At 67.4% G+C, this 55,315-nt stretch carries 57 protein-coding genes (2 of these 57 cut by a window edge); 16 read left to right on the top strand and 41 right to left on the bottom strand.

Going from position 1 to position 55,315, the window contains the following annotated elements; genetic code table 11:
- The 5 genes from clsB to BAU06_RS08090 form a co-directional block, all read right to left on the bottom strand.
- A protein-coding gene (gene clsB, locus BAU06_RS08110) for a cardiolipin synthase ClsB (protein WP_066346828.1) crosses the window boundary here: on the bottom strand, positions 1-695 show its 5' portion. Its footprint begins 532 nt before the window's first position; 695 of the gene's 1,227 nt are visible here — the first part of the coding sequence; its start codon is at positions 693-695; its stop codon lies beyond the left edge, outside the window.
- Between the two features lie 118 nt (positions 696-813).
- Complete coding sequence (locus tag BAU06_RS08105) at positions 814-1,578, bottom strand: endonuclease/exonuclease/phosphatase family protein (protein ID WP_066346825.1); 765 nt, start codon at positions 1,576-1,578, stop codon at positions 814-816.
- Between the two features lie 245 nt (positions 1,579-1,823).
- Positions 1,824-2,486 carry a CoA transferase subunit B gene (locus BAU06_RS08100; protein ID WP_066346821.1) on the bottom strand — a complete coding sequence of 221 codons (663 nt, stop codon included), beginning with the start codon at positions 2,484-2,486 and terminating at the stop codon, positions 1,824-1,826.
- 11 nt (positions 2,487-2,497) lie between these two features.
- On the bottom strand, positions 2,498-3,196 hold the full coding sequence (locus BAU06_RS08095) for a CoA transferase subunit A (protein ID WP_066346818.1): 699 nt from the start codon (positions 3,194-3,196) through the stop codon (positions 2,498-2,500).
- 113 nt (positions 3,197-3,309) lie between these two features.
- Positions 3,310-3,765: an acyl-CoA thioesterase gene (locus BAU06_RS08090; protein ID WP_066346813.1), complete on the bottom strand. Its 456-nt coding sequence runs from the start codon at positions 3,763-3,765 to the stop codon at positions 3,310-3,312.
- Between the two features lie 73 nt (positions 3,766-3,838).
- Here BAU06_RS08090 and BAU06_RS08085 point away from each other — a divergent pair, with 73 nt between their 5' ends.
- The 3 genes from BAU06_RS08085 to BAU06_RS08075 all read left to right on the top strand — a co-directional run bounded on the left by BAU06_RS08085 (position 3,839) and on the right by BAU06_RS08075 (position 7,446).
- Positions 3,839-5,485 (top strand): electron transfer flavoprotein-ubiquinone oxidoreductase, encoded by a 1,647-nt coding sequence (locus tag BAU06_RS08085; protein WP_066346810.1) that lies wholly within the window; start codon positions 3,839-3,841, stop codon positions 5,483-5,485.
- Position 5,486: 1 nt separating this feature from the next.
- Entirely contained in the window at positions 5,487-6,365 is an 879-nt protein-coding gene (locus BAU06_RS08080) for an NAD-dependent epimerase/dehydratase family protein (RefSeq protein ID WP_066346806.1), read from the top strand.
- 187 nt (positions 6,366-6,552) lie between these two features.
- Positions 6,553-7,446, top strand: a complete 894-nt coding sequence (locus tag BAU06_RS08075) for a GntR family transcriptional regulator (RefSeq protein ID WP_066346799.1) — start codon at positions 6,553-6,555, stop codon at positions 7,444-7,446.
- A gap of 2 nt (positions 7,447-7,448) precedes the next feature.
- On the opposite strand, the gene ltaE is transcribed toward BAU06_RS08075, so the two are convergent.
- From ltaE to acs, 3 genes are all read right to left on the bottom strand, one after another.
- Entirely contained in the window at positions 7,449-8,465 is a 1,017-nt protein-coding gene (ltaE, locus tag BAU06_RS08070; RefSeq protein ID WP_066346796.1) for a low-specificity L-threonine aldolase, read from the bottom strand.
- Between the two features lie 21 nt (positions 8,466-8,486).
- Positions 8,487-9,395: a DMT family transporter gene (locus BAU06_RS08065; protein ID WP_231934017.1), complete on the bottom strand. Its 909-nt coding sequence runs from the start codon at positions 9,393-9,395 to the stop codon at positions 8,487-8,489.
- Positions 9,396-9,557: 162 nt separating this feature from the next.
- Complete coding sequence (acs, locus tag BAU06_RS08060) at positions 9,558-11,537, bottom strand: acetate--CoA ligase (RefSeq protein WP_066346795.1); 1,980 nt, start codon at positions 11,535-11,537, stop codon at positions 9,558-9,560.
- Positions 11,538-11,800: 263 nt separating this feature from the next.
- On the opposite strand from acs, the gene BAU06_RS08055 reads away from it, so the two are divergent.
- Complete coding sequence (locus BAU06_RS08055; RefSeq protein ID WP_066346793.1) at positions 11,801-12,934, top strand: hypothetical protein; 1,134 nt, start codon at positions 11,801-11,803, stop codon at positions 12,932-12,934.
- On the opposite strand, the gene BAU06_RS08050 is transcribed toward BAU06_RS08055, so the two are convergent.
- The 7 genes from BAU06_RS08050 to BAU06_RS08020 form a co-directional block, all read right to left on the bottom strand.
- On the bottom strand, positions 12,931-13,548 hold the full coding sequence (locus tag BAU06_RS08050; RefSeq protein WP_066346791.1) for a TPM domain-containing protein: 618 nt from the start codon (positions 13,546-13,548) through the stop codon (positions 12,931-12,933). The two genes, BAU06_RS08055 and BAU06_RS08050, sit on opposite strands and share 4 nt — an antisense overlap.
- 79 nt (positions 13,549-13,627) lie before the next feature.
- Positions 13,628-14,656: a TPM domain-containing protein gene (locus tag BAU06_RS08045; protein WP_066346789.1), complete on the bottom strand. Its 1,029-nt coding sequence runs from the start codon at positions 14,654-14,656 to the stop codon at positions 13,628-13,630.
- The gene (locus BAU06_RS08040; protein WP_066346787.1) at positions 14,656-15,216 is read right to left on the bottom strand and encodes a LemA family protein; all 561 of its coding nucleotides are present in this window, start codon (positions 15,214-15,216) and stop codon (positions 14,656-14,658) included. The genes BAU06_RS08045 and BAU06_RS08040 overlap by 1 nt, the downstream gene beginning before the upstream one ends.
- A gap of 139 nt (positions 15,217-15,355) precedes the next feature.
- A complete protein-coding gene (locus BAU06_RS08035) occupies positions 15,356-16,366 on the bottom strand; it encodes a 4-hydroxyproline epimerase (RefSeq protein ID WP_066358426.1) in 1,011 nt (336 codons plus the stop codon).
- A 75-nt stretch (positions 16,367-16,441) separates the two neighbouring features.
- Positions 16,442-17,836 carry an MFS transporter gene (locus BAU06_RS08030; RefSeq protein ID WP_066346783.1) on the bottom strand — a complete coding sequence of 465 codons (1,395 nt, stop codon included), beginning with the start codon at positions 17,834-17,836 and terminating at the stop codon, positions 16,442-16,444.
- Entirely contained in the window at positions 17,833-18,240 is a 408-nt protein-coding gene (locus BAU06_RS08025) for a heme-binding protein (protein WP_066346778.1), read from the bottom strand. Before BAU06_RS08025 ends, BAU06_RS08030 begins: the two co-directional genes overlap by 4 nt.
- The gene (locus BAU06_RS08020; protein ID WP_066346775.1) at positions 18,237-20,111 is read right to left on the bottom strand and encodes a propionate--CoA ligase; all 1,875 of its coding nucleotides are present in this window, start codon (positions 20,109-20,111) and stop codon (positions 18,237-18,239) included. The genes BAU06_RS08025 and BAU06_RS08020 overlap by 4 nt, the downstream gene beginning before the upstream one ends.
- Positions 20,112-20,424: 313 nt before the next feature.
- On the opposite strand from BAU06_RS08020, the gene BAU06_RS08015 reads away from it, so the two are divergent.
- The gene (locus BAU06_RS08015; protein WP_066346773.1) at positions 20,425-21,111 is read left to right on the top strand and encodes a C40 family peptidase; all 687 of its coding nucleotides are present in this window, start codon (positions 20,425-20,427) and stop codon (positions 21,109-21,111) included.
- Positions 21,112-21,212: 101 nt separating this feature from the next.
- Here the strand turns inward: BAU06_RS08015 and BAU06_RS08010 are convergent, their stop codons facing one another.
- The 4 genes from BAU06_RS08010 to BAU06_RS07995 form a co-directional block, all read right to left on the bottom strand.
- On the bottom strand, positions 21,213-22,487 hold the full coding sequence (locus tag BAU06_RS08010) for a tetratricopeptide repeat protein (RefSeq protein ID WP_066346770.1): 1,275 nt from the start codon (positions 22,485-22,487) through the stop codon (positions 21,213-21,215).
- 200 nt (positions 22,488-22,687) lie between these two features.
- Positions 22,688-23,002: a DUF2325 domain-containing protein gene (locus BAU06_RS08005; RefSeq protein WP_066346767.1), complete on the bottom strand. Its 315-nt coding sequence runs from the start codon at positions 23,000-23,002 to the stop codon at positions 22,688-22,690.
- A gap of 343 nt (positions 23,003-23,345) precedes the next feature.
- Positions 23,346-24,290 carry a CysB family HTH-type transcriptional regulator gene (locus BAU06_RS08000; RefSeq protein ID WP_066358414.1) on the bottom strand — a complete coding sequence of 315 codons (945 nt, stop codon included), beginning with the start codon at positions 24,288-24,290 and terminating at the stop codon, positions 23,346-23,348.
- Between the two features lie 135 nt (positions 24,291-24,425).
- Positions 24,426-25,304 carry a LysR substrate-binding domain-containing protein gene (locus tag BAU06_RS07995; protein WP_066346762.1) on the bottom strand — a complete coding sequence of 293 codons (879 nt, stop codon included), beginning with the start codon at positions 25,302-25,304 and terminating at the stop codon, positions 24,426-24,428.
- A gap of 133 nt (positions 25,305-25,437) precedes the next feature.
- Between BAU06_RS07995 and BAU06_RS07990 the strand changes: the two genes are divergently transcribed.
- Both BAU06_RS07990 and BAU06_RS07985 read left to right on the top strand, forming a co-directional pair.
- On the top strand, positions 25,438-26,427 hold the full coding sequence (locus tag BAU06_RS07990) for a zinc-dependent alcohol dehydrogenase family protein (RefSeq protein WP_066346759.1): 990 nt from the start codon (positions 25,438-25,440) through the stop codon (positions 26,425-26,427).
- Positions 26,428-26,442: 15 nt separating this feature from the next.
- Positions 26,443-26,739, top strand: coding sequence for a putative quinol monooxygenase (locus BAU06_RS07985; protein WP_066346757.1), 297 nt, complete (start codon positions 26,443-26,445; stop codon positions 26,737-26,739).
- A gap of 49 nt (positions 26,740-26,788) precedes the next feature.
- Here BAU06_RS07985 and BAU06_RS07980 read toward each other — a convergent pair whose 3' ends face one another.
- Together BAU06_RS07980 and lptF are read right to left on the bottom strand one after the other, a co-directional pair.
- Positions 26,789-28,282 (bottom strand): CoA-acylating methylmalonate-semialdehyde dehydrogenase, encoded by a 1,494-nt coding sequence (locus BAU06_RS07980; RefSeq protein WP_066346754.1) that lies wholly within the window; start codon positions 28,280-28,282, stop codon positions 26,789-26,791.
- Between the two features lie 177 nt (positions 28,283-28,459).
- On the bottom strand, positions 28,460-29,596 hold the full coding sequence (gene lptF / locus BAU06_RS07975; protein ID WP_082988062.1) for an LPS export ABC transporter permease LptF: 1,137 nt from the start codon (positions 29,594-29,596) through the stop codon (positions 28,460-28,462).
- 59 nt (positions 29,597-29,655) lie between these two features.
- Here lptF and BAU06_RS07970 point away from each other — a divergent pair, with 59 nt between their 5' ends.
- From BAU06_RS07970 to BAU06_RS07945, 6 genes are all read left to right on the top strand, one after another.
- A complete protein-coding gene (locus BAU06_RS07970; protein ID WP_066358408.1) occupies positions 29,656-31,164 on the top strand; it encodes a leucyl aminopeptidase in 1,509 nt (502 codons plus the stop codon).
- Between the two features lie 33 nt (positions 31,165-31,197).
- Entirely contained in the window at positions 31,198-31,659 is a 462-nt protein-coding gene (locus BAU06_RS07965; RefSeq protein ID WP_066346752.1) for a DNA polymerase III subunit chi, read from the top strand.
- A gap of 42 nt (positions 31,660-31,701) precedes the next feature.
- Positions 31,702-31,968 carry a hypothetical protein gene (locus tag BAU06_RS07960; protein WP_066346750.1) on the top strand — a complete coding sequence of 89 codons (267 nt, stop codon included), beginning with the start codon at positions 31,702-31,704 and terminating at the stop codon, positions 31,966-31,968.
- Positions 31,969-32,137: 169 nt separating this feature from the next.
- Positions 32,138-32,851 carry a Bax inhibitor-1/YccA family protein gene (locus BAU06_RS07955; RefSeq protein ID WP_066346747.1) on the top strand — a complete coding sequence of 238 codons (714 nt, stop codon included), beginning with the start codon at positions 32,138-32,140 and terminating at the stop codon, positions 32,849-32,851.
- A 112-nt stretch (positions 32,852-32,963) separates the two neighbouring features.
- Positions 32,964-33,887: an aldo/keto reductase gene (locus tag BAU06_RS07950; RefSeq protein WP_066346743.1), complete on the top strand. Its 924-nt coding sequence runs from the start codon at positions 32,964-32,966 to the stop codon at positions 33,885-33,887.
- A 7-nt stretch (positions 33,888-33,894) separates the two neighbouring features.
- Positions 33,895-35,220 carry an NTP/NDP exchange transporter gene (locus tag BAU06_RS07945; RefSeq protein WP_066346733.1) on the top strand — a complete coding sequence of 442 codons (1,326 nt, stop codon included), beginning with the start codon at positions 33,895-33,897 and terminating at the stop codon, positions 35,218-35,220.
- On the opposite strand, the gene recO is transcribed toward BAU06_RS07945, so the two are convergent.
- The 18 genes from recO to BAU06_RS07855 form a co-directional block, all read right to left on the bottom strand.
- The gene (gene recO, locus BAU06_RS07940) at positions 35,181-35,795 is read right to left on the bottom strand and encodes a DNA repair protein RecO (RefSeq protein WP_066346725.1); all 615 of its coding nucleotides are present in this window, start codon (positions 35,793-35,795) and stop codon (positions 35,181-35,183) included. The genes BAU06_RS07945 and recO overlap by 40 nt on opposite strands.
- The gene (gene era, locus BAU06_RS07935) at positions 35,788-36,696 is read right to left on the bottom strand and encodes a GTPase Era (RefSeq protein ID WP_066346722.1); all 909 of its coding nucleotides are present in this window, start codon (positions 36,694-36,696) and stop codon (positions 35,788-35,790) included. Before era ends, recO begins: the two co-directional genes overlap by 8 nt.
- Entirely contained in the window at positions 36,693-37,451 is a 759-nt protein-coding gene (rnc, locus tag BAU06_RS07930) for a ribonuclease III (RefSeq protein ID WP_066346719.1), read from the bottom strand. Before rnc ends, era begins: the two co-directional genes overlap by 4 nt.
- Before the next feature lies 1 nt (position 37,452).
- Positions 37,453-38,337, bottom strand: a complete 885-nt coding sequence (gene lepB / locus BAU06_RS07925; protein WP_066346710.1) for a signal peptidase I — start codon at positions 38,335-38,337, stop codon at positions 37,453-37,455.
- 23 nt (positions 38,338-38,360) lie between these two features.
- Complete coding sequence (gene lepA, locus BAU06_RS07920) at positions 38,361-40,154, bottom strand: translation elongation factor 4 (RefSeq protein WP_066346708.1); 1,794 nt, start codon at positions 40,152-40,154, stop codon at positions 38,361-38,363.
- A 98-nt stretch (positions 40,155-40,252) separates the two neighbouring features.
- A complete protein-coding gene (locus BAU06_RS07915) occupies positions 40,253-41,755 on the bottom strand; it encodes a DegQ family serine endoprotease (protein ID WP_066358405.1) in 1,503 nt (500 codons plus the stop codon).
- A 99-nt stretch (positions 41,756-41,854) separates the two neighbouring features.
- Complete coding sequence (locus BAU06_RS07910) at positions 41,855-42,961, bottom strand: MucB/RseB C-terminal domain-containing protein (RefSeq protein WP_082988060.1); 1,107 nt, start codon at positions 42,959-42,961, stop codon at positions 41,855-41,857.
- Positions 42,961-43,479, bottom strand: coding sequence for a sigma-E factor negative regulatory protein (locus tag BAU06_RS07905; protein WP_066346695.1), 519 nt, complete (start codon positions 43,477-43,479; stop codon positions 42,961-42,963). Before BAU06_RS07905 ends, BAU06_RS07910 begins: the two co-directional genes overlap by 1 nt.
- Positions 43,480-43,491: 12 nt before the next feature.
- Positions 43,492-44,091, bottom strand: a complete 600-nt coding sequence (rpoE, locus tag BAU06_RS07900) for an RNA polymerase sigma factor RpoE (protein WP_066346692.1) — start codon at positions 44,089-44,091, stop codon at positions 43,492-43,494.
- Positions 44,088-44,597, bottom strand: a complete 510-nt coding sequence (locus BAU06_RS07895; RefSeq protein ID WP_066346690.1) for a hypothetical protein — start codon at positions 44,595-44,597, stop codon at positions 44,088-44,090. The genes rpoE and BAU06_RS07895 overlap by 4 nt, the downstream gene beginning before the upstream one ends.
- A gap of 10 nt (positions 44,598-44,607) precedes the next feature.
- The gene (fabF, locus tag BAU06_RS07890; RefSeq protein ID WP_066346685.1) at positions 44,608-45,837 is read right to left on the bottom strand and encodes a beta-ketoacyl-ACP synthase II; all 1,230 of its coding nucleotides are present in this window, start codon (positions 45,835-45,837) and stop codon (positions 44,608-44,610) included.
- A gap of 178 nt (positions 45,838-46,015) precedes the next feature.
- Positions 46,016-46,255 (bottom strand): acyl carrier protein, encoded by a 240-nt coding sequence (gene acpP, locus BAU06_RS07885; RefSeq protein ID WP_003813816.1) that lies wholly within the window; start codon positions 46,253-46,255, stop codon positions 46,016-46,018.
- 127 nt (positions 46,256-46,382) lie between these two features.
- On the bottom strand, positions 46,383-47,114 hold the full coding sequence (fabG, locus tag BAU06_RS07880) for a 3-oxoacyl-ACP reductase FabG (RefSeq protein ID WP_066346682.1): 732 nt from the start codon (positions 47,112-47,114) through the stop codon (positions 46,383-46,385).
- 15 nt (positions 47,115-47,129) lie between these two features.
- The gene (gene fabD, locus BAU06_RS07875; RefSeq protein ID WP_066346680.1) at positions 47,130-48,065 is read right to left on the bottom strand and encodes an ACP S-malonyltransferase; all 936 of its coding nucleotides are present in this window, start codon (positions 48,063-48,065) and stop codon (positions 47,130-47,132) included.
- Positions 48,066-48,104: 39 nt separating this feature from the next.
- Complete coding sequence (locus BAU06_RS07870) at positions 48,105-49,097, bottom strand: beta-ketoacyl-ACP synthase III (RefSeq protein WP_066346678.1); 993 nt, start codon at positions 49,095-49,097, stop codon at positions 48,105-48,107.
- The gene (plsX, locus tag BAU06_RS07865) at positions 49,097-50,164 is read right to left on the bottom strand and encodes a phosphate acyltransferase PlsX (protein ID WP_066346676.1); all 1,068 of its coding nucleotides are present in this window, start codon (positions 50,162-50,164) and stop codon (positions 49,097-49,099) included. The genes BAU06_RS07870 and plsX overlap by 1 nt, the downstream gene beginning before the upstream one ends.
- A 63-nt stretch (positions 50,165-50,227) precedes the next feature.
- Entirely contained in the window at positions 50,228-50,410 is a 183-nt protein-coding gene (gene rpmF, locus BAU06_RS07860; RefSeq protein WP_066346671.1) for a 50S ribosomal protein L32, read from the bottom strand.
- Between the two features lie 52 nt (positions 50,411-50,462).
- A complete protein-coding gene (locus BAU06_RS07855) occupies positions 50,463-51,035 on the bottom strand; it encodes a YceD family protein (RefSeq protein ID WP_066346666.1) in 573 nt (190 codons plus the stop codon).
- Positions 51,036-51,292: 257 nt separating this feature from the next.
- Here BAU06_RS07855 and BAU06_RS07850 point away from each other — a divergent pair, with 257 nt between their 5' ends.
- The 3 genes from BAU06_RS07850 to BAU06_RS07840 are packed head-to-tail and all read left to right on the top strand — an operon-like array spanning position 51,293 to position 53,664.
- On the top strand, positions 51,293-51,898 hold the full coding sequence (locus BAU06_RS07850) for a Maf family nucleotide pyrophosphatase (protein ID WP_066346664.1): 606 nt from the start codon (positions 51,293-51,295) through the stop codon (positions 51,896-51,898).
- A gap of 15 nt (positions 51,899-51,913) precedes the next feature.
- Positions 51,914-52,774, top strand: coding sequence for an SAM-dependent methyltransferase (locus tag BAU06_RS07845; protein WP_082993567.1), 861 nt, complete (start codon positions 51,914-51,916; stop codon positions 52,772-52,774).
- Positions 52,771-53,664, top strand: a complete 894-nt coding sequence (locus BAU06_RS07840; RefSeq protein ID WP_156770180.1) for an N-acetylmuramoyl-L-alanine amidase — start codon at positions 52,771-52,773, stop codon at positions 53,662-53,664. Before BAU06_RS07845 ends, BAU06_RS07840 begins: the two co-directional genes overlap by 4 nt.
- Here BAU06_RS07840 and msrQ read toward each other — a convergent pair.
- A complete protein-coding gene (gene msrQ, locus BAU06_RS07835; RefSeq protein ID WP_082988522.1) occupies positions 53,661-54,386 on the bottom strand; it encodes a protein-methionine-sulfoxide reductase heme-binding subunit MsrQ in 726 nt (241 codons plus the stop codon). The genes BAU06_RS07840 and msrQ overlap by 4 nt on opposite strands.
- A 21-nt stretch (positions 54,387-54,407) precedes the next feature.
- A protein-coding gene (msrP, locus tag BAU06_RS07830; protein ID WP_066346660.1) for a protein-methionine-sulfoxide reductase catalytic subunit MsrP crosses the window boundary here: on the bottom strand, positions 54,408-55,315 show its 3' portion. The gene runs 58 nt beyond the window's last position; 908 of the gene's 966 nt are visible here — the last part of the coding sequence; its start codon lies beyond the right edge, outside the window; its stop codon occupies positions 54,408-54,410.

Raw genomic sequence — 55,315 nt, 5'->3', positions numbered from 1 at the left:
GGAAAGAAATAGGCATTGGCGATGGTGACGTCGCGCTGCGCCAGGCGGATCGCGGCGCGGTAGTGCCGCTCGATATCGGTGTGGTGGCGTTCGTTGTCGCGCACCACGAACATGGCCTCGGCGTCGCCCGCATGCCGCGCCGGGGCCGGCCGAGGCATGCGCCGGGGCCACCAGCGCCGGCGCCGCTCCGGATCCACTGTCTGCCGGGCGAAGCGATGGATTTCCGCGACGATGGGGCCGCGCACTTCGACGGCGTAGTCCTGCTTGGCCTGGGGCCCGAAATCCCCCAGGTGATCCGCGGAGAAATTAATGCCGCCGATGAAGGCCAGCTCGCCGTCGATCACCACGATCTTGCGATGCATGCGACGGAAAACGTTGGTGCGCAGGCCCAGGATCTTGGCGCGCGGATCGAAGACGTGGATCACCACGCCCGCCTGCGTCATACCGCCCAGGAAGTCCTCGGAAAGCCCTTCGGATCCATAGCCGTCGATCAACAGGCTGACGCGCGCGCCGCGCCGCGCCGCGCCGATCAGGGCCCGGCGCAGCGCCTGGCCGACCTTGTCGTCGAACAGGATGAAGGTTTCCACCAGGACTTCCGCCCGCGCGGCGTCGATGGCTTCGAAGACGCGCGGGAAATAGGCTTCGCCGTTCTCCAGCAGATTGAAGGCGTTGCCCGGTATCCAGCGAGCGCTCATCGATAGGTCCTCCTGTCGCCGACGCGCGCCGGGATCCCGCGCATCGCGTGTATCGCCGGTATCGCCGGTATCGCCGGTATCGTGTGTTCCGCGCGCATCCGCGGTCCCGCCATGCGGCTCATATCACCACCTCCGCCGCCAAGGGCGCATGGTCGGACAAATGCGTCCAGGGCCGCGTCGCCAGCGCCAAGGGACGAAAGCGCGACGCATTGCGCACATAGATGCGATCCAGCCGCAGAAGCGGCCAGCGGGCGGGAAAGGTGCGGGCCGCCACGCCCTGGGTGGCGACGAAAATCTCCTTCAGGCCCGCGCAGCGGCTCAGTTTGCCGTGCGCGCGCAGGCGCCAGTCGTTGAAGTCGCCGGCGATGACCACCGGCTCGCCATCGGGAATGTGGCGCTCGATGCGCTCGCATAGCAGCTCCAGCTGGCGCTGCCGGTGGCGCTCCTGCAAGCCCAGATGGACGCAGATGGCATGCAGCCGGTCTTCGCGCTCGGGCGGCTGGATCACGCAGTGAAGCAGCCCGCGCTTTTCATGATTGCCTACGGACACATCCATGTTCTCGTGCTGCACGATGGGAAATTTGGACAGCACCGCGTTGCCGTGATGGCCATGCGGGTACACCGCGTTGCGACCGTAGGCGAAGTCCTTCCAGATGCTGTCCGCCAGGAACTCGTACTGCGAGGTCTCGGGCCAGCCCTTGAAACGCGCGGCGTGCGCCTCGTGCGCGCCCAGCACCTCCTGCAGGAAGACCAGATCCGGCCCCACGGCCCGGACGGCGTCACGCAACTCCGGCAGGATGAATTTGCGATTGAAGAACGTGAAACCCTTATGGGTGTTCACGGTCAGGATTTTCAGGGCGAGCGGCGCATTCGCGACAAACATACCTTCCCAGGATCGAAATCGGTGGGGGCATGGCGCAAATAGCGTGCCTGGGCACGTCGGGGCCTCGCCATCGGACAACGCCGCATCCGCGTCCACGAACCGGCCAGGGTCGGCCGCGCGGGACCGCTCCCGCCGTCCCTCCGCGCCCTGGCAAGGGCCAGGACGGCGTCCCCATTGGCAACGGCCGCGAAATGAAAAAAAGCGGCTCCGCTGGAGCCGCCGGTTTTACACCCGTGAACGTCGCGTCAGGCCGCGGCCTTCACTCCGCTGGTATCCAGCGCGGCGGGGGTTTTCGCCTTGACTTCCTCCACCGTGACGCCGGGGGCCAGTTCGATCAGCTTCAGGCCGGCGGGACCGACTTCCATCACGCACAAGTCCGTGATGATCAGGTCCACGACGCCCACGCCGGTAAGCGGCAGCGTGCATTCGGGCAGCAGCTTGAAGTCTTCGGTGCCGTCCTTCTTGCGCGCCACGTGCTCCATCAGCACCACCACGCGGCCCACGCCCGCCACCAGGTCCATGGCGCCGCCCATGCCCTTGACCATCTTGCCGGGAATCATCCAGTTGGCCAGGTCGCCTTTTTCGGATACCTGCATGGCGCCCAGGATGGCCAGGTTGATCTTGCCGCCGCGGATCATGCCAAAGGAATCGGCGGACGAAAAGATCGACGAGCCGGGCAGCGTCGTCACCGTCTGCTTGCCGGCGTTGATCAGGTCCGGGTCCACCTGGTCGTCGGTGGGGAAAGGCCCGATGCCCAGCAAACCGTTTTCGGATTGCAGCCAGACTTCGATGCCCGGGGGCACATGGTTGGCGACCAGGGTCGGCATGCCGATGCCCAGGTTGACGTAGAAACCGTCCTGCAGTTCGCGCGCGGCGCGCGCGGCCATTTCATCACGAGTCCATGCCATGATCGATCTCCTCAAGCGGGACGGGTGGTGCGCTGCTCGATGCGCTTTTCGGGATTGGCGTTGACGACGATGCGGTGCACGAAGATCCCCGGCAGGTGGACCTGGTCCGGATCGATATCGCCGGTATTCAGCAGCTTTTCGACCTCCACGACGGTGATCTTGCCGGCCATCGCCACATTGGGATTGAAGTTGCGCGCCGTCTTGCGGAAGATCAGGTTGCCGCTGCGGTCGGCGGCGTAGGCCTTGACCAGCGAGACATCGGGCACCAGCGAGCGTTCCATGACGTAGGTGTGGCCGTCGAACTCGCGCGTTTCCTTGCCCTCGGCCACCAGCGTACCCACGCCCGTGCGGGTGAAAAACGCCGGGATGCCGGCCCCGCCCGCGCGCAGCTTTTCGGCCAGCGTGCCCTGGGGGGTGAATTCCAGTTCCAGTTCGCCGGCCAGGTACTGGCGTTCGAACTCCTTGTTTTCGCCCACGTAGGACGCGATCATCTTGCGGATCTGGCGGGTCGCCAGAAGCTGGCCCAGGCCGAAGCCGTCCACGCCCGCGTTGTTGCTGATGCAGGTCAGGTTCTTTACCCCGGAATCGCGCAACGCCGCGATCAGCGCTTCCGGGATGCCGCAAAGGCCGAAGCCCCCCACGGCGATCATTTGGCCGTCCTTGACGACATCGGCCAGCGCCTGTTGGGCGCTCGCGTAAACCTTGTCCATCGCTCCAGCTCCAGAATAGGGATTAGCGTACGGATCCACGCCCTGGTGGCGGCGTGGACGGTCGGTCCGGCGCGACCCGGCTGTGGGCCGCGTTTTCGCCGACGCGGTCGATTTTACGGGGAAACCTGGTCCGGCCGGCGCAGGACGCCCGCCAGCGCGGCCAGCACGTGGGCGGGCCAGGGAGCCGGCCGGTTGCCGACGTAGTCCAGCCAGACCAGCACGTTGCGCCCGCGCGCGTACGGCCCGCGCGCATCGCCGACCTTGTCCAGGGCAAGTTCGAATTCCATGCTGGACCGGCCGACGCGGGACAGTGTATGCGTGACCCGCACCGAGGCCGGATAGGTCAAAGGCCGCAGGAAGTCGCAGGAGGCATGGGCCAGGATGGGGCCGGCATCGGCCGGCAGGCTGACGCCCGCCGCATACAGGATCTGCATGCGCGCTTCCTCCATCAGGCGGAAGTACAGCGTGTTGTTCAAATGGTTCAGGGCATCGGAATCCCCCCAGCGCAGGGGCATTTCGACGGTATGGATGCTGCCGGGGACGAGAGTGGGCGTGTCGGATGCGGTCATGGAGAGCTGCAATACAATCCAGGGTTTATCCGGATCATACTTCCAGCCCACATCGCATCAGGGGACAAGGCGCATGTCAGAACGGGAATCGATGGAATACGACGTGGTGGTGGTCGGCGGCGGGCCCGCCGGCCTGGCCGCCGCCATCCGCCTCAAGCAATTGGCCGCGGAGAAAAATCACGACGTCAGCGTCTGTGTGCTGGAGAAAGGCGCGGAGCTGGGCGCGCACATCCTGTCGGGCGCCGTCATGGACCCGCGCGCCCTGACGGAACTGATCCCCGACTGGAAGGAAAAAGGCGCGCCCTTGAACGTGCCGGTCACGCGGGACAAGTTCCTGTTCCTGAGCCGTACCGGCGCGCGCGCCACGCCGCACTTCCTGCTGCCGGACTGCTTCCGCAACGAAGGCAATTACATCGTGCGCCTGGGCGACGTGGTGCGCTGGCTGGGCGAACAGGCCGAGTCCCTGGGCGTGGACATCTTCCCCGGCTTCGCGGCCGCGGGCCTGCTGTACGACGAGCAGGGCGCGGTACGCGGCGTGGTGACCGGCGACATGGGCGTGGCCCGCGACGGCAGCCATACCGCCAACTACCAGCCCGGCATGGAGCTGCTGGCGCGCTACACCCTGTTCGCCGAAGGCTCGCGCGGCCAGCTGGGCCGCCAATTGATCGAGCGCTTCCGCCTGGACGAAGGGCGCGACCCGCAAAGCTACGGCATCGGCATCAAGGAATTGTGGGAAGTGGACCCGGCCCAGTCCCATCCCGGCCTGGTGGTGCACACGGCGGGCTGGCCGCTGGATTCCGACACCTATGGCGGATCCTTCCTCTATCACCTGGACAACAACCTGGTGGCCGTCGGCATGGTGGTCGGCCTGGACTACGCCAATCCCTGGCTATCGCCCTTCGAGGAATTCCAGCGCTACAAGACCCACCCGGCCATCCGCCCCACCTTCGAGGGCGGCAAGCGCATCGCCTACGGCGCGCGCGCCTTGACCGCCGGCGGCCTGCTGTCGCTGCCCAAGCTGGTATTCCCGGGCGGGGCGCTGATCGGCTGCGAGGCCGGTTTCCTGAACGCGCCCCGTATCAAGGGCAGCCACGCCGCCATCAAATCGGGCGCGCTGGCCGCCGAAGCCGCTTTCGACGCCGTGGTGGCCGATCGCCGGCAGGATGCGCTGGCGGCCTACCCCACCGCCTTCGAGTCGTCCTGGCTGCGCGAGGAATTGCACAAGGCGCGCAATTTCAAGCAGTGGTTCAAGAAGGGCCGCACCATGGCCACGCTGATGACCGGCATTGAGCAATGGCTGCTCAAGGGCAATTTCCCCTGGACCATCCATCGCACCAAGCCCGACCACGCCTGTCTGCAGCCCGCGTCGCAATGTGCCCGGATCGACTATCCCAAGCCGGACGGCAAGCTCACCTTCGACCGCCTCAGTTCGGTATTCATCTCCAATACCAACCACGATGAAAACGAACCCGTCCATCTGACGCTGAAGGATCCCAGCGTGCCGGTGGCCGTGAACCTGGCCAGGTACGGCGGGCCGGAGGCCCGCTACTGCCCCGCCGCCGTCTACGAATTCGTCAAGGACGACCACGGCGCCGACCGCCTGCAGATCAACGCGCAGAACTGCGTGCACTGCAAGACCTGCGACATCAAGGACCCCACGCAGAACATCGTGTGGGTGGCCCCGCAGGGGGGCGAGGGCCCCGTCTACAGCGGCATGTAGAATGGACGCCGGCGCGCGGGCGGGCCAGGACGAGCGCATCCTGCTGGTGGGCGGCGGCGACCTGGGCCAGCGGGTGGCGCGACGCCTGCAGGAAGATATCGCGCCCGCGGCGGCGGTCTGGGGACTGCGACGCTCGCCGCCCGCCGTATCGGCGGGGTCCATCCAATGGCTGGCCGCCGATGTCACGCGTCCCGACACCTTGCGCCAGTTGCCCCCGGACATGACCCGGGTCGTCATCGCGCTGAGCCCCGGCCGCCGGGAAGAATCCGCCTATCGCGCCGTGTTCCTCGACGGCTTGCGCCATGTGGTCCGCCAACTGGATCGCCGCGGCCTGCGCCGCCTGGTGTTCGTCTCCTCGTCCGCCGTGTATGGCGACCATGGCGGGGACTGGGTGGACGAGGCCACGCCGCCCGCCCCGCTCGGCATGAACGGCGCCGTGCTGCTGCAGGCCGAGCAATGGCTGCACGCGCAGGACCTGCCCGCCACGGTCTTGCGCCTGTCCGGCCTGTACGGCCCCGGCCGCCTGCAACTGCTCGAACGGCTGCGCGCGGGCCAGGCCCGGGTTCCCAGGGATATCCCGCACTGGGCCAACCGCATGCACGCCGATGACGCGGCGGGCGCCATTGCGCATCTGCTCATGCTGCCGGCCGCCCAGCCGCTATACCTGGGCAGCGACGACACGCCGCTGCCGCTGGATGTGCTGTACGACCACCTGGCCGACCGCCTGGGCTGCGCCCGTCCCGCGGCCGGACCCGCCCCGGCAGGGGTCGGCAGCAAGAAACTGCGCAACGCGCGGCTGCGCGCCAGCGGCTGCCCGCTGTCCTGGCCCGACGCGCGCGCGGGCTATGACGCCCTCATGATGTTGCGAGAATCCCAATAAACCGCGGCGGGAAGTCGCCATTGCGTGCCATTGCGCGTATCCTGCCAGCGGATGGGCGCCGCATTCCGGCGGCCGCCCCGTCCGTACCCATGCCGTACCGGTCGGCGATCGCGCGAAGCCGCGATCCCGCATGTAGATGCCTCGGTAGCCCGTTCGCACGCAGTTGTGACCGCTGACAAGGAGGACTATGCAGGCCGAGAAAAGCACCGCGCGGCCCACGGGGCTGCAGGTCGACCTGGCTCGCCGCATCGCCAACGACATCATCTCGCACATCCACGCCGCCGGCACCCATCTGTCCGAGGAATCCCTGGCGCGCCGCTACCAGGTCTCGCGCACGCCGGTCAGGGCCGCCCTCAAGCTGCTGGCGGCCGAACACTTCATCGAATCCCGGCCCAACAGCGGCTATTACGTTGGCGAGATACCCGACGGCATCGCCCCGCCCTGCCTGCGCGCCTCGGGCATGACGGCCGACGAGGTCTATACCCGGCTGATCGAAGACCGGGCCGACTTGAAGATCCCGGACCACTTCAACGAGCGCGACCTGCAGCAGCGCTACGGCGTGACCCGCAGCGTACTGGCCAAAACGCTGGTCCGCCTGAGCGCCGAAGCGCTGATCGAAAAGCGCCAGGGACATGGCTGGCGCTTCACGTATTCACTGATGGAACTCGAAGCCCGCGAGGAAAGCTACCGCTTTCGCGCGGCGGTGGAATGCGGTGCCCTGCTGGAGCCGACCTTCAGGACGGACCCGGCCGCGTTGCGGCGCTTGCGCGCGGCCCACGAGGCCTTGTTGCGCGATAGCGCCCAGGCGGAAATTCCGCCGGAAGTCTTTTTCAATCTGAACGCGGACTTCCATGAAACGCTGGGGCGTTTCTCCGGCAACCGCTTTTTCCTGCAGGCCATCCAGCAGCAGAACCAGCTGCGCCGCCTGGAAAGCCGCAGCGCGTTCGTGCGCAATTCGCCCCGCTTCCGGCCGTCGGTGGAGGAACACCTGGCCATCATCGGGGCGCTGGAGGACGAGGACCGCGAATGGGCGGTGGCCATCATGCGCCGCCACCTGCTGCGCGTCATGCGCGTGGCTTGACCTCAGGCCCGCGCGAAGTAGTCCTTGACGGTGGCGACCACCGTATCGATGTCGGCGCGCGAGATGTCCAGGTGCGTCACCAGGCGCGTGGCCCCGCCGTAGACCGCCTTCATCAACACGCCGCGCGCTTCGGCATGCGTGGTCAGCGCGTCGCAATGGTCCGCGGGAAACTCCACGAACACCATATTCGTCGACTGCCGCAGCACGGCGATTTCCGCGACGTCGCGCAAGCCGCGCGCCAGGCGTTCCGCGTTGGCGTGGTCGTCCGCCAGGCGATCCACGTGGTGCGCCAGCGCATGCCGGCAGGCGGCGGCCAGGATGCCCGACTGGCGCATGCCGCCGCCCAGCACCTTGCGCCAGCGCGTCGCGGTGGCGATCAGCTCGCGGCTGCCCACCAGCACGGAGCCCACCGGCGCGCCCAGGCCCTTGGAAAAGCACAGGGACACGGAATCGAAGGGCGCGCAGATGGCCGCCAGCGGCAGGCCGCCGGCCACGGCGGCATTGAAGGCACGCGCGCCATCCAAATGGACACCGAGCCCCTGCCCGCGCGCAAAGGCGGCCGCTTCCTCGACATAGGCCTGCGGGATCACCTGTCCGTGGAAAGTGTTCTCCAGCGCCAGCAGGCGGGTACGCGCGAAGTGCGGATCGCCCTTGGGCTTGATCGCCGCGCGCAGCTTGTCCAGGGGCAGGCTGCCGTCCGGCGCGTGCTCGATGGGCTGCGGCTGCACGCTGGCCAGCACCGCCGCGCCGCCGCCTTCGTACTTGTAGGTGTGGGCCAATTGTCCCACCAGGTATTCGTCGCCGCGCCCGCAGTGCGCCATGATGGCCGCCAGATTGCTTTGCGTGCCGGAGGGAAAATACAGTCCGGCCTCCTTGCCCGCACGCTCGGCCACCTCGGCCTGCAAGCGCTGCACGGTGGGATCGTCGCCCATGACGTCGTCGCCCACGGGCGCATCGGCCATGGCGGCGCGCATGGCGGCCGTCGGCCGCGTCACGGTATCGCTGCGTAAATCGATCATGTCGTTTCCTTTATCCGGTTCTCACGAGGCCGTGAGGGGGCGCGGCGACGGCCGGCCGGCCGCGCGCGCGACCACCACCAGGCCGCACAAAATCAGCACCATGCCCAGGCCTTCGAGGGGCGCCGGGCGTTCGTCGAAAATCAGCCAGGCCAGCAGCGCCGCGATCACCGGCGTGCCCAGGCTGGACATGCCCGCCACCGAGGCCGGCACGCGGCGCACGACAATCAACCACAGCAGCCAGCCCGCGGCGGAAGCAATCAGGATGATGTATGCCATCCCCAGCAACAGCGGCAGGTTCCAGACGATGGCGATCTGCGGCACGGCCAGCGCGACGGGGGCCATTGCCACGCCGCCGATGAACATCTGCCAGCCGGTGAAGACAATGATGTCGGGCTGGTGACGGTTGAAGCCGCGCTTGGCCAGCACGGTGCCCAGGCCCCAGAACATGCCCGCCACCAGGCCCAGCAGGACGCTGATCGTATCGCCTATGGGTTTCCAGGGCGCGATGACGCAGAGCAGGCCGACGGCCGCCAGCCCCATGCCCAGCCAGTGGCGCGGGCCGGGACGCTCGCGCAGCAGGATCCAGCCGAACAGCACCACCCAGAAGGGCATGGTGTAGGCCATCAGGGAGATCTTGCCCACGCCGCCGTGCACCAGGGCCATCTGCACCATGCCCTGGAAGGCCGCCGTCTGCGTCAGGCCGACCAGCACGGTCGCCCACCACGACGGCATGGACAGCGGCCGCCGCATGGCAAGGGCCAGGACCAGCAGCACGGCCCCGCCGCAGACATAGCGCAGCACGACGAAATCGAAGGGGCCGATGTACGGCACCACCATTTTCATCGCGATCCAGCTGCCCGCCCAGGCCAGGACGGTCAGGACCATCAATACCCATGCGACGCCGTCGACGGCGCCCTGCCGCGCTTTCATTTGTCCTCGCTTGCGCCGGCGCCCGCGGGCGCCGACGAAAGCGGGCATTCTACTGCGCTGGCGCGCGGGCGGCCGGGTACCGCCGCGGCGGCCCGGCCCGTCCAGGAAAGCCGCGGGCCGGCGCGGCGCCAGGCGCCATACGCCTTCCCTTGGCCGGGAGCGCTATACGGACTTGGCCAGTTGCTCCAGGATCTGCGGGTTCTCCAGCGTGGAGACGTCCTGGGTGATTTCCTCGCCCTTGGCCACCACGCGCAACAGGCGGCGCATGATCTTCCCCGAGCGCGTCTTGGGCAGGTTGTCGCCGAAGCGGATGTCCTTGGGCTTGGCGATGGGGCCGATTTCCTTGCCTACCCAGTCGCGCAGCTGCCGGGCGATGTCCGCGGCCTCCGCGCCTTCCGGACGGGCACGCTTGAGCACCACGAAGGCCACCACGGCCTCGCCGGTGGTGTCGTCGGGGCGTCCCACCACCGCGGCTTCCGCCACCATCGGATGCGCCACCAGGGCGGATTCGACCTCCATGGTGCCCAGGCGGTGGCCCGACACGTTGAGCACGTCGTCGATGCGGCCCATGATCCAGAAATAGCCGTCCGCATCGCGCTGCGCGCCGTCCCCGGCCAGGTAATAGCCGCGCAGCTCGGGCGGGAAGTAGCTCTTCTTGAAGCGCTCCGGGTCGCCCCAGATATTGCGGATCATGGCCGGCCAGGGCTTCTTGATGACCAGGAAGCCGCCGTTGCCCGGATCGACATCCGCGCCGGTTTCGTCGACGATGGCCGCCGCCACGCCCGGCAGCGGCAAGGTGCACGAACCGGGCTTGGTCGGCGTGGCACCCGGCAGCGGCGTGATCATGTGGCCGCCGGTCTCGGTCTGCCACCAGGTGTCGACGATGGGGCAGCGCTCGCCCCCGACGTTCTTGTGGTACCACATCCAGGCTTCGGGATTGATGGGCTCGCCCACCGTGCCCAGGATGCGCAGGCTGCCCAGGTCGTAGCGGGTCGGGTGGGTATCGGGATTCGCGTCGGCCGCCTTGATGAGCGAACGGATGGCCGTCGGCGCCGTGTAGAAGGTGGTTACCTTGTGGCGCGCGATCATGTCCCAGAAACGGCCGGCGTTGGGATAGGTCGGCACGCCTTCGAACACCACCTGCGTCAGGCCGGCGGCCAGCGGACCGTAGGCGATGTAGGAATGGCCGGTGATCCAGCCCACGTCCGCCGTGCACCAGTAGACATCGTCGGGCCGGGCATCGAAGGTCCACTTGACCGTCAGCAGGGCCCACAGCAAGTAGCCGGCCGAAGAATGCTGCACGCCCTTGGGCTTGCCGGTGGAGCCGGAGGTATACAGGATGAAAAGCGGGTGCTCGGCTTCCACCGGCACGGGGTCGCAGCGATCCGGCTGGTCGGCGGCAACCTCGTGCATCCACAGATCGCGCCCCGCCTGCCAGGCGACTTGCCCGCCGGTGCGGCGGTAGACGATGACCTGGCGCACGGCATCGCAGCCGCCCATGCCGAAGGCTTCCTCCACCGCCGGTTTCAGCGGGATCACCTTGCCCCCGCGCACCTGCTCGTCCGCCGTGATGACCAGCGTGGCGCCGACGTCGACGATGCGCTCCTGCAGGCTCTTGGCGGAAAACCCGCCGAAGACCACGGAGTGGGTCACGCCCAGGCGTACGCAGGCATGCATCGCCACCACGGCCTCCACCGACATGGGCATATAGATAATGGCCCGGTCGCCCTTCTTGTAGCCCAGCGACTTCAAGCCATTGGCGAAGCGGCACACCCGTGCCAGCAGGTCGGCGTAGGTGACCTTGTCCACCTTGCCGTCATCGCTTTCGAAGATGATCGCCACCTTGCCGGCGTTGCCGTTTTCCACCTGCTTGTCCAGGCAATTGGCCGACACGTTCAATTCGCCATCGGCGAACCAGCGGTAGAACGGCGGGTTGCTGTCGTCCAGCACCTGGGTGAAAGGCTTCGTCCAGGCCAGGTTTTCGCGCGCCATGCGCGCCCAGAAATTCGTACTGTCCTGGTCGGCCTCCCGGTACAGCTTTTCATAGGCCTCCATGCCGGGGATGGCGGCCCCCTGCGACGCGCGCTGGGGCGGCTGGAATACGCGGTTTTCGACCAGCACGGATTGGATGGCGTTGGACATGACAGTCTCCTGAGACGGTGCGTTCGATGCTGTTGTTGTGTGCTGCCTTGCTGGCATGCCTGGGCGGGACGGAAAACGGCCGCGCGGCACGCGCGTTGTGGGGCATCACGGCGACGCCGCGGCGTCCTCGCGGACGGCGCCGCCGACAAGAAAGAAGGATAGCAGCAGCGCCTGGCATCCGTCCGGTTTTGGCCTGGGAAAAACCCTAGCCAAGGAACGGCGCGGGGCAGCGTTCCTACCCAGCCGCGTCCAATGGAGACCGCATGTTCCTGAATACCTGTTCCCCCCCGGCCCCCGCTACCGCCCCCCTTCCGCAGGATGTCGCCGCGCCGCCCGAACTGCCGCCACAGGTGGCCGGCTGGATCCTGAGCTATCCCACCTGTCCCGCCACGCCCTCGCCGGCCCGCGGCACGGTGGCATCGGCCGATGGCGGCGCGGTGCTCAACCTGCATATCGTGGCGGATGTCCCGAACGGCCACGAGCCGCTGCGGGACGCCTTGGCAGTCATCGACGCAACCGTCACGGGCCGCGGCCTGCTGGCCGACCTGGCCTGCAAGCTGGCCAGCCAGTCCATCGAGGTGGTCCGCGCCGACACGCCACGCCAGGCCGGCCTGACGGCGGACCCGCAAGGCCGGCTGCGCCTGTCGCTGGCCGCCGGCACGCTGCCGGCCCACGGCGAACGGATGCGCGCCCACGGCGGCTGCCCGCCGTTTTCCGCGCAGGAGCGCGACGCCTGCGGCCTGTTCGAATTCCTGCTGGACGCGATGAACTATTTCACGATGGGCACGTTCGGGCCGGGCAAGCGTATCGATATCCATCCGGAGACAGGCAAATTCCGCCAGGCCTTGCTGGACGCCACGCGCCACGCGCCGGCCGCCTTCGCCGCCGCGGCGTCGCCGGACCAGGCCGGTCCGGGCGTGGGCCTGCATTTCAATGTCGACAGCGGCATGGCGCGATACCGCGAAGGTTTCCGGCGGATGCTGACCACCCTGCGGGCCGTCGAACCGGGCAAGCAACTGTGCCGCGACATCGCGCTGGCCATCCCGGCGCAAGCCATGGAGGTCTATCACGTGGATCATCCCGGCGATGCCGGCATATTGCTGGGCCACAACAATGTGGTCTTCTGGTATTACAACATCGACGCCATCGCGGCGCACGCCGCACTGCTGCACATCACCGACGACGACCTGTCGCACGAGGAACGCGACGCCTGCGCCGCGTTCGACCTGCTGCGGAAAAGCTGGGAATCGCTGGCGCGAGAGCCGGGGCATCTGCAACCGGGCGACCGCCTGGACCTGGACCTGGCGCGGCGCGCGTTCCGGGGGGATCTGATGAATATCGTCATGGGACGCCCGGCCGCGGGGGCCGCTGCCACGGCGACCGCGCTGCGCGTCTAGGGCAGCACCACCAGCCGGTTCGGCAATTCGTCGCGCTGCGATGTGCTGGGCACGTGTTCGGCCAGCAGCGCGCCGCAACGCTCGATGCAGGCCAGGAATCCCTGCAGCGTCCGCCCCTGGCCGACCTGCTCGGTAAAGGCCGCGATGACGGGCTCCCAGGTGGCGTCAGGCAGGCGGGCGCTGATGCCGCGGTCCACCAGGATCTCTACATAGCGCTCCGCTTCCGAGACGAAAATGAGCACCCCGGTTTCGCCGCGCGTGTGATGCAGGTTCTGCTCCAGGAACTGGCGGCGCGCCAGATTGCCCGCGCGCCAGCGCCGCACATGCCGCGGGATCAGGCGCGTCGTGATGGCCGGCACGCGGAACGCCAGCGCCAGCACGATGAAGACCAGCCATTGCGTCAGCAGCAACTGATGCGGCCCGAACATGACGACGCCGTAATTCAGCAGGCCAGGGACCAGCAATGCGATCAGGCTGGCCCACAGCAAGGGAATATAGGCGTAGTCGTCGGCGCGCGCCGCCAGCACGGTGACGATCTCCGCGTCGGTCTCGCGCTCCACGCGCGCGATGGACTGCGCCACCTGCTGCAATTCGGTTTCGTTCAGCAGTGTCATAGCTCGCTTTCCTATCCTTGCCAAATCCGGCGGGCCGGTGGGCGCGTGGCCCTTGCCCCGCCCGTGGCGGCGCGGTGCGCTACCAATTGCCGGAGGCCCCGCCGCCGCCGAAGCTGCCGCCGCCCCCGCTGAAACCGCCGCCACCGAAACCGCCGCCCCCGCCGAAGCCGCCGGAGCCGCCATACCGGCCCCGGCTGCCCGCCAGGCCGCCCAGGATGGCGCCGGGCAGCACGCTGCCGCGGCGCCGTCCGCCCATGCCGCCGCCCATGCGCGAGATCACGACGATGACGATGAACAGCAGGATGATGAAAACCGGGACCGACGTGGGGCCGTCGCGCTCGGCCGCCACCTGGCGCTGGATGGGCGCGGCGTCCGGATCGCCGCTGAGCACTTTCAGCATGGCGCCGGTGCCGTCCGCGATGCCCTTATTGAAGTCGCCCTGCCGGAAAGCGGGGATGATGATCTGGTTGATGATGGCCGACGACATCGCGTCCGTCAGCGTGCCTTCCAGGCCGTAGCCGACCTCGATGCGGACCTTGCGGTCGTCGCGCGCGACGATCAGCAGCGCGCCGTTGTCCTTGCCCTTCTCGCCTATGCCCCAGCGGCGGCCCAGCTGGTAGCCGAAGTCCTCGATGGAGGCGCCCCGCAGGCTGGGCACCGTCACGACCACGACCTGCTGGCCCGTGGCGTTCTCATGCGCCGCCAGCATCTCGGCCAGCCGCGACGACGTGGCGGGATCCAGCAGGCCGGCATTGTCGACGACACGGCCGATCAGGGCCGGCGCGGGCGCGCCGCCGGTTTCCTCCGGCGCCGCCGCGGGCGGCGACGCCGGGGATCCGCCAGGAGCCGGGGGCGCCGTGCGCGGCGGCGCTTGCGGGGTGTTACCGGGGGCGTCCGGCACCGGGGCCGGATTCCGAGCGCCATCGGCCGGCGGTGCCGGCGACGCCGCGGTCGGGCGCGCCGGATCCGGCGCGCCGGCGGAGAACGGGCCCGAAATGCCCGACCCGGAGGACTTTCCGCCATCCTGCGGCGCGGGCTGGGCCGCGGCCGCCAGCGCGCACGCCGAGAGCAGCATGCACAGGATCCACCGCACCGCCGTCCGGTTCATCAGAACTTGACCTTGGGCGCCTGGTCGGCCTGGGGCGCGGAGGCCTTGAAGGTTTCGCGCACCGGCAGATCGCGATACAGCACCATGTGCCACAGGCGTCCCGGGAACGTACGGATTTCGGTGTTGTAGCGTTCCACGGCGGCGATGTAGTCGCGCCGCGCCACGGCGATGCGGTTCTCCGTGCCTTCCAGCTGCGATTGCAGCGCCAGGAAATTCTGGTTGGACTTCAGGTCGGGATAGCGTTCCGACACCACCAGCAGGCGGCTGAGCGCGCCGCCCAGTTGCTGCTGCGCCTGGTCGTACTGCTGCAGCTTCTGCGGATCGTCGATGGTGCTGGCGTCGACCTTGATGGACGTGGCCTTGGCGCGGGCTTCCACCACGGCGGTCAGGGTGTCCTGCTCCTGCTTGGCATAGCCCTTGACCGTTTCCACCAGATTGGGAATCAGGTCGGCCCGGCGCTGGTACTGGTTTTCCACCTGCGCCCACGCCGCCTTGACCTGTTCGTCCAGCGTCGGGATGGTATTCACGCCGCAACCCGCCAGCAGCGACGCCAGCAGCATCGCAAGCAAGACGCGCCAGGATGTCGTGAACGCTTGCCATATCGATGCCCGGGGCGCCCGCGGCGCCGATGCCGTTCGCGAAGTAAACACCTGTGTGGATTCCATTGACACCTCTTCGATCAAATTCCCGCCATGCACGCTATACATTGTCCTTCAATTGGAAGCCGTGCTTGAGCGGATCGCGGTCGTCGATGAATATCGTGTTGTAACCAGTCATGCGCGCCCAGCCTTCGATCGAAGGCACGATGGCGTCCAGTTCGCCCACCTTGGCGCGCGCTTCCACGCGACCGCGGAACAGCGTGCCGATGATACTTTCGTGCACGAAGTCGCTGCCGACGTCCAGCTTGCCCTGCGCCGCCCATTGCGCCATGCGGGCGGAGGTCCCCGTGCCGCAGGGCGAGCGGTCGATGGCCTTGTCGCCGTAGAACACCGCGTTGCGGGCATGGGCCTCCGGATGCCGCGGCGCGCCCGTCCACAGCACATGGGACAGGCCGTTAATGGCGGGGTTCTCCGGATGAACGAATTGATACTTGCGGCCGAAAGCCTGGCGCAGGCGCGGGCTCCAGCGCAGCAGGTCCGAGGGCTGCACGCGTTCCAGGCCCGCGAAGGCCTGTTGCGGCGAAACGATGGCGTAGAAGTTGCCGCCATAGGCCACGTCCGCCTTCACCAGGCCCAGGCCCTCGACCTCGGCTTCCAGCCCGGTGGCATACAGGAAGGACGGCACATTGGTAATGCGCACGCTGTTCACATAAGGGCCGTCCATCTCGTAGCGCGCCTCGACCAGGCCGGCCGGCGTGTCGATGCGCAGCACGCCCGGTTCGCGCGGCGTCACCAGGCCGCGCTCCAGCGCCATGGTCACCGTGCCGATCGTGCCGTGCCCGCACATGGGCAGGCAGCCCGATGTCTCGATGAACAAAAAGGCGATATCGCAGTCCGGCCGCGTCGGCGGATACAGGATCGCCCCGGACATCATGTCGTGGCCGCGCGGCTCGAACATCAGGCCGGTACGGATCCAGTCGTACTCGCGCAGGAAATGCGCGCGCTTCTCGACCATATTGGCGCCCTGCAGCGCCGGGGCGCCGCCGGCGACCATGCGCACGGGATTGCCGCAGGTGTGTCCGTCCACGCAGAAAAAGGTATGGGATGTCATGGCTTGGGATGAGGCGTTGAGCACGATAGGCCCCATGGGCGCCGGCGCGTCGGGGCGGGGACGATCATAGTAGCGTCAAACCGCGCCGCCGGTCGCCGCCGCGCCGACCGCGGCCTGGGCGTCGCCGGCCGCCGCGCGTTCGGCCAGCCCGCGCGCCAGGTCCACCCTGCGCAACAGCGCCAGGCCACCGACGAAGAACAGGCCGGTCACCAGGATCGCCAGCCGATGATTGCCGTGCGTGAGCCAGGTCACCAGGCCGTAGGTCAAGGGGCCGATCACCGCCGCCAGCTGCACCGAGAACGTCCAGAGCGCGAAGAACTCCGCCAGGCGCTTTTCCGGCGCCAGCGCGCCCACCATGGCGCGCCCGGCGCTCTGGCTGGTGCCCATGCACAGGCCCGCGAGCGCCGCGGCGATCCAGAACACGCTGACGGTCACGGCCGCATAGGCGATGAGCACCATGGCGATCCAGCCGCACAGCGTGATGGCCAGCGCCCGCTTGTGGCCGATGCGGTCCTGCAGATAGCCGAACAGGAAGGCGCCGGCCGCCGCCGCGATGTTGACCAGGAAGACCAGCATCATGATCTGCGCCATCTTGAAACCCATGGCCTGTTCGGCATAGACGGCGGCCAGGGTGATCACGACCGCGATGCCGGCCTGGTAGCAGGACACGCACATCAGCAAGCGGCGGAACTGCACATGGTGGCGGCCCGTGTCCCGCCATGCGCGCAGCAGCTGGCCCAGCATGTCCGGCTTGGCCGGGACGCCGCCGCGCGGCCGGGCGCGTTCGCGCAGCCACACGAACGACGGCAGCGCCGACAGCGCGAACACGGCGCAGGTGACCGCCACCACCCAGGGCACGAATTGCGGCGCGCTCTCGCCGCGCGCCTGGGCCATCGACACGATCGCCAGGGACAGGCCCAGGCTGAGCATGCCCCCGCAATAGCCGAAGCTCCAGCCCCAGCCGGACACCCGGCCCAGCGCGTGCGGCCGCGCCAGTTCCGGCAGGAACGAGGCGACGGCCGATTCGCCGACGCAATAGAAATAGTTGGAGATGGCGATGCCTATCAATGCCGGCCACACGTCGCCGGGCCCGGCCTGCGTCAGGCTCAAGGTCGCGACGATGCAGCCCACGGTGCTGGCGAACAGCAGCTTGCGCTTGGCGCCGCGCGCGTCGGCGCGCGCGCCCAGCGTGGGCATGGTCAGCATGATGGCCAGGTAGGAGACCGACAGCGCGCCCGTCCAGGCCAGCGTCGCCCAGTGGGCGCCGCCGCCCACCACGCCGACGAAATACGCGCTGAAGACCGTGGTCAGGATCACGGTCGTGTAGCCGGAGTTGGCGAAGTCGTACATCGCCCAGGACCAGACCTCGCGCCGCGTCACGCCGGGGTTCAGGCTGCCTTCGCCCGGCACGGCGCCGCCGCCATCGGCGGGCGACGCCGGCGCGGCATGCTCCGGCAAGGACGACGTCATGGCTGCAGCGCCGCGATGCCGGCCTTGGCCGTTTCCGCGTCTTCCGACGCCTTGACGCCGGACACGCCCACGGCGCCCACGACCTGCCCCTGGACGACGATGGGCACGCCGCCTTCCAGCATGCCGGTGAGCACCGGCGCGGACAGGAAGGCATAGCGGCCGGTGTTGATGCTTTCCTCGTAGACGCGGGATTCACGACGCCCCAGCGCGGCGGTCTGCGCCTTGGCCGGCGCGATATGCGCGCTGACCGGCGCGGCGCCGTCCAGGCGCAGCATGCCCAGCAAATGGCCGCCATCGTCGGCCACGGCGATGGTGACGGGCCACTGGTTCTTCAGGGCGTGGGCCTCGGCCGCGGCGAGGATTTTCTTAACATCGTCCGCCGTCAGGGCGGGTTTGCTGTTCATGTCAGGGATTCCTTGATCTGTTCCAGGGCATGGGGATCTTCGATGGTCGGAAGATCGCCGGGATCGCGCCCTTCGCACACCGCGACGATGGCCCGCCGCAGCACTTTGCCCGAACGCGTCTTGGGCAGTGCGCCGACGAAACGGATACGCGCGGGCCGCGCGACCGCGCCCAGCTGCTCTTCGACCACGCGCATCATATCGCCTTCCAGCGCGGCGACGTCCCCTTCCGCCGCGTCCTTCAGTACGACGAAAGCCTGTGCCGCCTGGCCCTTGATGGCGTCGGCCACGCCAACCACGGCGCATTCGGCGACCCGGGGATGGCTGCTAAGGGATTCCTCGATTTCGCGCGTGCCCAGGCGATGGCCGGCGACATTGATGACGTCGTCCGTGCGACCCAATATGTACCAATAGCCATCGGCGTCCACCGTGCCCCAATCGAAGGTGGAATACACCTGGCGGCCCGGGATGGATTCGAAATACGTATGGACGAAGCGCTCGTCATCGCCCCAGATCGTCGTCATCGCGCCTGGCGGCAGGGGCGGGACGATGGCGACCACACCCTTGTGCCCGGGTTCCAGGTCCTCTCCGGTGGACTCGTTGACCACGCGGACGTCGAAGCCATAGCAAGGAAACGAAGGACTGCCGAACCGGGTGGGCACGCGTTCCACGCCAGGCTGCGCGGACAGGATGGGCCAGCCGCTTTCGGTCTGCCAATAGTTGTCGATGATGGGTTTGCCCAGGCCCTCGGCGATCCACGTCGCGGTGGGCTCGTCCAGCGGTTCGCCGGCCAGATAGACCGCGCGCAGCGACGACACGTCATGCCGGCGCAACAGGCCCGGATCCAGGCGCTTGAGCACGCGTACCGCCGTGGGCGCCGTGAACAGCGTGTTTACCTTGAAGCGCTCCACCAGCTGCCACAGGATGCCGCCGTCGGGACGCACGGGGGTGCCCTCGTACAGCAGCGTGGCCTGGCCGCCGATCAGCGGGCCATAGACGATATAGGAGTGGCCCACCACCCAGCCGATGTCGCTGGTGCAGAAGAAGGTTTCGCCCGGCTTGCCGTCGAAGATGTACTCCATGGAGGCCGCCAGCGCCACGGCATAGCCGCCGGTGTCGCGCTGCACGCCCTTGGGTTTGCCGGTGGTGCCCGACGTATACAGGATATAGCTGGGCGCGGTCGACTCCATCCAGGCCACGGGCACGCGGGCGCCCTCATGGCGGGCGCGCAGGGTGGCGTAATCGTGGTCGCGCGCCGTCCGTTCCATCGGCGCCAGGCCGCGATCCAGCAGGATGACCGCGTCCGGCTGTGCCCGGCTCATGGCCAGTGCCTTGTCCAGCAGGGGCTTGTAGGCCATGACGCGGCCCGCGCGCGACCCCGCATCGGCCGAGACGATGACCTTGGGCCGCGCATCGTCGATGCGTTGCGCCAGGTTGTGCGAGGCGAAGCCGCCGAAGACCACCGAATGGATGGCCCCCAGGCGGGCGCAGGCCAGGATGGCGAACACGGCCTCCGGCACCATGGGCATATAGATCAGCACCCGGTCGCCCGGCCCCACCCCCTGCTCGCGCAACATCGCCGCCGCCGCGTTGACCTCCTCGAACAGCTGCGCCCGCGTATAGATTTTTTCCTGGTCCACTTCGGTGGATACCCAGATCAGCGCTTGTCTATCCGCCTGTTGGGGGAGCCAGCGGTCCACGGCGTTGAAACACAGATTCGTCCGACCATCGGGGAACCAGCGGGCAAACGGCGGGCGGCTGAAGTCCAGAATCGTCTCCGGCGCAACGTCCCAATGGATCCGCCCGGCCTCCCTGTGCCAAAATGTTTCTGGATGATGAATGGACGAGTAGTGGAAAACCCGGGTTTTTTGCATGGCTGTCTCCTGTTATCTTCGCTCTGTTGCAGATTCTGACGATCTTTACGACTTGTCCGAGTCTGCCGGGTGTAGGCAGCGGCGCGCTCAGCTTCGCGATTCCCCGATCAGGCAGGTCTGCTCTTTGCGGCATCAATCTCGCCGGTTCTATCCATCCTAGGCAGTGCGCCCTCCCCGGCGCAGGATGAAAGTTGGCGTATACGCGGCGCAAGCCGGACCTGTACGCAATTTTGATAGAATCCCTCGGAATTTTCTTACACGGCGGTCGTCCGTCGTCTTCCAGGCGTGTTTCGCGCGCGCCTTCAAGCGAACAATGCAACGATACGACTACCGCACGCTATCCTTTTATCGTTTTCTAGCTCATCAGGGGCGGGCCCTGCGCCTTGGCGTCGTCATGGCGGGCCTTGCGATCCTTGCCGGATGCGCCAACACAGGCCCCGGCCGCGACACCGCCTACACCGGCTTCGACCAGGACGCCTATGACGCCGCCTGGACCACCGCCGACAGCGACGATCCCATAGGCATGCTGCTGGCGCAGAAGATGCGCCGCGGCGGCCGCACCGCCAGCAATTACCCCGGCAGCGGCGCCACCACCGAAAACACGGTGCTGGCGGGCGAAGCCCTGAACTATCTTGGCATCCGCTACCGCAGCGGCGGCGAGTCGCCCAGCACCGGCTTCGACTGCAGCGGGCTGGTCGGCTATGTGGCCGAACAATCGCTGGGCCTGAAGCTGCCGCGCACCGCCGCGGAAATGTTCCAGGTCGGCACGCCGGTGGCGCGCAACGATCTGCAGGTGGGCGACCTGGTGTTCTTCAATACCATGGGCCGCCGCTACTCGCACGTGGGCATCTACCTGGGCGAGGACCGCTTCGTCCACTCGCCCAGCCGGGGCGGCGTCGTGCGCATCGAGCGCATGGACATGGCCTACTGGAACAAACGCTACAACGGCGCCCGGCGCATCGACACGACGCTGCTGGCGTCGGCGCGCGCGCAGAACTGAACGGCGCCCCGCCCGGGGCGCCATCTCGCATTTCCCGCCCGTCTTTGCCGATTAGCCGCCGTTTGCCGCGCCGGCAGTGCAACGCGCTTTCCTTCCACGGTTCAGCGGCGCGCCGCCAGGTCGCGCGCCACGGCGGCGACAGGGGCATCCCATTGCCGCGGCGCGGGCTGCCGGTATAGCGCGACGCCGGGGTACCAGGGGGTGTCGCGGCGGCCCAGCAGCCAGCGCCAGTCCGGCGCATAGGGCAGCAACAGCGCCACGGGGCATCCCATCGCGCCCGCCAGGTGCGCCACGGCCGTGTCCACGGTCACCACGCATTCCAGATTGGCAATGATGGCCATCGTATCGGCGAAATCCGCCACGGCAGCCCCGGCATTGACCAGGGGCGCGGCGCCCGGATAGGCGTCGATTTCCTGGATCGCCGCGCCCGTCTGCAATGAGACCAGGGCCACGCCGGGAACCTGCGCCACCGGCGCCAGTTGCGCCAGCCGCAGCGACCGGTTCGCATCGTTGGCATGCGTGGGCCTTCCCGCCCAGACCAGCCCGACGCGCCGATGCCCTTGCGGCATGGCCTGGTCCAGGCGCTGGCGCCAGGCCGCGACCCGGCCGGGCTCGGCCGCCAGATAAGAGTCGGCGGCGGGGATGGAATCCAGGGTCGCGCCCAGCCGCCCCGGCAGGCCGGACAAGGCGCACCAGGCGTCGAACTGGCCGACATCTTCCCACTGCGTGACGCAGGGCGCCCCACCCGCCATTTGAGCCACGATGGGCAGCATCTCGGGACTGCACGCGACGACGACACCGGCGCAGCGCGACACCGCCGCCGGAATGTAGCGGCAGAACTGGATGACATCGCCATAGCCCTGGTCCGCCACCAGCAGCAGCGTGCCGCCGGGCATCGGCGCACCGTCCCATTGCGGCCGTTCGCCATGCCAGGGCGCCGGCGGCGCCACGCCCGGTATCGCGAAACGCCACTCGTATTCCGTCCAGCCTTGCGCCATCCGGCCCGCCAGCAACAGGGTCTTGGCCAGCTCGAAGTGCGCCACCGCCCGGTCCGGGTCCAGGGCCAGCGCGCGGCGCTGGCAGGCGATCGCGGCGTCCAGCTCCAGGCGGTCATGGCGCGCCATGCCCAGGTGGCAATGGGCATCCGGAAACCCCGGGTCCAGCGCCGTTGCGCGCTGGCCGTGGAAAACGGCCTCGTCCAGCGCGCCGGCCAGGCGCAGCAGGTGGCAGAGATTGCTGTGATACAGGGCGACGTCCGGCGCCTGCTCGCACGCGCAGCGCTCCGCCTGCACCGCCGCGACCAGATCGCGGCGGCCCCAGGCCTGTACGGCGGCATCGTGCCATGCATGATGGTCGAAGGAGGCCGCCTTTGTCATGCGGCGCTCATCGCGCGATGGCGGAGCGCATACCGGCCCCGAGGCGCTTCATTATTCTTCCCCACGATGCGACCCCAGGAGTATCGGACCGGGAGATTATCGGCGGGCGCGAGCCGGACTGAAACCCGGAATACCGGCGTGTCTGCCCGGCATATTCCCACGCCGCCGGACGCACCGACACACCGCAACCGCGCCGGTGGCTACGCCGCGCGTCCGCACAGGCCACACTGCGCCAGGGCCTGCTGCATGCTGCAGACGGAACGGCGGCAGGCCACGACGCGTATGCCCGAACGCTGCGCCGACTGGCGGAAGGTCTTCATTACGTTATGACCGAGGAAATCGGTCAGCAGAATCACCAGTTGCGTGCCCGAGGGCAGCTGCAGCCCCCGCTTCTGGTGGGAGGGATCGCGCCCGCTGATGTGATGCGTGATCGCGATGTTGTGCCCTTTCAGCAGATCGGGGATGTTGCCCAGCCGGTCCGCGCCCACCACCACTGCGCTAAGTGCCGTCGACATGACAGACCTCGTTGCGTCGTTGATCGTGAGTGAATGATAATGATTCTTGTTTTTTAGGGCAAGTAAATGAGATGGATTCTCATTTAATTTAGCTATGAGCTCGGTCCGCCATATAGAGCGGCAAGCGTTGCACGGAGCTGGGCCGGACATGCGGGGCGCCCGAAACGAAGTGGGCGTGAGTCACCGTGTGCCGCGGTCATGGGTGTCGGAGCCCCGGCGGTCGGGCCCCGGGGGGTCGCCGCCCAGGGTGTCGCGCCCCAGGGTGCCGGGGCCATGTGCGGCCCGGTATGTCGCGGCCAATGTCTGCCGGCCGCGCCCGCGCGCCGGGTTCACCTGTTCCGGCCTACTCCTGCACGCCCTGCACGGCGTCCAGGACAACCTGGCGCGTCAGCGCGGGCGACAGCATCTCGATGAAGGTGTACACGTAGTCGCGCAGGAACACGCCCGCCTTGATGCCCACCCGGGTCGTGTGCGTGCCGAACAGATGCCCGACGGGCAGGCCCACCAGCCCGCTGTCGCGGCGCGGGTCGTAGGCCACGCCGGCGATGATGCCGATGCCCAGTCCCACGTCGACGTAGGTCTTGATGACATCGGCGTCGATGGCCTCCAGCACGATATCGGGATGGATACCTTGCGAGGCGAACACTTCGTCGATGGTGGTGCGCCCGGTGAAGGCGCGGTCGTAGGTCACCAGCGGATAAGCCGCCAGCTGCGCCAAGGTCAAGCGCTTGGCCTCGCTGGAAGTCAACTCCGCCAGCGGATGATCGGGACGGACCACGACCGTGTGTTCCCAGGTATAGCAAGGCATGGTGGCCAGCCCCGGCGTCAGCGCCAGCGATTCCGTGGCGATGGCCAGGTCGGCCTGTTCGTGCAGCACCATCTCGGCCAGCTGCCCCGGGCTGCCTTCCGCCAGCGACAGGTGCACTTTGGGAAACTGCCTGCGGAAAGCGGGGATCACCCGCGGCAACAGATAGCGCGCCTGGGTATGCGTGCAGGCGATGATCAGGCCGCCTTCGTCCCGGCGGGCGAATTCGTCGCTGACCTTCTTCAGGTTGTCGACTTCGCGCATGATGCGGTCGATGACCTGGGAAACGGCCAGGCCGGGCTTGGTCAGGCCCTTGATGCGCTTGCCGTGGCGCTCGAAGATCTTGATGCCCAGCTCGTCTTCGAATTCGATGATGGCCTTGGACACCCCCGGCTGCGAGGTGTACAGCATGCGCGCGGCTTCGGTCAGGTTGAAGTCCCGGCGGATGGTCTCGCGGACAAAACGGAACTGTTGCAGGTTCATGAAGCGGATCCCGTTGAAGGAATCCAATTATAAGTAATAAGGGAATAATCCTAAATTACTTTCAATTCTATGCTTCTGCCCTGCGCATCCGTAGGCGGTAGGCTGGGGGCGGACACAAGAAGGCCTACCTGGGGACTAGATCTTCAGCAGCGAAGATTCAGAGGTCAGGCTGTCCTCGATGAAGCGCACCAATCCACGCGCGGCAGCGTGGTCGGCGGTGGCTTCACCGAATACGGCGATCTGGCAAACCGGAAGCGCGGGCAGACGATGCCCGATATCCCGCAGGCCGGGATTGCGCAGCAGGGAGGACTGGCCGAGTATGGCGACGCCGGACCCTGCCGCGATGGCCGCTTCGACGCCCAGCAGGCTGGTGCAGGCGTAGACCACTTCGCCGGTGCGCCCGATGCCGGCGAGCGCGTCGATCGCCATGCGCCGATACGGACACTGCGGGGGCAGGGCCACCAGCGGCACGGGGCCGTCGTCGCGCCACTCGAAATCGGCCGCGGCGACCCACCGCAGCGGTTCGGCCCATACCACGCGCCCTCCCATGTCGTCGCCTTCGCGATTCGCGACGACGAGATCCAGCGCGCCCGCGCGCAGCTCACGGAGGAGATCGGCGGACAGGCCGACCTGTACCTCGAGCCGTACGCGGGGATGGGCGCGGCGGAAACGCGTCAACACGCGGGGCAGGTGATCGGGTACGAACAACTCGCCTATGCCCAGGCGGATGGCGCCCGCGGCCTCCGGCGTGCGCAGATGCGCGATGGCAGCGTCGCTGTCGCGCACAAGGCGCCGGGCATAACCCAGCAGCAGTTCGCCCGCCGGCGTCAAGGTCGTGCGGTGCGAGTTGCGCAAGAAAAGCGGCTTGCCGAGTTCGTCTTCCAGCTTGCGGATCTTCAGGCTGACGGCCGATTGCGTACGGCCGATGCTGGTCGCTGCCGCGGTGAAACTGCCATGGTCGGCGATGGCCAGGAAAGCGCGCAGGCTGTCCAGTTCCAGTTGATTCGTTGCCATTCGCGGCTCCATGCGTCGCAAGGCGCAAGTCTAGCATTCGGATTTTGAATTCCACGGATAAAAATTAGTCGTTTTGCTAATGCAGCAAGCCGCCGTATCGTGTCGTCTTCCACCATGAACCAGGACAGACCCGATGCGCGCCTATGTAACGACCGAATTTGGCAAACCCGGCCAGCTACGTGAGGATCTGCCTCGCCCGCAGGCCGGCCCGGGAGAACTGCTGGTCGCCGTGCATGCCTCTGGCGTCAATCCGGCGGACCTGAAGATCGCGGCCGGCCAGTTGGGCCCGGCAGCGCCCGACCTGCCCGCCATCCTGGGCATGGACTTCGCCGGGGTCGTGGCCGAGGTCGGCGCCGAAGTGCGCGGTTTCTCGGTGGGCGATGCCGTATATGGCTGCGCCGGCGGCGTAAAAGGACGGCCGGGCACGCTGGCTGAATTCGTCGCGGTCGACGCGCGGCTGGTCGCGCTGAAGCCCGCGCGGCTGTCCATGCGGGAAGCCGCGGTGCTGCCGCTGGTTTCCATCACCGCGTGGGAGGGGCTGGTCGATCGCGCCGCGGTCAGCGTGGACGAAACCGTGCTGGTCCATGCCGCCGCGGGCGGCGTCGGCCATGTCGCGATCCAGATCGCGCGGGCCTTCGGGGCGAAGGTGTTCGCCACCGCCTCCACACCGGAAAAGCTCGGCATCGCCGCCAAGCTGGGCGCCGAACCGATACCCTATCGCGACATGGCGACGGAGGACTACGTGGCCCGCCATACCGGCGGCAAGGGCTTCGATGTCGTCTACGACACGGTCGGCGGCCCGGTATTCGAACAATCCGCCGCGGCGACGCGCCGCTACGGGCGCCTGATCAGTTGCGCCGCGTGGGAAACCCACGACCTTGTTCCCATTCTTGGAAGCAGCCTGGATTTCATCGGCATCTTCATGCTGCTCCCCATGCTGACCGGCCAGGGCCTTGCCCACCATGGCGATATCCTGCGCGAAGTCGCCACGCTGGTCGATGCGGACATGCTGACGCCGCTCGTGGATTCCGCCCGCTTCACGCTTGCGGATACCGCGGCCGCCCACGCACGGCTGGACAACGGCCACGCCGTGGGCAAGGTCGTCATCGACATCGTTGACTGAGCAGGAGGCCGATTCATGTCCGAAGCAATCGCCGTGATCGCGACCGTCCAGGCCAGGCCGGGCCTGGAAGCAGAGGTCGAAGCCATCATCCGCCCGTGCGTCATCGCCACCCGCCAGGAAAGCGGCTGCAAGCTTTACGCCGTGCATACGGACCCGGGGCATCCCGGCAGATTCGTGTTCATCGAACAGTGGGCCAGCCGCGAAGCGCTTGCCGCCCATGAACGGCAAGCGCATTTCCTGGCCATGGTCGATGCCTTCCAGACCCGCCTGCAAGGGCCCCTGCAGGTGCAGATACTGCGCGAACTGATCTGAATCGAGCCCCGCATCCGGCCGGCTGCCGATCGCCAGCCGGACACGCGGGTCAGCGCATGGTGATCGTCGTATTCACCGTGCGCCCGTGCGCGGCCCAGCGCGCCGTGACGGTCTTGGTCTGCGTCCAGAACTGCACCGCCTGCTTGCCGTTCGGGCCCAGGTCGCCCAGCTTGGAGCCGCGCGAGCCCGTGAAGCTGAACCACGCCACCGGCACCGGAATGGGGATGTTGATGCCCACCTGGCCGACATCGACGTTGTTCTGGAAATAGCGCGCCGCGCCGCCGTCCTGCGTGAACAAAGCCACGCCGTTGCCGTTGGGATTGGCATTGATGAAATCCACGGCTTCCTCCAGCGTTTCCACGCCGACCACGCACAGGACCGGGCCGAAGATTTCTTCCGTGTAGATCTTCATGCCCGCCCGCACGCCGCCGAATACGGTGGGCCCGACGAAATTGCCCTTTTCGAAGCCCGCCACCTGGATGCCGCGGCCGTCCAGCAGGAGTTCGGCGCCCTCTTCCACGCCATGCTGGATCAGCGCTTCCACCCGGGTGCGCGCGGCCTGGGACACCAAGGGCCCCAGGTCAGCCTGGCGATCCGTGCCGGCGTTGACCTTGAGCTGCTTCGCACGCGCCACGAATTCAGGCAGCCATTCCCGCGACGCGCCGACGAACACGGCCACCGAGGTCGCCATGCAGCGCTGGCCCGCCGCCCCGAACGCGGCGCCCAGCAACTGGTTGAGCGCGACCTCCGGATCGGCGTCCGGCAGGATGACGCAATGGTTCTTGGCCCCCATCATGGCCTGGCAGCGCTTGCCGGCGTCCGAGGCGCGCCGATAGATCTCCGTGCCGACGCGGGTGGAGCCGATGAAGGAAACGGCCTTGATGTCGGGGTGCTCGCACAGCGCCTGCGCGATATCCGCGCCGCCATGGACCACATTCAGCACGCCGGGCGGCAGGCCGGCTTGCAGGGCGAGCTCCGCCAGGAACAGCGAAGCCGACGGGTCCTGCTCGGAAGGCTTCAGCACGAAGGTATTGCCGCAGGCTACGGCAATGGGAAACATGAAGCACGGCAGCATGACCGGAAAGTTGAAAGCCGTAATGCCGGCGCACACGCCCAGCGGCTGGATCAGCGTATAGACATCGATGCCGGACGCGGCGTTTTCGGCGTACTCGCCCAACTGCAGGCTGGCGATGGCGCAGGCGTGCTCCACGACTTCCAGGCCGCGGCCGACCTCGCCCTCGGCATCGGGCAGGGTCTTGCCGTGTTCGCGGGTGATCAGTTCCGCCAGCTTGCCGGTGTTCTCGCGCATCAGCTGCTGCAGTTTCAGCATCGCGCGCATGCGGGTGGCCTGGCCGCTGTTGCGCCAGGCCTTGAAGGCTTCCTTGGCGTTCGCCACCGCCTGGTCGACTTCCTCCGCCGTGGCGTAGGGGACTTGGGCGACCACCTCCTGGGTGGCGGGATTGACGACGTCGCGCCATTGGGCGGTACGCGACTGCACACGTTCGCCGCCGATCAATAGCGGAATGCGCGGGGTTTCTTTCATGGTCTCCTCCTGGTTCCTTGTGGGAATCGTGGTCCGGGTGCCGTCATGGTCGCGACGGGCCCCGGGCATTATCGGTCCAGTGTAGAGTCGGGCGAAATACCCCGCAACGAAAAAGGCCGCGCCAGCGCCCGTGCCGCCGCGCCAATGATGGCGGCAGCGGGGTGGCGCCGGCAAAGCCTAGGCCGCGGCGGCGGGCGGCGCGGGCGGCGGCCCGCCGGTGTTCCGCGGCGCCTTCACGCGCAGCCTGCGCATCATCAGATACGCGGCGAAGGCCAGGACGATGGCATGCACGGGCCACCATCCCACGCCGAAGGGGATGCGGCCATCGCCGATCCAGGCGCGGAACAGATTGATCAGGTTCATGTACAGCAGGGCCACCAGGCCGGCGATCAGCAGGTCGCCGGAACGTCCCAGGCGCGGATTCACGGCGCCCAGCGGGATGGCCATCACGGCCAGGATCAGCGCCGCCAGCGGCATCGATACGCGCCACATCACCTGCGCCCAGGCATTGGGCGTGTTGTCTTCCATCAGCTGCATCGTGCTGCGGGCCTTGCTGGAACGCTCGGCGGCCGCGCGGGCCTCCGCCGCGGGATCCGCGGTGGATTTGCTTTCCAGCCGCACCCCGTACTGATCGAAGGTGGACATGCGGAATTCCGCCGAGCCCGGCTTCAGGTCGTAGCGGTGGCCCGCGCTCAGGACCAGGAAGCGGTCGCCATTGGGCTGCGTCTGGGTGTGCGCGCTGGCGGCGGTCAGCACGCTGAGCCATTCCGGATCGATGACGCGCGCGAACACATGGCCCAGTTCATCGCCTTTGCTGGTCGGCTCTTCGGCGAAGAACACCCGGGCGCCGTCCTGCGATTCGCCGAATTGTCCGGCGGTCACCTTGGAAAGGTCCGAACGCTGTTCGAAACGCTGGCGGTATTCCCCGATCTGGCGATAGGCCCAGGGCGAGGCCACCAGCGTCAGTACCGCGACCATCACGGCCACGGGCACGGCGACGCGCATCACCGGCCGCAGCCAATCCGCCAGGGAAAGGCCGCTGGCGAACCACACCACCATTTCGGATTCGCGGTAATTGCGCGTGACCGTGGTCAGCACGGCGATGAACAGCGCCACGGAAAGGATCGTGGGCAAGGCGGTGATCGTGGAGAATGCGGCGAGCCCGAGCACGACATCGGGCCCGATGGTGCCGCCCGCGGCTTCGCCCAGCAGCCGGACCAGCAGCACGCTGAGCCAGACCACCACCAGGGTGGAGAAGACAACGCCAGCGTGACTCGTGATCTCGCTGACGACGGATCGTTTGAATAGAGACATGGGAAAATATGCGGGATAATCGCCAATTATCGACGCATACGGGAACGCCTTCAATGTCACTGGAATTTAGCACACACAGCACCGCCTCCCTGCACCAGGTCAAGACCGCCGCCTTGGCGGTGGGGGTCTTCGCCGAAGGCGTCCTCAGCCCCGCCGCGGATATCATCGACCGCGCCAGCAATGGCGCGCTTCGCACCGTGGTCAAAAGCGAGTTCCGCGCCAAGCAAGGCAGCACACTGGTGCTGCGCGCCCTTCCCGGCGTCGCGGCGCAACGTATCGTGCTGGTGGGCCTGGGCAAACAGGACGAATATTCGCCCCGCACCCATGCGGCGGCGGAACAGGCCTTTGCCGCGTATTGCGTCGGCGCCCAGTTGACCGAAGGCGTCTCCACCCTGGTTTCCATCCCGCTGGAAGGCAGCCCCATCCGCGCCCGCGCGCGACTGGCGGCCATCTCGGCGGGCAACGCCGCCTACCATTACGACGAAAGCTTCGGCAAGCCGGACCGCGAGGCCCGGCCCAGGCTGCGCAAGATCGTCCACTGCATCGAACGCGGCGACGCCACCCAGGTCCAGGCGGGCCTGCGCGAAGGCGGGGCCATCGCCAACGGCATGGACCTGGCCCGCACATTGGGCAACATGCCCGGCAACCTGTGCACGCCCACCTACCTGGGCGAAACCGCCCGCAAGCTGGAGCGCGCCTACAAAAGCGTGAAGGTCCAGGTCATGGACCGCAAGCAGATCGAAGCCCTGGGCATGGGCGCCTTCCTCTCGGTGGCGCGCGGCTCGGACGAACCGCCCCGCTTCATCGTGCTGCGCCATGCCGGCAAACCGGCGGCCAAGAAGCCCGCCAAGGACGCCGGCGGCCCCATCGTGCTGGTCGGCAAGGGCATTACCTTCGACTCGGGAGGCATCTCCATCAAGCCGGCCGCCACCATGGACGAAATGAAATTCGACATGTGCGGCGCGGCCAGCGTGCTGGGCGCCTTCCGCGCCCTGGCCGAACTGCAGCTGCCCCTGGACGTGGTCGGCCTGATCCCCACCTGCGAGAACATGCCCAGCGGCAAGGCCAACAAGCCGGGCGACGTGGTCACCAGCATGTCCGGGCAGACCATAGAGATCCTGAACACCGATGCCGAAGGCCGCCTGATCCTGTGCGACGCGCTGACCTACGCCGAACGCTTCAAGCCGTCCGCCGTCGTCGACATCGCGACGCTGACCGGCGCCTGCGTCGTGGCCCTGGGCAGCATCAACAGCGGCCTGTTCTCCAAGAACGACGAACTGGCCGATGCGCTGCTGCGCGCCGGCCGCGAGTCGCTGGACACCGCCTGGCGCATGCCCCTGGACGACGCCTACCAGGAACAGCTGAAGTCCAACTTCGCCGACATGGCCAACATCGGCGGGCCCCCGGCCGGCGCGGTCACGGCCGCCTGCTTCCTGTCCCGCTTCGCCAAGGCCTATCCCTGGGCCCACCTGGACATCGCCGGCACGGCCTGGCGCGGCGGCAAGGAAAAAGGCTCGACGGCGCGCCCCGTGCCGCTGTTGATGCACTATCTGTTGAACCAGATCTGACGCCGGGCCCCGCATCGCCGCGCCCCGACCGCCATGGCCCGCATCGACTTTGCCTTCGGCGCCCCGGACCGCCTGCGCACCGCCTGCCAGGTGGCGCGCAAGCAATACCTGGCGGGCCAGCCGCTGGTGGTCTACTGCGCCGACCCGGTGCGTCTGAATGCCTTCGACCGCATGCTGTGGGCGTTCGACGATATCTCCTTCGTGCCCCATGTGCTGGCCACGGACCCGCTGGCGGCCGAGACGCCGGTGGTGCTGACCGCGGCGGATCCGTCCGCCGCGGTGCCCGCCGCGCCGGCACCGGGCGAGCGGCCCGCGCCCTGGCTGCTCAACCTGGACGACGACTGCCCGCCCAATTACCAGGCTTTTCCGCGCATACTGGAGATCGTCTCCGCCGACGGCGAGGACGTCCCCGCCGCGCGGCAGCGCTGGCGCGCCTATCTGGCCCAGGGGGAAACCCCGCACAGCCACGCCATCGGCGCCAAGCCCGCCCGCTGACATCGGGGGCCGCCCGGCGCCAGGGCCGCTCGAGGAGGAATCATGGATTATCGCGATACCGACCCCGCCATCCCGACGTTGACGCACCAGATCGACAGCATCAACGAACCGCCCATCCTTACCGACGTGGTGGACCCGCCCGCCACCGCCCTGCCGCCGGATCCCGTCCTGCGCGCGGCCCTGCAGGCGGAACTCGAACATACCGTCCAGCTGGCGCTGGACCAGGCCATGGCGCACGTCCGGCAGTCCCTGGAGGCCGAATTGCCGGCGCTCGTCGACCGCGTGGTGCGGCGCTTGCGACCGGGCTGACGCGCCCCAAGCCACGGCGTTCCAGGCCAGCGCGCACCGGCACTACCGCTGGCGGACCAGCTGGGTTAATCTTTGTTCATACGTCTTTATAATTCAGGGAACTGTCAGCATCGGATCGCGTCAAAGCACCGTAGCCATCGCTGAATGGCCCCTATCAGGAGCTCGTCACATGAACGATTATCGTCCTTCACCCTTCAATCGCGCCGGTACCTACACCGGCGCGCCGGGCGAGGTGGTTCGCAACCGCGTCCTGCGCAATACCTACTGGCTGCTGGCCTTGTCCATGGTCCCCACGGTGCTGGGTGCCGCGGTGGGCCTGTACACCGGACTGAACCAGGTCATGGGCGCCAGCCCGGGCATGTCGGCCATCGTCTTCCTGCTGGGCGCCTTCGGGCTCATGTTCGCCATCGAGAAGAACAAGGACTCCAGCCTGGGGGTGGCGCTGCTGCTGGCCTTCACCTTCTTCATGGGGGTGATGCTTTCGCGCCTGCTCGGCTTCGTCCTGGGGCTGTCCAACGGTTCGCAGCTGATCATGACGGCCTTCGGCGGTACCGCCGTGGTCTTCGCGGCCATGGCCACGATGGCGACGACCATCAAGCGCGACCTGTCCAACATGCAGAAGTGGTTGTTCACCGGCGCCATCATTATCCTGGTGGCCGCGCTGGCCAACATCTTCCTGCAGCTGCCCGCGCTGATGCTGACCATCTCGGTCCTGGCCATCGTCATCTTCTCCGCCTTCATGCTGGTGGACCTGCAGCGCGTGGTCAACGGCGGCGAGACCAACTATGTCTCCGCTACCCTGGCCATCTACCTGGACGTGTACAACGTCTTCTCCAACCTGCTGGTGCTGCTCAGCGCGTTCAGCGGCGGCAACCGGAACTGATCGCCGGCCGGCGGACCAGCCGGTAGTTGTACCGCGGGGCGGCCCCGGGCCGTCCCGCCGATAGGCCAAGGGCTCGCGGTTCGTGAGCCCCTTTTCTTTTCGGAGTACGACGATGCCCACCCGCCGACGCTTCCTGCTGAACGCCCCGCTGGCCGCCTTGGCGCCCGCCTGGCTCCTGCACGCCGCGCAAGCCGGACAGACGCCCGCCATGCACCGGCGCCCCATACCTTCCAGCGGCGAGACCCTGCCCGTGGTCGGGCTGGGCACGGCCGACACCTTCGACGTCAGCCCGCGCAACGGCGGCGAGCTGGCCCCGCTGCAGGAAGTCGTGCAGCGCCTGCTGGCCTCCGCCGGCAAAAGCGCCGTCATCGATACCGCGCCCAGCTACGGCCAGGCCGAGGCCGTCACGGGCGAATTGCTCGCCCGGCTGAAGGCCCGCGATGGCGTATTCCTGGCGACCAAGATAGGCACGCGCGGCCGCGACGGCGGCATGCAGCAGGTACGCGACTCCGAAAGCGCCCTGCGTACCCGCAAGCTGGACCTGATCCAGGTCCACAACCTGATCGATACGGCCACCCAGCTGGCCCTGCTGCGCGAACTGAAACAGCAAGGCGTGACGCGCTACGTGGGCATCACGCACTACACGGAATCGTCGCAGGACGAGCTCACCGCCCTGGTCGAACGGGAAAAGCCGGATTTCGTACAGATCAATCTTTCCGTCGCGGCCCGCGGCGCGGAAAAACGCCTGCTGCCGGCCTGCCAGGCGCGAGGCGTGGCGGTGCTGATCAACCGTCCCTTCCAGGATGGCGCCTTGTTCCGCCAGGTGCGTGGCAGGCCGCTGCCCGAGTGGGCGGGGGAAATCGACTGCACGTCCTGGGCGCAGATCTTCCTGAAGTTCATCATCGGCCACCCTGCCGTGACCGCCGTCATCCCCGCCACGTCCAAGCCGGCGAATATGCAGGACAACCTGTTGGCGGGATACGGCCGGCTGCCCGACGCCGCCATGCGGGAACGCATCGCCGCCCTGTTCGCCTGACCGCATCATGGCGGCCGAGCCGGGAAGCGCCCCCCACCCCGCCGCGGAATCCAGGCCAGGCCGGCTGGGCCGCGCCCTGAACATACATGCGGGCGAAGGCCGCGCCGCCCTGTGCGGCTTCGCCTTCTTCTTTTGCCTGTTCACGGGCTATTTCACCCTGCGGCCCATCCGCGAAACGCTGGGGATCGCGGCGGGGGTGGACAAGCTGCAGTGGCTGTTCACCGCCACGTTTGTCGTGATGCTGGCCGCGGTGCCATGCTTCGGCTGGCTCGCGCGCCGGGTTCCCCGGGCCAACTTCGTGACGTGGACCTACGCGTTCTTCGCCGCCACGCTGGTGGGATTCGCCGCATGGCTGTACCGGCTGCCGGCCGACGCCTGGGCGGCGCGCGCTTTCTACGTATGGCTGTCGGTCTTCAATTTGTTCGTGGTGTCGGTCGCGTGGAGCCTGATGGCGGACGTGTTCCGGACATCGCAGGCCAAGCGGCTGTTCGCCTTCATCGCCGCGGGTGCGAGCACGGGCGGACTTGCCGGGCCGGTACTGGGGGCTTCCCTGGCGGGCAGCCTGGGCGCGCCGGGGTTGATACTGCTGTCCGCCATCTTCCTGGCCCTGACCCTGCCCCTGAAGTCCTGGCTGATGCGGTGGCGCGCCACCGCGGGCGCCGCGGGCGCCGCGGGCGCCGCGAGCGACGACCCGGCGCCACCGGGCCGCCCCATCGGCGGCGGCATATTGGCGGGCGCCACGCGCACGCTGACTTCGCCCTATCTGCTGGGAATTTCCGCCTTCGTCGTCCTGTTGGCCACGGCAAGTACCTTTCTTTACCTGGAGCAGGCCCGCCTGGTCGCCGACGCGTTCAGTTCGTCCGCGGCGCGCATCCGCGTTTTCAGCGCGCTCGATTTCACGGTGCAGGCCCTGTCCATGCTGACGCAGCTGTTCGTGACCGGCCGCCTGGCGCAGCGGCTGGGCGTGACCTTCCTGCTGACGGCTATTCCCATCGCCATTTGCGCGGGGTTCCTGGTCCTGGCCGTGGCTCCGGTGTTTGGCGTGCTGGCGGTGGTCATGGTGCTGCGCCGGGTCGGCGAATATGCGCTGGTGCGGCCGGGGCGGGAAATGATCTTCACCACCGTGGACGCGGAAGCGAAGTACAAGGCCAAGAACTTCATCGACACGGTGGTGTACCGCGCCGGCGATGCCGCCAGCGCCTGGGTGAAAACCGGGGTGGATGCCTTGGGCCACGGCGCCGCCCTGGTCGCCCTGGTGGGGGCCGCCTGCGCGGCGATATGGGCGGCCTGCGGCTACTTGCTGGGCAGGCGGGCCGACAGCCGGCGCGCCTGAAATTCCAGCAGCACGCGGCGCGTGGACAGCGGACGGCCCGCCAGGATTTCGGCCAGCCGTTCCCGAAGCCGATGGCGCAGGCGCGGCTCGGTGTCCGGGTCGTCGAATTCCGGCACGGCCTCGTCCACGCCATAGCCGGTTTCGCGCAGCAGGGTCCACTCGAAGCGCCGCAGCGCGCCGGCGGCCCGGCTGCCGCCGGCCAGTTGCGTCAGGGCGGTATCGTAGGCGTCGAACAGCACCGGATGCGCGTCCTCGCGCGGCAGCAGGCGCAGCAACAATTCGTTCATGTACCAGGCCGACATCAGCGCCGCACCCGCCAGCGGCCGGATACCGGCGACCTCGGCGCGGGTAAGCGTCTTGACTTCGCCGCTGCCCGACCACGACAAGGCCAGGGGCTGGAAGGCCGACAAGACGGGACGCAGCGCGGAATACGGCCGCTTGGCGCCCTTGGCCACCAGGGCCACGCAGCCATGATCGCGCGAGAACGCCTGCACCACCAGCGAGGTTTCCCGCCACGGCGTGGCGTGCAGCATGTAGCCGGGGGAGTCCTGTACGCGCGTGCCGCGTTTACTCATATCCCAGGTCGCGCAGCGCCTCTTCGCGATCGGACCAGCCCTTGCGCACCTTGATGTAGATCTCCAGGTGCACGGGCTTGTCCAGCATCTTCGCGATTTCCTGCCGCGCTTCGGTGGCGATGCGCTTCATGTGCTGCCCGCCCGCGCCCAGCAGGATAGGCTTGTGGCTTTCGCGCTCCACCACGATGCAGGCCGCCACCCGGGCGCCCTTGTCGTGCTCTTCCCACTGTTCGATGACAACGGTACAGCCGTAGGGCAGCTCATCGCCAACCAGGCGGAAGATCTTTTCGCGCACCAGCTCGGCGGCAATGAAGCGCATGGGGCGGTCGGTCAGCGTGTCGGCCTCGAACATGTGTTCGCCTTCCGGCAGGCGCTTGGCGATTTCATCCAGCAGGTCGTCCAGCTGGCGGTTGCGGGCGGCGCTGACCGGCACCACCGCGCCATAATCGTGCAAGGCGCTGACCTTGGCCACGTAGGGATACAGGCTGTCCCGGTCCTTCAGCGCGTCCACTTTATTGACGGCGAGTATGGTGCGGTCGCCGGCGGGCAACAAGGGAAGCAGCTTGGCGTCGCCCTCGGACCACTTTCCCGCTTCGACCACGTGCACGACCACGTCCACATCGGCCAGCGCCTGCGTGACCACGCGGTTCATCATGCGGTTCATGGTGCCGCCGTGGCGCGTCTGGAAACCCGGCGTATCGACGAACACGAACTGGTCCGCACCGCGGGTCAGCACCCCATGGATGCGATGCCGCGTGGTCTGCGCCTTGCGCGAGACGATGGAGACCTTGCCGCCGATCAGCGCGTTGTTCAGCGTGGACTTGCCGACGTTGGGCCGGCCCACGATGGCGACGAAGCCGCACCGGGTGGCGCTGGCGGGGGGCGATTGTTCCTGCGTCATTTGATCTCTTGGGCTACGGCGACCGGCAAGGACAATTGCGCGGTCTTGCGCGCGCGCGGCGCACGGCGGCCGGCCTTGGGGGGACTGGCGGCCTGCGCCGCTTCCAGCGCCAGCTTGGCGGCGGACTGCTCGGCGGCGCGGCGGCTGGCGCCCGGGGCCGTCACCTTGATATCCAGCGGCGCGATGGCGCACTCGACCTCGAACTGCTGGCTGTGCGCGGCGCCGTGCGTGGCGACAACCGTGTATACCGGCAAGGCCATCTTGCGCCCTTGCAGGAACTCCTGCAACAGGGTCTTGGAGTCCTTGCCCAGCGTCTTGGGATCGACCGTCGCCAGCACGGGCTGGTATTGCCTGGCGATGACCCGGCGCGCCGCGTCGAAACCACCGTCCAGGAAAACCGCCCCGAAGAGGGCTTCCAGCGTGTCGGCCAGGATGGAAGGCCGGCGAAAGCCGCCGCTCTTGAGCTCGCCTTCGCCCAGCCGCAGATCCTGCGACAGGTCGAGCTTCTGCGCGATGTCCGCCAGCGAGGCCTGCTTGACCAGGTTGGCGCGCAGGCGTGATAGATCGCCCTCGTCGATTTTGGTGAAGCGCTCGAACAGCATGGATGCCACGACGAAATTCAGGACGGCATCGCCCAGGAATTCCAGTCGTTCGTTATGGCGCGCACCATGGCTGCGATGCGTCAGCGCCTGCTCCAGCAGGGCGGCATCGCGGAAACGGTGATCCAGGCGGGTTTGTAGCGCGTCGAGCGACATGTCAATTGAATCGTCCGATCCGGCTTAGATCGGAAAAATTCATCCAGATGAAGAAGGCCTTGCCTACGATATTACCGTCCGGAACGAATCCCCAGTAGCGGCTGTCCGCGCTGTTGTCGCGGTTGTCCCCCATGGCGAAGTATTCGCCGGCCGGCACCTTGCAGCGCACGCCATTGCGGCTGTACTGGCAGTTGTCCAGGTGCGGGAATTGCCAAATAGGGCCGTACTCCTGGTATTTGTCCTCATCCAGCAGGATATCGTGGGTAACGTCGCCCAACGTCTCCTTATACCGGTTGATGTAGGCTACCCGGTCCGGTTCGAAATAGTTGCCGTCCCGGACGTGCTTCACCTCCTGGCCGTTTACATATAGTTTCTTGTCCAGGTAGGCGACTTCGTCACCCGGCAGGCCCACCACCCGTTTGATGTAATCGACGTCCGGATCCACCGGATAGCGGAACACGATCACGTCCCCGCGCTGCAGCTCGCCGGTATCCAGCACTTTCTTGTCGATGATGGGAAGGCGGATACCGCGGCTGAACTTGTTCACCAGGATCAGGTCGCCGGATTCCAGGGTGGGCAGCATGGAGCCGGACGGAATGCGGAAGGGTTCGACCACGAACGACCGCAGCACGAATACGAACAGAATCACCGGAAAGAAGCTGACCGCGTATTCCACCCACCACGGCACGCGGCTGGCGGACTCGGCGGCTTCGCGGCGCAGGCGTTCGGCCTCTTGCGGATCGCCGATGACGGCCGGATCGAACCGGGCCGCCGCCTCTTCCCCCTTGCGCCGCCGCGCCTTGCGCAGGACGGTGACGTCCAGTAGCCAGATGATGCCGGTGATGACCAGCAGGACGAACAAAATCAGCGCAAAGTTCCAGCTCATATTGTGATGCCTTCTCGCTTTATCTACTTGTCTTCGACCTGCAGGATGGCCAGGAAGGCCTCCTGGGGGATTTCCACGCTGCCGACCTGCTTCATCCGCTTCTTGCCGGCCTTCTGCTTTTCCAGCAGCTTTTTCTTGCGGGTGATGTCGCCGCCATAGCACTTGGCCAGCACGTTCTTGCGCAGCGCCTTGACGTTTTCGCGGGCGATGACTTCCGCGCCGATGGCGGCCTGGATGGCAACATCGAACATCTGGCGGGGAATCAGGCCGCGCATGCGCGTGACCACGTCGCGCGCGCGATGGCGGGCGTTGCTGCGGTGGACGATCATGGACAGGGCGTCGACCTTGTCGCCGTTGATCAGCAGGTCCACGCGCACGACGTCGGCCGAGCGGTATTCCAGGAACTCGTAGTCCATGGATGCGTAGCCGCGCGACACGGACTTCAGCTTGTCGAAGAAGTCCAGCACGATTTCCGCCAGCGGGATCTCGTACACCAGGTGCACCTGGCGGCCGTGGTAGCTCATGTTGACCTGCGCGCCGCGCTTGTTGTTGCACAGCGTCATCACGGGGCCCACGTACTCCTGCGGCATGAACAGCGTGACCTTGACGATGGGCTCGCGGATATCGGCGATCTTGCCGACTTCCGGCATGCGCGACGGGCTTTCGATGGTCAGTACCTGGCCATCGCGCTGTTCGACCTCGTACACCACCGACGGCGCGGTGGTGATGATGTCCATGTCGAATTCGCGTTCCAGGCGCTCCTGCACGATTTCCATGTGCAGCAGGCCCAGGAAGCCGCAGCGGAAGCCGAAGCCCAGCGCCTGCGAGACTTCCGGCTCGAACATGAGGGCGGCGTCGTTCAGCTTGAGTTTTTCCAGCGAGTCGCGCAGCTGGTCGTATTCGCTGCTTTCCACCGGGTACAGGCCGGCGAAGACCTGGGGCTTGACCTCCTTGAAGCCCGGCAGCGGCTGCGCGGCCGGCTGGCCGGCCAGTGTCAGGGTGTCGCCCACCTTGGCGTGCGCCAGTTCCTTGATGCCGGCAATGACGAAGCCGACCTCGCCGGCGCTCAGCGCCTGGCGCTGCACGGACTTGGGCGTGAACACGCCGACCTGTTCGCACAGGTGCGTGGCGCCGGACGCCATCAACAGGATTTTGTCCTTGGGCCGCAGCACGCCGTTGACGATGCGCACCAGCATGACCACGCCGACGTAGTTGTCGAACCAGGAATCGATGATCAGCGCCTGCAGCGGCTCGGTGGCGCTGCCCTTGGGGGGCGGCACGTCGCGGACGATGGACTCCAGGATGTCGTCGATGCCCATGCCGGTCTTGGCGCTGGCGGCGATCGCGCGGGAGGCATCGATGCCGATGACGTCCTCGATCTCCTGCCGCGCGCCTTCGGGGTCGGCCTGCGGCAGGTCCATCTTGTTCAGCACGGGCAGGACCTCGACGCCCAGCTCGATGGCGGTGTAGCAGTTGGCCACGGTCTGCGCTTCCACCCCCTGCGATGCGTCGACGACCAGCAGCGCGCCCTCGCACGCGGACAGAGAACGGCTGACTTCGTAGGAGAAGTCCACGTGGCCCGGGGTGTCGATCAGGTTCAGGTTGTAGACCTGGCCATCGGCGGCCTTGTACTGCAAGGCCGCCGTCTGGGCCTTGATGGTAATGCCGCGTTCGCGCTCGATGTCCATGGAATCGAGCACCTGGGCCGACATCTCGCGATCCGCCAATCCGCCGCAGCGATGGATCAGGCGGTCGGCCAGGGTCGACTTGCCGTGATCGATGTGGGCAATGATCGAGAAGTTACGGATATGCTGCATAAGCGGGTGGGGAAAGGAAGGTACCGGTGCACCAAATAAGGAGGGGGCGCCATGCGCCCCCTCCTTGCGGCAACCAGCGATTTTAGCCGGTCTTGCGCCTACTTGCCGGGTTGGACCACCACCCACTGGGTCTGGTCGCCGCGGCGTATCAGCAGCGGGACCGGCCTGGCCTTGTCCACCTTGCCGGCGACCTGTACGAACTGCTCGGGCGCCGTGACGTCGGTGTCGCCGATAGACAACACGATGTCCCCTTCCTGGACGCCGGCCTGGGCAGCCTGGCCGGTGGCCTCGCGCACCATCACGCCGCCCTTGATCTTCAGCTTGGACTGCGTGGCGGTGGGCACCGGTACCACGGTCAGCCCCAGGGCGGTGGAAGCGGCCGGTTCTTTCTCGGGTTCGGCCTTGCGGGCGGCCGTGGGCTTGGCCTGCGGGATTTCGGCCACCTTGACGCTCAGCGTGACATTCTTGCCCTTGCGCCATACCTGCAGGGGCGCCACGGTGCCGGGCTTGGTTTCGCCCACCATGCGCGGCAGGTCGGACCAGCGGGCGATCGGCTTGTTATTGAAGCGCAGGATGACGTCGCCGGGCTGGACGCCTGCGGCGTCGGCCGGGCTGTCGCCCTCCACGCTGCTGACCAGGGCGCCTTCCGCCCGGGCCAGGCCCAGGGCCGTGGCGACCTCGTTGGTGACTTCGCCGATCTGCACACCGATGCGGCCGCGCGTGACCTTGCCCGTGGTGCGCAGTTCGTCCACCACGCGCATGACCTCGTCGATGGGGATGGCCAGGGAAATCCCCATGAAGCCGCCGCTGCGCGAGATGATCTGCGAATTGATGCCGATGACCTCGCCCTGCAGGTTGAGCAGCGGGCCACCCGAGTTGCCGGGGTTCACGGCCACGTCGGTCTGGATGAAGGGCAGGTACTCGCCCGTATCGCGGTTGATGGCGCTGACGATCCCGGCCGTCACGGTGGAATCCAGGCCGAAGGGCGAGCCGATGGCCAGCACCCACTGCCCTTTCTTGATCTTGCTGTCGTCGCCGATGGGCAGGAAGGGCATGTCCTTGGCGTCGATCTTCAGCAGCGCCACGTCGGTGCGCTCATCGGTACCGACCACCTTGGCCTTGAACTCGCGGCCGTCGGTCAGGGTGACGAAAATGTCCGTGGCGTCGCTGACCACGTGGTTGTTCGTCAGTACATAGCCATCCGCCGAGATGAAAAAGCCCGAGCCCACGCCGCGCGGCACGGTGCGCTCCTGCGGCTGCTGGGGCTGCTGCTTGGGCTGCTGCTGGCGATCGCGCGGACGCTGGCCCGGCATGTCCGGCATCCCGGGCGGCTGGAAATCCGGCCCGAAGAAGAAGCGGAACAGGTCATAGGGGTCCTGGGGGCCGCTGCGCACCGGCACGGTCGCGGTGGTGCGGATGTTCACCACCGCGGGATCGGCCTTTTCGACGATGGAGGTGAAATCGGGCAGCATCATCGCCGGCGAAGAGGTACCGGTGGACGCGGCGCCGGCCGGCGCGGTCAAGGCCGTACCCGCCAGCACGGCGGCCAGCAACACCGCTCCGCCGCGCCGGCCGCGACCGATGAGGCGGGTGATCTGCATGGGCAGTTCAAAAGAGAAGAACCGCCGCACGGGAAGTTTCGACACGGTGGACAGGATCATTCAATGCTCCGGGGGCGCGCCCGTAGGGGCGTCTGCTGTTTACTTGGGTGCCGGGGTGGGCGGCACATATTCGGTTGCCTTGGCGAGCTGCTCCAGGGTGGAGGCGGGCACTTCGCCGAGGACCGTCACCCAGAAGTCCGCAATCCGCATACCGTAGACGTTGATCGGCCCGCGCCGGTACGCGCCGTGGGGCTGATGACGGTTGCGCTTCTTGTCGTACGGCTCGATGAACACCGAGATCGCCGCCAGGCCATCGGACAGTACCATCTGGCTCACGGCATCGCCATGCGCCATGGTGCGGGCCACCTGCGACACCGGCATGAACCCGGCCGGAAATGGGATGCGCCAGCCTTCGGCGGCCAGGTCCACGGGCTTCATGGTGCCCTGCAATACCTTCCAGTCCTTGGTATTCCAGTGCGATTCCAGCTGGGCGTGGTCCACCGCGGTCCCGACCCGCAAGGCGGTAAAGGCCACCTGCTCGACCACGGTAGAGGCGTTGGACAGCGTTTGCGCCTTCAGCAGGAGGTCGTTCTCGGTATCGGCGCACAGGCGGTAACCGTAGCGGTCCTTGTCCAGGGGCTCGATGGTGATGATGCGACACTCGCGGCCGGCGACGCGGTGCGGCGCGGGCTGCATCAGCACGCGATAGTACTTGGTCAGGCCCGTGGGCGCGCCCAGCAACAGGCCGGGGAACTGTTCGGCGCGCTTATGCTGGATCAGCACCGTCTTGTGCTCGGGCACCAGGCACTGGATATCGTCGTTGTGGCGCAGGTACTCGCGCGGCTGCCCGTCGAGGACTTCGATGCGCTCGCGCTCGCCGCTGCCGTCCACCACGTGGATGACCCGCGACGACTGGATGGTTTCGCCCTGCTGGTAGGTGAAGATGCCGGAATAGTCGAGCTTGGCGGCGGCATCCTGGATGCGCGCCAACAAGGCCTGGGCCTCTGCATCGGGCATGGGCAGGCTGTTGGCCAGCGGCGCGCCGCCCTGGGCGTGCGCCAGGCCGGCGCTCAGCGCCAGCAAGGCCGCGGCGAACGCCGCGCCAAGGGAACCGCGGCCACGGGCTGGCCTTCCCGGCGGGACCGCCAGCGGGCGGACATTGGACCAGGACCTGGGAGAGAGGGCAACGACCGTCGCAACGGTCATCAGCGCCCCGCTCCGACATCGAAAGACACTTGGCGGATGGCCGTGGGGCCGGCCAGTTGCCGATGCGCTTCCAGGTAGTCGCTAAGGCTGGGATCGTCCACCGCCGTCGTGCTGGCGTCGGCGAGCACCCGGGTTTCCGCCGTGGGCGCGTCGCTGGTTCCCGCCAGGTAGGGCTGGGCCACCCAGGCCACCGACGCCACCGCGGCGGCCACCGCGAAACCCGACAGCCCGAAACGCCACGAAGGCCGCAGCGCGCGGCGGCGGCGCGGGGCGACAATGGGCAATTCATTGGCCAGCGCGGCCGACAGACGGGCCTGGAACGCCGGCGAGGGGGTGATGGACAGCTCCGGATTGCGAAGTACGTCGCCTATGAGGTGATACGTATCCCAGGTTTCCTTGCCTTCGGCCACTTCCAGGCCATCCAGCCATTCCTCGGTTCCTTCACCATCCATCCAGGCCGACACCGAATTTTCCCAGCTGGTGTCCTCGGCGCGGACGGAAGCAGATGATCTTTGCATGACTCCAGCTCCTTACCAACGACGATCGGCATCGTTCCCAAGCAATGGCCGCAGACGCGCGGCCACCGCTTCCCGGGCTCGGAATATGCGCGACCGGACTGTACCGATCGGACAACCCATGCTCTGGGCGATGTCTTCGTAACTCATACCTTCAATTTCCCGCAGGACGATAGCCGTGCGCAATTCCTCGGGCAAGCCCTGTATGGCCGCGTTGACGGTTTCCGCGATTTCGCGGCTGGCGACCATGGATTCCGGGGTGCTGATATCGCTTAGGTTGTCCGTTTCATTAAAAGTTTCACCGTCCTCATTTTCGACCGCATTGGGGGTGCTGGGACGCCGTCCATTGGACGCGAGCCAGTTGCGGGCGGTATTGATCGCGATGCGGTAAAGCCAGGTGTAGAAAGCGCTTTCGCCGCGGAATTGCGGCAAGGCGCGATACGCCTTGATAAAGGCTTCCTGGGCGACGTCCTCGATCTCGGCCTGGTCGCGGATCATGCGCGAGAGCAGGCGCATGATCTTGCGCTGGTATTTCAGGACCAGCAGGTCGAAGGCCTTTTTGTCGCCGCGCTGAACGCGGGCGACGAGTTCAGCGTCGATATCGCGTTCGCTCATGGCGCACCCACCGGCCGGCCGACGGGCGAGCGGCACAGGCGCCGGTTGACCAGCAGGCACGTCCGGCGCCACGCGGCGGCGGGCAAGGCGTCCTGCCAGACAGTGAAGGTGACGCAAGGCCGGCGCACCGCCGGGGCGTTACAAATGCCGCCGGTCAGGCGCGCCCGCAGCGTCAGCCAGCGCGGCCCCCGCCAGGCGGCGACCCATTCCACGGGATGCCAGCCATCGCGCATGCGCAGATGGAAGGCGCCATCCCGGTCCATGCGGACGGCGCGGACCGCCCCGCGGGCCGAGCGCCGGCCAGCCGGGCGCGCGATCCGGGCCGCAAGGGTCGCAACGGCGGCAAGGGCGCAGCCGGCCGCGGCCAGTACCGGCAGGGTGAACGGCGCCTGCCAGTACAGCCCCGCCCATGCCGAGGCCAGCGCCGCCACCAGGGCGACGGCGTCCAGCCACGCGGCCAACCGGGGCCGCAGTATCGGTACGCGCAACGTCCAGTCCGGGTGCACGCACGCTCCCTTACATCCGCCGCACGGCCATCGACCCGTTCGTGCCGCCGAACCCGAAGGAATTGGACAGCGCCACGTTGATGGTCATCTCCCGCGCCTCGTTGGCGCAGTAGTCCAGGTCGCACTCGGGATCCTGGTTGAACAGATTGATGGTGGGCGGCGAGACCTGGTGATAGACCGCCAGGGTGGTAAAGACCGCTTCGATGCCGCCCGCCGCGCCGAGCAGGTGCCCGGTCATGGACTTGGTCGAATTGACCACCAGCTTGCGGGCATGGTCGCCGAACGCCAGCTTCAGCGCATCCGATTCGTTCTTGTCGCCCAGGGGCGTGGAGGTACCGTGCGCGTTGACGTACTGCACGTCTTCCGGGTTCAGGCCGCCGTTGCGCAAGGCGTTGACGATGCCGCGGCGCGGGCCGTCCTTATCGGGAGCCGTGATGTGATGGGCGTCGGAACTCATGCCGTAGCCGACGAACTCGCCGTAGATGCGCGCGCCGCGCTTCTTGGCATGTTCGTACTCTTCCAGCACCACCACGCCGGCGCCCTCGCCCAGCACGAAGCCGTCGCGGTCGCGGTCCCAGGGACGCGAGGCCGTGGCCGGATCGTCATTGCGGGTGGAGAGCGCGCGCATGGCGGCGAAGCCGCCTATGCCCAGCGGCGACACGGTGGATTCCGCGCCGCCCGCGATCATGATGTCCGCGTCGCCGTATTCGATCATGCGCGCGGAATCGCCGATGCTGTGCAGGCCCGTGGTGCACGCCGACACCACCGCGTAGCTCGGTCCCTTGAATCCGTACATGATCGACAGCTGACCGGAGATCAGGTTGATCAGCGCGCCAGGCACGAAGAAGGGCGAGATGCGTCGCGGACCGCGTGCCAGCAAATCCGTCTGCGTTTCTTCGATACGCGGCAATCCACCGATGCCGGAACCGATAATGACGCCGATGCGTTCGGCATTGGCCTCGGTGACTTCCAGCCCGCTGTCGCGCCAGGCCTGCACGCCCGCGGCCAGTCCGTAGTGGATGAAGGTATCCATCTGACGGGCTTCCTTGGCGGGCAGGTATTGCGTGACGTCGAAGTCGCGAACTTCGCCCGCGATGTGGGTAGTCAGCGCGGAAGGATCGAAACGGGTAATACGGCCGATGCCGGAACGTCCGTTGACGATATTGTCCCAGGCGCTCGACACGTCATTGCCCACGGGGGACACGATGCCGAGTCCGGTGATGACGACGCGTCGTTTCACGGATGACTCCTAAACAGACAAAAGAAAGGCGGCCTGGAATACGCCGCTGGCGCGGAAAATGGCTTGACGGGGGCAGGCGCGCCGCCCCGCGCAGCATCCGCGCGGCATAGTCCAAAAACCGCCCTGGTTCCCCGCGGGGCGTTGCACGCCGCGACGCAAGGAAAGACAGGCTGATCGCTTATTGCTTGCCGTGCGAATTGATGTAGTCAATCGCTTGTTGCACGGTCGTGATTTTCTCGGCCTCTTCGTCGGGGATCTCGGTCTCGAATTCGTCTTCGAGGGCCATGACCAGCTCAACCATGTCGAGCGAATCGGCACCGAGGTCGTCAAGAAAGGAAGATTCGTTCTTGATCTCGGCTTCATTGACGCCAAGTTGTTCAGCGACGATCTTCTTGACGCGCTGTTCGATGCTTTCCATGCAGATCTCCAATTGGGAAAAATCCCGCGAATTATAGCCAAGCGCCGCGCAATGCCAACGCCGGGCTGTGACAAAAATGGATTCCCGGCCGACAGGCCTTGCGGCCCGCATGCCGGGAGACGGTAATTTACATATACATGCCGCCGTTCACGTGCAGCGTCGTGCCGGTAATGTAACCGGCCTGCGGGCTGGCCAGGAACGCGACGGCATGGGCGATATCGGCCGGCGAACCCAGCCTGCCGACCGGAATCTGCTGCAGCAGCGCCGCCGTTTGCGTTTCGCCAAGCACGCGGGTCATGTCGGTATCGATGAAACCGGGCGCCACGCAATTGACGGTGATGTTCCGGCTGCCCAGTTCGCGTGCAAGCGCACGGGACATGCCGGCCACGCCGGCCTTGGCGGCGGCGTAGTTCGCTTGTCCGGGATTACCGCTGGAACCGACCACCGAGGTGACGTTGACGATACGGCCCCAGCGCGCCTTCATCATGCCGCGCATGACGCCGCGCGACAGCCGGAACACCGCCGCCAGGTTGGTATCGATGACGGCGTCCCAGTCCTCGTCCTTCATGCGCATCGCCAGCGTATCGCGCGTGATGCCCGCATTGTTCACGAGGATGTGCGGGCCGCCTTCCTTGGCCAGCGTTTCGATCAGGGCGTCGCACGCCTGCGCGTCGGTCACGTCGAGGACCACGCCGCGGCCGCCGTGGGGCGCCAAGGCGTCGTTGATCGTTTCGGCCCCGGACGCGGAGGTGGCGGTACCGACCACGGTCGCGCCGCGCGTGGCGAGCTCATGCGCGATCGCCTTGCCGATCCCGCGGGTGGCGCCGGTCACCAGAGCGATCTTTCCTTGCAGTTCCATGGAGGGGTTTCCTTGTCAGTGGGATCCGACCGCGGCCAGCGCGGCATCCAGCGAGGCGGGATCGGTGATCGCCAGGCCGGTGAGCTCGCCATCGATACGCTTGATCAGGCCGGTGAGCACCTTGCCGGGACCGCACTCGACGACATGGGTGACGCCCTGTGCCTTCATCGCCTGGATGGTCTCCACCCAACGCACGGGGTGCCAGGCCTGCCGCACGAGCGCGTCGCGGATGGCGGCCGGATCGTCGGGCGTGGCGACATCCACGTTATTTACCACGGGGATGGCCGGCGCGGCCACCGCGACCTCGGCCAGCGCGCGCGACAGCACCGCGGCGGCGGGCTCCAGCAGGCTGGAATGAAAAGGCGCCGATACCGGCAGCAGCAAGGCACGCTTGGCGCCGGCCGCCTTGGCGGCCTCGCAAGCGCGTTCGACGGCCGCCTTGTGCCCGGCGATGACCACCTGGGCGGGGGCATTGAAATTGACGGCCTCGACGACTTCGCCCTGCGCGGCCTGCGCGCAAGCCGCGCGCACGGCATCGTCGTCCAGGCCCAGGACCGCGGCCATGGCGCCGGTGCCGACGGGCACGGCCGCCTGCATGGCGTCGGCGCGGATGCGCACCAGGCGCACGGCGTCTTCCAGGGACAGCGCCTGCGCGGCCGTCAGCGCGGCATATTCGCCCAGGCTATGGCCCGCCACGATGTCCGGGCGGCGTCCGCCGGCGGCCAGCCAGGCCTGGTACATCGCGACGCCCGCCGTCAACATGGCGGGCTGGGTATTGGTGGTCAGGTTCAGTTGTTCCGCCGGGCCTTGGGCAATCAGCGCGTCCAGATCCTGCGACAGGGCGGCGGATGCGCGCGCCAGCGTGTCCGCGACGGCGGCGTTGCCTTTCCAGGCGTCCAGCATGCCGACCGATTGCGACCCCTGGCCGGGAAATACAAAAGCGATTTTCATCGAAAGCCGATCAGATCAGGTTGTCGTTGTAAGAGGTGCTCAGGCGGTCAGGCGGGCCAGCACCGAGCCCCACGTGAAGCCGCCGCCCACGCCCTGCATCAGGACCAGATGGCCCGGCTTGGCGCGGCCTTCGCGCCGCGCGACGTCCAGCGCCAGCGGCACGCTGGCCGCGGAGGTATTGGCATGGCGGTCGACCGTGACCACCAGTTTGTCCGCCGGCAGGTGCAATTTGCGCGCGAGGAAGTTAAGGATGCGCACGTTTGCCTGATGCGGGACGAGCAGATCGACGGCATCCAGCTCGATGCCGGCCTCGGCGCAGACGTCGCGCGCGGAACGCTCCAGCACGGTGACCGCCTGCTTGAATACCGCCTGCCCGTCCATGCGCAGAAAGGGATCGCCCACCACTTCGCCATAGGCGACATTGCCGGCCGCGCACAGGATGCGGGTCTGGCTGCCGTCGGCATGCAGTTGCGCGGCCAGTACGCCGGGCTCCGCCGATGCCGACAGCACGACCGCGCCGGCGCCGTCGCCGAACAGCACGCAGGTCGAGCGGTCGTTCCAGTCGAGAATGCGCGAGAAGACCTCCGCGCCGATGACCAGCGCGTGGCGGGCGCGCCGCGCGCGGATGAAACTGTCGGCGGTGGTCAGTGCATAGACGAAGCCGCTGCACACGGCCTGTACATCGAACGCCGCGCCGCCCTTGATGCCCAGCTTGCTCTGCACCAGGCAGGCAGTGCTGGGGAAGACGAAATCGGGCGTGGAGGTGGCCACGACGATAAGGTCGATGTCCTGGGGCTGCAGGCCGGCGTTTTCAATGGCCAGCCGGCCGGCCTCGAAGGCCAGGTCGCTGGTCGTGACGCCGCGCTCGGCCAGATGGCGCTGGCGGATGCCCGTGCGCTCGACGATCCACGCGTCGGAGGTCTGGATATCGCGCGAAGCCAGCTCGGCGGCCAGGTCGTCATTGGATACCACGCGCGGAGGCAGATAGCTGCCGGTGCCGGCGATCACCGAATACTGCGGAGTGTGGTTCATCAGGCGGAGTCCCCGGCCGCGCGCGGCATGGGTACGGCCGCGTCGTTGATATGTATGCCCTGCTGCCGGATCTGCGCCATGCTCTGGTTGGTGCGTTCCAGCAATTTGCTGGCGACTGCCTCGCGCGCGCGCTGCAGCGCGAAACCGAAGGCATAGCTGTCGGCCGAACCGTGGCTCTTGATGACCACGCCGCGCAGGCCCAGCAAGGCGGCGCCGTTGTGGCGCCGGTTGTCCACCCGCTTGCGCAGGCGGTTGAGTACCGGCGACGCGATGGCGCCGGCCAGCAGGGTGATCGGATTGCGTTTGAATTCCTCGCGGATGATGCTGGACAGCATCCGCGCGAGGCCTTCGATGGATTTCAGTACGGCATTGCCGACAAAGCCGTCGCACACCACGACGTCGACCGTGCCCTTGAAGATGTCGTTGCCTTCCACATTGCCGTAGAAGTTCAAGGGACTGGCCCGCAGCAGTTCCGCGGCTTCCTTGACGACTTCGTTGCCCTTGATGACTTCCTCGCCGATGTTCAGCAGGCCGACGCTGGGACGTTCGCAATGATCCAGCGCCTGCGCCAGCGCCGCGCCCATGATGGCGAATTGCAGCAGGTGCTCGGCCGTGCAGTCGACATTGGCGCCCAGGTCCAGGACGGTGGTGGACTTGCCCTTCTGGTTGGGAATCGACGTGGCGATGGCGGGACGATCGATGCCGTCCAGCGTTTTCAGCACGTAGCGCGAGATCGCCATCCAGGCGCCGGTGTTGCCGGCGGACACGCAGGCATCCGCGCGGCCGTCCTTGACGGCCTGCGCGGCGATGCGCATGGAGGAGTCCTTCTTGCGGCGCAGGGCCACTTCGACGGAATCTTCCATGGTGACCACTTCGGAGGCCGGAACGATGTCCAGCCGCTCCCGCGGCACGTCGCGCGCGCCGTCCAAGGCCTTTTCGATGGCGTCCGGCAACCCGACCAGCAGCAATCGCACGTCCGGAAACTGACGGGCGAACTCGATCGACGCCGGTATGGTTACGGGCAGGCCGACGTCGCCGCCCATGCAGTCAATAGCGATGCGTATCACGGGTGCCAAGTATCAGCGCCAGCCGTAGCAATGCAGGTCCGGTTCACGCGATCCGGAACGGACTTATTCGTCGCTCTTCGTCTTGATGACTTTGCGGCCGCGGTAGAAACCGTTCGGGCTGATGTGATGACGCAGGTGCGTTTCGCCCGTGTTGGGTTCGATCGCCGTGGACGGCGCGGTCAGAAAGTCGTGCGAGCGGTGCATGCCACGCTTGGACGGGGACTTCTTGTTTTGTTGAACAGCCATGATGACTCCTAGAAACGGGGCGCATTGTACGCGATGCGGCCCGGTGTTGACCTCAATGTTTTTGCTTCAATTTTTCCAGCACCGCGAACGGCGATGGACGCTTTTCCGCGTCGGCACCGTCGCCCGGATCCCCGGCGCGGGTCTTCAGCGGCGCGCCCGGACAGACTTCATGCCTGGGCACATACGGAATATTCAGGATCAGTTCGTCTTCGATTTGCTCCAGCAGATCGAAGCGGCGCGACCCGACCACCTTTTCCGGCGCATCGTCGATAGCGGCTTCAACCCCGCCGTCGCCCATGCCGTGCCCGTCGTCGAGACCGTCATCGAGCTCTGCTTCGGACTTGACCAGATGCAGACTCGCGTGCGCATCGATGGGGTAGACGAAAGGCTCCATGCAGCGCTGGCAGACCAGCAGCGGCGTGGCGCGCACATGCAGATGCAACAGCGGCTCGCCCTGCTTGCCGGTTTCCCCGCGCACCGACCAGTGCACCAGGCCGGTTTCGTCGCGCGGCTGCAACGGCAGGCCTTGCGCCGCGCGCCCGAACCGGGCAAGCGGCAAGCTGCCGGAGGCTTCCTTGCCCAGCCGCGCAAACTCGAACGCGTCGATAATGCCTGCCTGCGCCATCCTGACCGCCCCAACAACCTCGCACCGCGGATCGCGGACCGAAATCGCGGACCGAAACTCCCGGACTGAAACCCCGGGCCGAAGCCCCGGGCCGAAGCCCCGGAACCGAATCACGGACCGCTTTCACACCTGATTCCGCTGATTCCGCGCCTGATTTCACACCGACAGTGCCGACGACACCACCGACACAGCGACCACGAAATTTCCGCGAAAACGTTAGATAATACCGTGACTTACGTCTGACCGTCAAACCTCGCATGCCCTTGTCCGCTACGCGCCTGATCCTTGCCTCCACCTCGCCCTACCGGCGGGAATTGCTCTCCCGCCTGCGCCTGCCCTTCGACGTCATCGCGCCTGGCGTCGATGAAACTCCCCTTCCTGGCGAAGCGCCGGCCCAGCTCGCGCTGCGGCTGGCCGTAGCCAAGGCACGGGCGGTCTCCGCCCTGCACCCCGGCGCAGTCGTCATCGGCTCGGACCAGGTCGCCACCGTGGACGGAGCGGCGATAGGCAAACCGGGGGACTTCGAGCGCGCGCGGGCGCAGCTGCGCATGCTGTCGGGCCGCGACGTGGAATTCCATAGCGCCCTGGCGGTTACCGACGGACAGCGCACGGCGCAGGCCGACATCGTGACCCACTGCCGCTTCCGGTCCCTGGGCGACGCGGCGATCGAAGCCTATCTGCGCGCCGAAACGCCCTACGATACCGCCGGCAGCGCCAAGGCGGAAAGCCTGGGCATCGCGCTCATGGAAAGCCTGCGCAGCGACGATCCCACCGCCATCATCGGCCTGCCGCTGATCGCCCTGACCGGGATGCTGGCGCAGTTCGGCCTGGACCCGCTGGCCCCGGCCGGCGCCTCTCGCTAAGGGGGGACGGCATCCATGGAAGGAACCGCCAAGACCGCGGCCGCTGGCACGCCGGAAGGCATCTCGCCCGCCGATACGCCGGAAGGACGGTCGCCCGCTCAAAGGCCGGGAGCAGGCGCGCCGGCGCCAGCGGCCACGCGCGACACCGCCGCGGCGCCCCGGCCGGGACAACTGCACCTGATCCCCGTCGGCCTGGGCGACGCGCCGGTGGACCGCTGGCTGCCGCCGGAGGTCCGCGCGCTGGCGGCCCGCCTGGACACCTATATCGCCGAGAACGCCAAGACGGCCCGCGCCTTCCTGAAGCAGGTCGGAGCGATCCGCCCGCTGCAGGACATTACGGTCCACACCTTGACCGACAAGACCGGCCGAGAACAGATCGAAGCCTGGCTGCGCCCCTTGAAGCAGGGCGGGGAGATCGGCCTGGTGTCGGAAGCGGGATGCCCCGCGGTGGCCGACCCGGGCGCACGGGTCGCCGACCTGGCCCACGGACTGGGACTGACGGTCCGGCCCTGGGTGGGCCCCTCTTCCATTCTGCTGGCGCTGATGGCCAGCGGCCTGGACGGCCAGCGCTTCGCTTTCCATGGCTATGCGCCAGTCGACGCGGCCGAGCGCACACGCCAGTTGCGGGCCTGGGAACAGCAATCCAGCCGCGGCAACCAGACGCAGTTGCTCATCGAAACGCCCTACCGCAATGCCGCGATGTTCTCCGCGCTGCTCGGCGCGCTGCGCGGCGACACCCGCCTGTGCGTGGCCCGCTCGCTGACCACCGCCGACGAATGGATCCGCACGCGCACCGTGGCCGACTGGAAAACCCGCCCCGCCCCCGACCTGGACAAAAAACCCACGCTCTTTTTGTTTTTGGGACGGGGAGGATGAGCACGGCTGTGCGGCCGCCCGGAGGACGTGCTGCGACATCGAGCGGGCAAGCCCTGGCGCGGTGGGCGGTGGGGCTGGTGGCGCTGCTGCTTGCAGGCTGCGCCGCGCGCTATCCCGCCGACGTGGATGTGGATCGCTCCATCCAGGCCGTCAGCCAGGACAGCCGGGTACGCTTCATCGTGCTGCACTACACCGCGGGCGGCGATGTGGCCTCGCTGCTGACGCTGTCGCGCGGCAATGTCAGCGCCCATTACCTGGTCACCGACACGCATCCCGTACACGTCTATCAACTGGTCCCGGAAGACCGCAATGCCTGGCACGCGGGCGACAGCAGCTGGTACGGGCACACCTCCATCAACAATGCGTCCATCGGCATAGAGATCGTCAACCGCGGCGATACGCGCGCGCCCGACGGGACGCTGCGCTGGGAGCCGTATCCCGAGGACCAGATCCGGACCGTCATGGCCCTGGTGCGGGACATTGCCCGGCGCCATGCGGTCCTGCCGGAAAACATCGTCGGCCACAGCGACGTGGCGCCGCAACGCAAGGTAGACCCGGGACCGTTGTTCCCGTGGCGGCGGCTGGCGGCCGCGGGCCTGGGCCGCTGGTACGACGAGACCGCGGCACCGGGTTTCCAGGCCTTCTTCGAACAGAACGGGGTGCCCGACGCGGCGTGGTTCCAGGCGCAACTGGAGCGCGCGGGCTACGCCGTGCCGCACAGCGCGGTTTTCGACGCCGAAACGACCCGCGTCATCGCCGCCTTCCAGATGCACTACCGGCCGGGCCGCTGCGATGGGGTGGCGGATGCGGAAACCGCCGGTATCCTGCTGGCCCTGCCGGGCAGGACCGAGGCGCCGGTGCCGGCCGCGGGCGCGGCGGCCGGCGACTAGGCGGCCGAAGCCGCCGCGGCCTTGCGCCGCGCCAACACCCACGCCACCACCCGCCACAGCAGCAGCACCGCCAGCACGGTGCCATAGACGGCCGGCTGCAGGAAATCGTGCTTGCCCGCCTTGAGCCACACCAGATGGAGCAAGGCCAGGATACCGATGGCATATACGGCCCGGTGCAGGCGCTGCCAGCGCTTGCCCAGCCGCCTCATGGCGCCCTGGGTGGATGTCAGCGCCAGCGCCGTCATCAGGACGAAGGCGGCGAAGCCCACGGTGATGAAGGGCCGCTCGCCCACGTCCTGCAGCATGGAGGCCGGGTCGAAGCCGCGATCCCAGGCCACCCACGTCATGAAATGCAGAAAGCCGTAGAAAAAGGCGAAAAGCCCGCACATGCGGCGCAGGCGCACCAGAGCAGGCTGGCCGGTCAAGCGCCGCAGCGGCGTAATACCCAGGGTGACCAGCAGGCAGACGAAGGTCCAGGTGCCGGCCGATCGCGTCAGGAATTCCACCGGATTGGCCGTCAATCCGTTATGCGTGCCCAACCAGATCCAGCGCGCCAGCGGAAACAGGCCCAACAGGAACAGCACCGGCTTGAAGCGGCTGACGGCCGCGGCCGAAAGCTGCTTGCGCGCAGTCGCGGCCTGCGGCCTGTCCGGGGCGCGGGCGCCCGTAGCGGGTACGGCAGGCGACCGGCGCGGCGGACCGGACGGATTGCTTGCGGCCATGGAGGTCATCCCGTTCACCGTTCAGTAGTTGGCCCGCAGGTCCATCCCCGTGTACAGGGACGCGACCTGGTCATAGCCGTTGAACATCAGCGTCTTGCGCTTCGGACTGAAAAGCCCGTCTTCGCCGATGCGGCGTTCCGTGGCCTGGCTCCAGCGCGGATGCGGCACATTCGGGTTCACGTTGGCATAAAAGCCGTATTCGTTGGACGCCGCCTTCATCCAGGCGCTGACCGGCATTTTTTCCACCAGCCGGATCGTGACCAGCGATTTGGCCGATTTGAAGCCGTACTTCCAGGGCACGACCACCCGCAGCGGCGCGCCGTTCTGGTTGGGAAGTACCTTGCCGTACAGGCCGAAGGTCAGCAGCGTCAGCGGGTGCATGGCTTCGTCCAGCCGCAAGCCCTCTACATAGGGCCAATCGATCACGGGGTAGCGCAGGCCGGGCATGGTGTCGCGCTGGACCACGCTGACGAACTGGACGAACTTGGCGTTGCCGGTGGGCTGCACCTGGTTCAGCAGGGCGGACAAGGGATAGCCGACCCAGGGGATGACCATGGACCAGCCCTCCACGCAGCGCATGCGGTAGGTGCGGTCTTCCTGGGGCGCCAGCTTCAGCAGGGTATCGATATCGAAGGTGCCGGGTTTCTGCACCTCGCCCTCTACCGTGACCGTCCAGGGCCGCGTGCGCAAGGCCTTGGCGTAGCGCGCGGGATCGCCCTTGTCGACGCCGAATTCGTAGAAGTTGTTGTACGACGTGACGTCCTCGTAGGAGGTCGGCTTGTCCATGATGGCGAACTGCTTGTCCGGCGTGCCGGGCAAGGGCGCCAAGCCGGCGTCGGCCGCCTGGGCATGGCGGCCGCTCCAGCCCGCCATGCCCAGCGCCGCCGCCCCCGCGGCCGCGCGTGCCATCCAGGCCCGCCGCGACTGCC

It is taken from the genome of Bordetella bronchialis, from assembly GCF_001676705.1.
GTDB lineage: Bacteria > Pseudomonadota > Gammaproteobacteria > Burkholderiales > Burkholderiaceae_B > Bordetella_C > Bordetella_C bronchialis.
Note: the sequence above shows the minus strand (reverse complement) of the source record. Positions and strands in the feature narration are given on the sequence as shown.

What these genes read in the sequence shown, in the direction of transcription:
- BAU06_RS08105 (WP_066346825.1), bottom strand. Translation starts at nt 1,578, where the DNA reads ATGTTTGTCGCGAATGCGCCGCTCGCCCTGAAAATCCTGACCGTGAAC.
- BAU06_RS08100 (WP_066346821.1), bottom strand. Translation starts at nt 2,486, where the DNA reads ATGGCATGGACTCGTGATGAAATGGCCGCGCGCGCCGCGCGCGAACTG.
- BAU06_RS08095 (WP_066346818.1), bottom strand. Translation starts at nt 3,196, where the DNA reads ATGGACAAGGTTTACGCGAGCGCCCAACAGGCGCTGGCCGATGTCGTC.
- BAU06_RS08090 (WP_066346813.1), bottom strand. Translation starts at nt 3,765, where the DNA reads ATGACCGCATCCGACACGCCCACTCTCGTCCCCGGCAGCATCCATACC.
- BAU06_RS08085 (WP_066346810.1), top strand. Translation starts at nt 3,839, where the DNA reads ATGTCAGAACGGGAATCGATGGAATACGACGTGGTGGTGGTCGGCGGC.
- BAU06_RS08080 (WP_066346806.1), top strand. Translation starts at nt 5,487, where the DNA reads ATGGACGCCGGCGCGCGGGCGGGCCAGGACGAGCGCATCCTGCTGGTG.
- BAU06_RS08075 (WP_066346799.1), top strand. Translation starts at nt 6,553, where the DNA reads ATGCAGGCCGAGAAAAGCACCGCGCGGCCCACGGGGCTGCAGGTCGAC.
- ltaE (WP_066346796.1), bottom strand. Translation starts at nt 8,465, where the DNA reads ATGATCGATTTACGCAGCGATACCGTGACGCGGCCGACGGCCGCCATG.
- BAU06_RS08065 (WP_231934017.1), bottom strand. Translation starts at nt 9,395, where the DNA reads ATGAAAGCGCGGCAGGGCGCCGTCGACGGCGTCGCATGGGTATTGATG.
- acs (WP_066346795.1), bottom strand. Translation starts at nt 11,537, where the DNA reads ATGTCCAACGCCATCCAATCCGTGCTGGTCGAAAACCGCGTATTCCAG.
- BAU06_RS08055 (WP_066346793.1), top strand. Translation starts at nt 11,801, where the DNA reads ATGTTCCTGAATACCTGTTCCCCCCCGGCCCCCGCTACCGCCCCCCTT.
- BAU06_RS08050 (WP_066346791.1), bottom strand. Translation starts at nt 13,548, where the DNA reads ATGACACTGCTGAACGAAACCGAATTGCAGCAGGTGGCGCAGTCCATC.
- BAU06_RS08045 (WP_066346789.1), bottom strand. Translation starts at nt 14,656, where the DNA reads ATGAACCGGACGGCGGTGCGGTGGATCCTGTGCATGCTGCTCTCGGCG.
- BAU06_RS08040 (WP_066346787.1), bottom strand. Translation starts at nt 15,216, where the DNA reads ATGCTGCTGGCGTCGCTGCTGGCGGGTTGCGGCGTGAATACCATCCCG.
- BAU06_RS08035 (WP_066358426.1), bottom strand. Translation starts at nt 16,366, where the DNA reads ATGACATCCCATACCTTTTTCTGCGTGGACGGACACACCTGCGGCAAT.
- BAU06_RS08030 (WP_066346783.1), bottom strand. Translation starts at nt 17,836, where the DNA reads ATGACGTCGTCCTTGCCGGAGCATGCCGCGCCGGCGTCGCCCGCCGAT.
- BAU06_RS08025 (WP_066346778.1), bottom strand. Translation starts at nt 18,240, where the DNA reads ATGAACAGCAAACCCGCCCTGACGGCGGACGATGTTAAGAAAATCCTC.
- BAU06_RS08020 (WP_066346775.1), bottom strand. Translation starts at nt 20,111, where the DNA reads ATGCAAAAAACCCGGGTTTTCCACTACTCGTCCATTCATCATCCAGAA.
- BAU06_RS08015 (WP_066346773.1), top strand. Translation starts at nt 20,425, where the DNA reads ATGCAACGATACGACTACCGCACGCTATCCTTTTATCGTTTTCTAGCT.
- BAU06_RS08010 (WP_066346770.1), bottom strand. Translation starts at nt 22,487, where the DNA reads ATGACAAAGGCGGCCTCCTTCGACCATCATGCATGGCACGATGCCGCC.
- BAU06_RS08005 (WP_066346767.1), bottom strand. Translation starts at nt 23,002, where the DNA reads ATGTCGACGGCACTTAGCGCAGTGGTGGTGGGCGCGGACCGGCTGGGC.
- BAU06_RS08000 (WP_066358414.1), bottom strand. Translation starts at nt 24,290, where the DNA reads ATGAACCTGCAACAGTTCCGTTTTGTCCGCGAGACCATCCGCCGGGAC.
- BAU06_RS07995 (WP_066346762.1), bottom strand. Translation starts at nt 25,304, where the DNA reads ATGGCAACGAATCAACTGGAACTGGACAGCCTGCGCGCTTTCCTGGCC.
- BAU06_RS07990 (WP_066346759.1), top strand. Translation starts at nt 25,438, where the DNA reads ATGCGCGCCTATGTAACGACCGAATTTGGCAAACCCGGCCAGCTACGT.
- BAU06_RS07985 (WP_066346757.1), top strand. Translation starts at nt 26,443, where the DNA reads ATGTCCGAAGCAATCGCCGTGATCGCGACCGTCCAGGCCAGGCCGGGC.
- BAU06_RS07980 (WP_066346754.1), bottom strand. Translation starts at nt 28,282, where the DNA reads ATGAAAGAAACCCCGCGCATTCCGCTATTGATCGGCGGCGAACGTGTG.
- lptF (WP_082988062.1), bottom strand. Translation starts at nt 29,596, where the DNA reads ATGTCTCTATTCAAACGATCCGTCGTCAGCGAGATCACGAGTCACGCT.
- BAU06_RS07965 (WP_066346752.1), top strand. Translation starts at nt 31,198, where the DNA reads ATGGCCCGCATCGACTTTGCCTTCGGCGCCCCGGACCGCCTGCGCACC.
- BAU06_RS07960 (WP_066346750.1), top strand. Translation starts at nt 31,702, where the DNA reads ATGGATTATCGCGATACCGACCCCGCCATCCCGACGTTGACGCACCAG.
- BAU06_RS07955 (WP_066346747.1), top strand. Translation starts at nt 32,138, where the DNA reads ATGAACGATTATCGTCCTTCACCCTTCAATCGCGCCGGTACCTACACC.
- BAU06_RS07950 (WP_066346743.1), top strand. Translation starts at nt 32,964, where the DNA reads ATGCCCACCCGCCGACGCTTCCTGCTGAACGCCCCGCTGGCCGCCTTG.
- BAU06_RS07945 (WP_066346733.1), top strand. Translation starts at nt 33,895, where the DNA reads ATGGCGGCCGAGCCGGGAAGCGCCCCCCACCCCGCCGCGGAATCCAGG.
- recO (WP_066346725.1), bottom strand. Translation starts at nt 35,795, where the DNA reads ATGAGTAAACGCGGCACGCGCGTACAGGACTCCCCCGGCTACATGCTG.
- era (WP_066346722.1), bottom strand. Translation starts at nt 36,696, where the DNA reads ATGACGCAGGAACAATCGCCCCCCGCCAGCGCCACCCGGTGCGGCTTC.
- rnc (WP_066346719.1), bottom strand. Translation starts at nt 37,451, where the DNA reads ATGTCGCTCGACGCGCTACAAACCCGCCTGGATCACCGTTTCCGCGAT.
- lepB (WP_066346710.1), bottom strand. Translation starts at nt 38,337, where the DNA reads ATGAGCTGGAACTTTGCGCTGATTTTGTTCGTCCTGCTGGTCATCACC.
- lepA (WP_066346708.1), bottom strand. Translation starts at nt 40,154, where the DNA reads ATGCAGCATATCCGTAACTTCTCGATCATTGCCCACATCGATCACGGC.
- BAU06_RS07915 (WP_066358405.1), bottom strand. Translation starts at nt 41,755, where the DNA reads ATGCAGATCACCCGCCTCATCGGTCGCGGCCGGCGCGGCGGAGCGGTG.
- BAU06_RS07910 (WP_082988060.1), bottom strand. Translation starts at nt 42,961, where the DNA reads ATGACCGTTGCGACGGTCGTTGCCCTCTCTCCCAGGTCCTGGTCCAAT.
- BAU06_RS07905 (WP_066346695.1), bottom strand. Translation starts at nt 43,479, where the DNA reads ATGCAAAGATCATCTGCTTCCGTCCGCGCCGAGGACACCAGCTGGGAA.
- rpoE (WP_066346692.1), bottom strand. Translation starts at nt 44,091, where the DNA reads ATGAGCGAACGCGATATCGACGCTGAACTCGTCGCCCGCGTTCAGCGC.
- acpP (WP_003813816.1), bottom strand. Translation starts at nt 46,255, where the DNA reads ATGGAAAGCATCGAACAGCGCGTCAAGAAGATCGTCGCTGAACAACTT.
- fabG (WP_066346682.1), bottom strand. Translation starts at nt 47,114, where the DNA reads ATGGAACTGCAAGGAAAGATCGCTCTGGTGACCGGCGCCACCCGCGGG.
- fabD (WP_066346680.1), bottom strand. Translation starts at nt 48,065, where the DNA reads ATGAAAATCGCTTTTGTATTTCCCGGCCAGGGGTCGCAATCGGTCGGC.
- BAU06_RS07870 (WP_066346678.1), bottom strand. Translation starts at nt 49,097, where the DNA reads ATGAACCACACTCCGCAGTATTCGGTGATCGCCGGCACCGGCAGCTAT.
- rpmF (WP_066346671.1), bottom strand. Translation starts at nt 50,410, where the DNA reads ATGGCTGTTCAACAAAACAAGAAGTCCCCGTCCAAGCGTGGCATGCAC.
- BAU06_RS07855 (WP_066346666.1), bottom strand. Translation starts at nt 51,035, where the DNA reads ATGGCGCAGGCAGGCATTATCGACGCGTTCGAGTTTGCGCGGCTGGGC.
- BAU06_RS07850 (WP_066346664.1), top strand. Translation starts at nt 51,293, where the DNA reads ATGCCCTTGTCCGCTACGCGCCTGATCCTTGCCTCCACCTCGCCCTAC.
- BAU06_RS07845 (WP_082993567.1), top strand. Translation starts at nt 51,914, where the DNA reads ATGGAAGGAACCGCCAAGACCGCGGCCGCTGGCACGCCGGAAGGCATC.
- BAU06_RS07840 (WP_156770180.1), top strand. Translation starts at nt 52,771, where the DNA reads ATGAGCACGGCTGTGCGGCCGCCCGGAGGACGTGCTGCGACATCGAGC.
- msrQ (WP_082988522.1), bottom strand. Translation starts at nt 54,386, where the DNA reads ATGGCCGCAAGCAATCCGTCCGGTCCGCCGCGCCGGTCGCCTGCCGTA.